Here is a 57671-nt window from a genome sequence, read left to right as displayed (position 1 = left end):
TTGTCCGGCGGTTTGCCTTCTTTCCTCAGCCACGATCCGGGCCTCGCGTCCGGCCTGATGATCACGCAGTACGTCAGCGCCTCGCTCGTATCGGAGAATAAAGTGCTGGCCCACCCCGCGAGCGTGGATTCGATTCCTTCGTCGGCCAACCAAGAGGACCACGTATCGATGGGGACGACGGCGGCCAGGCATGCGGTCCAGGTCGTCGACAACGCGGCCAAGGTGCTGGCGATCGAATTGATCTGCGCGGCCGAAGCGGCCGAGTTCGTCGGGATCGACGGGCTGGCTCCGGCGACGCGCGTGCTCTACGCCAAGCTGCGCGCCCTCGTGCCGCCGGTCACGGAAGACCGCTCCACGTCCGGGGATATCGAGAAAACCGCGGCGGCGCTGCTGTCCGGCGAGTGGCTGGAAGCGGTGGAAGCCGTAGCAGGGCCTTTGTTTTAACCAATCGCAAGCCATGGGAGGATTCCGTTATGACGACGAATAAGCCAACCGATCCGCATCGCGACATCCGTGCCCCGCGCGGCGCGGCACTATCCTGCAAAGGCTGGGTACAGGAAGCCGCCCTCCGAATGCTGATGAACAACCTGGATCCCGACGTCGCGGAGCGTCCCGAGGAGCTGGTCGTCTACGGCGGCATCGGCAAAGCGGCCCGCAATTGGGCTTCCTACGACGCGATCGTGCGCGAGCTTCGCCGGCTGGAGAACGACGAAACGCTGCTCATTCAATCGGGCAAGCCGGTAGGCGTCTTCCGCACGCATGCGCGCGCGCCCCGCGTGCTGCTGTCCAACTCCGTGCTCGTGCCGAAATGGGCGACATGGGAGCATTTCCGCGAGCTGGAGCGCAAAGGGCTGATGATGTACGGCCAAATGACCGCGGGCAGCTGGATCTACATCGGGACGCAGGGGATCCTGCAGGGCACGTACGAGACCTTCGCGGAAGCCGCGCGCCAGCATACGGGCGGCACGCTCCGGGGCACGCTGACCTTGACGGCGGGCCTCGGGGGAATGGGCGGCGCGCAGCCGCTGGCCGTCACGATGAACGAAGGCGTCGTGATCGCCGTCGAAGTCGACCGCAGCCGCATCGAACGGCGGATTCAGACGCGGTACTGCGACGTTCTGGCGGAGACGCTGGACGAAGCGCTGGCGTTGGCCGACCAGGCGGTTGCCGAAGGCCGGGCGCTCGCCATCGGTCTCGTGGGGAATGCGGCTGACGTTTATCCGGCGATCGTGCGGCGCGGGATCAAGCCGGATTTCGTGACGGACCAGACGTCCGCGCATGATCCGCTGGTCGGTTACATTCCGGCCGGCTATTCGCTCGAAGAAGCCGCCGCTTTGCGGGAAAGCGATCCCGAACGCTACATTCGGCTGGCCAAAGCAAGCATGGCGACCCACGTCCGGGCGATGCTCGAATTGCGGCAGGCAGGCTCCGTCGTGTTCGACTACGGCAACAACATTCGTCAGGTCGCGTTCGACGAAGGCGTAGCGAACGCATTCGACTTTCCTGGCTTCGTGCCTGCTTACATCCGTCCCTTGTTCTGCGAAGGCAAAGGCCCGTTCCGGTGGGCCGCGCTCTCCGGAGATCCGGAGGATATCCGCAAGACGGATGAGCTGGTCCTCCGCATGTTCCCGGAGAACGACCGTCTCCGCCGCTGGATCGAGATGGCGCGCGAGCGCGTCGCGTTCCAGGGGCTCCCGGCGCGCATCTGCTGGCTTGGCTATGGAGAACGCGAGAAATTCGGGCTTGCCCTGAATGAAATGGTTCGCAGCGGCGAGTTGAAAGCGCCGGTCGTGATCGGCCGCGATCATCTGGACTGCGGCTCCGTGGCCTCCCCGAATCGGGAAACGGAGGCAATGAAGGACGGCTCCGACGCGGTGGGCGATTGGGCGATTCTGAACGCGCTGATCAATACGTCGGCCGGGGCATCCTGGGTGTCCGTCCATCACGGAGGCGGCGTCGGCATGGGTTACTCCCTGCATGCCGGCATGGTCGTCTTGGCGGACGGCACCGACGAAGCGGCGGAACGCCTTCGCTGCGTGTTGACGTCCGATCCGGGCATGGGCGTGATCCGTCACGTGGACGCCGGCTACGACGAAGCGATCGAGACCGCGGAGAAGCACGGCATCCGCGTGCCGATGCGCGAATAGTCCGCGATTCGTATTCGCGAGACCGAAGCATGGCTGTAAGCCGATCCGTATCGTGGTCGGCTTGGGCCTGCGAAGTGGTTTATGCTCGCTTAGAAGCAGATTCACGACGTATCGCAAAAACCGAGCTTATGCTTCCGAAGCTGTTTTTGCTCGCCGAGCAGTGAACTCAAGAAGCATCGCAAAACCATTGAGGAGATGACGATCATCGAACGAATCGACCTGCTGTTGACGGGAATCGGCCGTCTGGTTACCCCAGTCGGGAACGCGCCTCGTTATGGGGCGGAGATGAAGGAAATCCGGGAGATTCCGCATGCCGCGATCGCGATCCGGGACGGCCGAATCGCGCTTGTCGGGCCCGAAGCGGACGTATTGCACGCGTTGGCAGGCGTTGAGATCGCGGAGACGCTCGACGCCGGCGGATGCCTGATCACCCCGGGCCTCGTCGATCCGCACACGCATCTGGTGCATGGCGGGTCGCGCGAGCACGAGCTGGCGCTCAAGCGTTCCGGCGTTCCTTATTTGGATATTTTGGCGCAGGGCGGCGGCATTCTGAGCACCGTTCAGGCGACCCGCGCGTCAAGCGAACAGGAGCTGTACGAGAAGGCGCGCCGGAGTCTCGACATCATGCTGCTGCAAGGCGTGACGACGGTGGAAGCGAAGAGCGGCTACGGCCTCTCGCTCGAGGAGGAGCTGAAGCAGCTGCGCGCGGCCAAACGGCTGAACGACACGCATCCCGTCGACGTGGTGTCGACGTTCATGGGTGCCCACGCCGTGCCGCCCGAGTACCGGGGGCGGGCCGACGAATACGCGGACCTCGTCTGCGAGATGCTTCCCGAAGTGGCGGGGCAAGGGCTTGCCGAGTTCTGCGACGTGTTTTGCGAACACGGGGTCTTTACCGTCGAGCAGTCGCGCCGTATCCTGCTTGCGGGGCAGCGGCACGGATTGCGCTCCAAAATTCATGCCGACGAGATCCAGTCGCTCGGCGGGACCGAATTAGCGGGGGAGGTCCGAGCAATCTCCGCAGAGCATCTGCTGGCCGCATCGGATGACGGGCTGCGCATGCTCGCGGCGAACGGCGTCATCCCGGTGCTGCTGCCGGGGACCTCGTTCAACCTTGGACTGAATCGGCATGCCCGCGCCCGGGAGATGATGGACCGCTTCAACCTGCCCGTGTCCCTGTCGACGGACTACAACCCCGGCTCCTGTCCGACCGAATCCATGCAGCTGGTGATCATGCTGGCCTCGCTGAATTTGAAAATGACGCCGGAAGAGATTCTGACGGCCTGCACGATCAATGCGGCAAGCGCGATCGGACGCGGCGACCGGATCGGTTCGATCGAAACGGGGAAGCGCGCGGACCTGGCGCTGTTCGATGCGCCGAATCTTGCGTATTTGCCGTACCATTTCGGCATTAACCACACGTTCGGCGTGATCAAGAACGGAAACGTCGCCGTATGGAATCGGCAAATCGCGAAGCCGCGGGACAATGGGGAGGAGACGATAACATGAGCGGGGAGATTCCTTTTCTGAAGACGCCCGAGCAAGCCGCGTTCCGAGACCGCCTGGAGACGAAGGTCGCGCATTGGATTCGCCAATGGGACGGCATGGAGCCCCTGCTGGCGGGGATCGTCGGCGTGCCGCTTTCCAAGCCGTCGATCTCGATCTCGAGCGCTTCGACTACGCCTGCGGCGATCCGCGCCGCGTTCAAGTCGTTCACGACCTATTCCATGGAATACGGCGTCGATCTGCAGGACATGGCCGTTCGCGATCTCGGCGACATCCAGATGCATGCGACGGACATCGCGGAAAGCCATCGGCGCATCGAGGAGAGCCTGCGCGCGTTGTACGAGGGGCAGCCGTCGCTCGTGCCGATCGTCATCGGCGGCGACCATTCGATTAGCTGCCCGTCGGTCAAAGCGTTCGCCGGACGTTACCCCGACCGGAAAATCGGGATCATCCATTTCGACGCGCACCACGACGTGCGCAATTTCGAAGACGGCGGCGTGACCAACGGCACGCCCTTCCGCGGCATATTGGAGTCCGGCGCCGCAGAAGGAAGGCATATCGCGCAGATCGGCATCCGCGGATTCATGAATTCGAAGCCGTACCACGATTACGTGGTCGGCAAGGGCGTCCATGTCTTCACCTCGCGCGACGTGCGGCGCATGGGCATCGACCCCATCCTTGACCAAGCGCTGGAGCTCGCGGGCGACGGCACGGACGCCATCTACGTCAGCTTCGACGTGGACGTCATCGACCAAGCCTTCGCTCCGGGCTGTCCGGCTATCGGGACGGGGGGCATGAATCCGTGGGACGCACTCGACGCGCTGTACCGTTTGGGCGCTTCGCCGCAGGTGAAGGGGATCGATTTCGTTTGCATCGACCCGTCCGTGGACGTGCGCAACGTGACCTCTCGTCTCGCGGTGCAGTTCATGCTCAGCTTTCTGGCTGGGATGGCGAGCCGGCCGTAATGAGCCGCGGGCAGCGGGGTGCCAAGCGATTCCGGGGGAAGAGCCCCTTCTGCTGCCAGGGGCGGCATCGTACATGACTGGGACGGCTTGCCGGCAGTCGTGCCGACGAATGCGCGGAACGCCTGCGATGGGTTTTATTTCAGCCGCGGCGCGCGCTGCTACTCCGCCGTCTCGTCCAGGTCCTCGTTGTACGCCGATATACCGCGTTTAAAATATTGAAGCTTTTCGTCCGTGGTGGTGTCCATCAAATTCGTAATCAGCAGCTGGACGCTTTCCTTGTATTGCCGGCTGTTGTAAAGCGCCATGGCGAGAAACACCTGGATCGCCCGATTCTCCGGAAATTCCGCCATGCCTTTGCGCAGCGTCTCGACCGCTCGCTCATAATGTCCCCAGTAGCGGTACGTGCTTCCCAGACCCATCAGGCATCTCTCGCGATCGGGACCCGACAAGCCGAGCTCGAGCGCCCGTTCATAATAGGGAATCGCTTCGCTCCCCAGACCGGAATTGTCGTGGGCGATACCGGTTTGGTAAAGGATCTCCGCATCGTCCGGGTATTCGGCAAGCAGTGCGATCAGCTGCCCGCGCACCTCGCTTAAGATCGCTTGATCCTGCTTGGCCCTTCCTTCTTCGCGCCGTTCGATCAACGGTTGCAATGCGTCGTCTCTTGTCATCGTGTTTGTTCCACTCCTTGCTAGAATTGTCCGATATCACCGGCGGCCTGTTCGTTCTGCTATCGTTTCCGTTTACTTGAATGATACTTTTTATTTAAACATTATGAATACATGTTCAGTAGAATCTTTTCCGCCATATAGGCTATCGATATAAGATATTCCAAGGAAGCTTAGTTTTTGAGCCCATGCACTTTCTTCTGAACTTCTTTCATACTTACCATACCGATCGAATATTTGATTAAGATAGACCCTATCTAGATAAGTTCTACCCTCTTTGAGTGAGGTGAATTTCATAGTTAGTCGTTTCACTGACCGCTTCATAGAAAGCGATCAGAGTCAGCGACGTCGGCTCCGGCTAAATAGACCTGAATGCCGGATTGTGGTCCTGCTTTACCAATTCAGCATGACTTGGTTGAATACCATGGAGTTTTTTGAAATAGGATAACGCGTCGCTTGGGGTCTTAATGGTCGGTCCGTAGATGATTTTGTTGTTAAAACGCCCGTTAATCTTGAACCATACACGAAAATGCAAATAGTTCTCCATGCCGCTTCCCCCAGTCTTATAAACGATCAAGAACAGTATATAGTAAGCACGCCGAATATAATGTCAAAACCTGACATCTAATAAAGTCATAGCGCGGGACTATCTGCGGCTTTTGTATGTTTATTCATGGAAGGATAAGTTGTGGCGTTTATCAACTTCGTCGTTTGGCGTATCGTCTTTAATTTTATGAGATTTAGTACGGGTAGCCGGGATAGAACGTCTTTCCCATCAAAGGAGAGCGTTGCATGAGTTTCTTAATTATCCATCCGTCGTCTTGCGTGCCCTCCGCCATGTGCTTACACGCACTCTCTATAAGTCCAGCCCACCACAATGGTGTAAGAAGCTCCCATTCTTCAGGATCAAGTGGTGACACTTCATGGTACCCATATACAACTTCGTCATACTTACCGCGCCACGAGAGAGCGAAATCCCCGATTCGATGATCCCAATGTGCTAGTTCGAAATCAAGTATCCCTGAAAGCTTACCCTCTTGAAAGCGTAAGTTCCATGGCGTAAAATCACCATGTATGACGATGCCGCTTTTATTCCGAAGCTGCAGACCCTTGACCCGTTCGCGTGCTCGGTTAAGGTGCCATCGCAAAATACGCACTTCATCGGACCTCTCTCTTTCGTTTTCGGTTAACAAGCGGTCTATTGTCGGATCATCGAGGATCTCCTCACAGCGCCGCCAATGTTTACGTTGCCCGAATCCATCAAGCTTCGATAAATCGGCATGGAATTGAGCCAATAGTCGTCCGCGCGCTCGTTGTTCCGCTATAGGATCGTCGATTGATGGCGGATCGCCTTGAAGATATGGAAAAAGGCTCCAGACCTTCCCTCCCAACACGATAGGTCCTTCGATGACAGGAGCGACCGGATACCCAAGCGCAGCGATACTTTTTAGCAGCCGCACCTCATATTCGATATCGTCAGCGTCCTTAGACCAAAGACGTAATACAAGCGATTCACCCCTGCATTTTACAAGCCAATGTTGATTAATCCTACCGCCTAGCGAAGTAATCACTTGGGAACCGAAGTGTTCCAACACCTCTTCACTCGGAAAATGAATTGAACTATGATCGGACAAAAATTCATTCCTCCCCTCTCAATTTCTGCTGGTTGGACGTTCCTGGACTAGAAGGTTAAGGGTTACCGGTGATGTGATGAATCCAGTCATTGGTATGGGCTTGGGCCGCGTCCTCCTCATTATATTCCATTTCCAAACACCTATTAAAGAACGTACGCGGATCGCATGCAGTGCTCGCCCTAGCATCAGTCCGCATCCCTGTAGGGGGAAGTTTGCAACTCTTCAGAACCGGAGGCCAAGGATGAGCCATATCAGAGGCATTATATTAGAGGGATATTCGCATGCCGGCAAAACGTCCGTGCTCAAGGCGTTGAAGCTGCTCCACGCGCAAGAGAAATCGGCGGAACGAAGCGTCGTTGTACTGAGCGAGCATTATTCCCAGGTATTGAACAACGTTCGGGGCGAATTGCGGCGTTTGCATCGCGACGATCACCTTCGGCTGCTGCAGGAACGGGTAAGCATGCTGCGGCAATTGAGCGACTGGGCGGACTATCTGGGGCCGGATGCGTCGCGGGCGTCGAGAGGACTGTTTTTTATCCTGGAAAGGTTTCATTTGAATCATCGCGCGGCATATCCGGACGAGCCTCCGCGGGAGATCGAATCGCTCGAAAGCGACTTGCTTCGCCTGGGGGCGAACTGCGTGCTGTTAACGGTCTCTTCCGAAAGGATAGCGCAGCGCATGCAAAGCCGGACGCCCGAAGAATGGAAGAACAAAACGGAAGAAGAGATCGGCAGGTCGGCGGACGAATTCCGGCAAACCCAATCCGAATTGCGCAAGCAAGCTCGTTTATCGATCGTGCCGACCCTTGAAATCAATACGGATGCGAAGGATTGGAACGCGTATGCCAACCAAATAATGGCGTTGTCGGGCATGCAATAGGATCGCATTTACGAGGCCATCCAGCTCGGCCGATGTTCAGAACGCATACGGGCAGCCGATTAGAAGATCGGCTGCCCGTATGCGTTAGAAGGACTTAAGGATCGGCCAATAACATTCAAGACTCGAGCGCGACCTTTCGCCGCGCTGCCGCCCTGCGTTTGTTTTGGCGGATGAAGAAACTGAACGGCAGCGCGACGAGCCCGATCAGGGTCGCGATCAAATAAACGTCGTCGATGCTCATCGTGTAGGCCAGCCCGGGAATCTGAAGCTTGTCGGTCTTCCCGCCGGCGGCCAGCGCGGACGCGTGCTTGCCGGACTGGGAGGCGAGCAGCGAGGTGAATAGGGCAATCGCGAACGAAGAGCAGACGTTGCGCAGCCAGTTCGAGATGCTGGACGCATGCCCGCTGAGTTCCGGCGGGATTTCTTCCATGCCGGCGTTGCTGGCCGGCATGATCAACAGCGCCACGCCGACGTTGCGCACGCACATCCAGAGGAGAATGTAACCGTGCGAGATATCGATGCTGAGCCAGCTGAGCGGGAAGCTGCCGATCGCCAGCAGCAGGGTCCCGGCAATCAGCAGCGTCCGCGGGCCGATGCCGGCGTACAGCTTGCCGATGAACATCGTAATGAACGCCATCACGAGCGAGGCCGGGAGCAGCACGAGGCCGGCGTCGAGCGGCGTGACCTGCTGCACGTTCTGCAGGAAGATCGGCGTCAGCAGCGTGCCGGAGTAGAGGCTGATCGCCGTGATGCATAAGATCACCGACGTCAGCGTGAACCGCGCGTTCTTCAAGACGCGCAGATCGAGCAGCGGCGCATCCGTCGTCAGCTCGCGCCAAACGAACAGCATCAGGAACAGCAGTCCCCCGCCGAGCAGCAGCAGCGTTTTCCACGAGCCCCATCCCCATGCATTGCCCTGGGACAGCGACACGAGCAGGGAAGAGCTGCTGATGATGACCGTGACCAGGCCGGGCAGGTCAAGCTTCTTGGGCACGTTCATGCGGTAATACGGGATGAAGATGGCGACCATGGCCAAGGCCAGCAGGCCGAACGGAAGATTGAACCAGAACAGCCACTGCCAGGAGAAATGCTGGAGCATCCAGCCGGCGAACGTCGGGCCGATGGCCGGCGCGAACATCGTCGCCGCCGCCCATAGGCTCATGGCGATCGGCTGCTTCTCCTTGGGGACGATCTGATAAATGATGGACATCGCGGTCGGAATAATCACGCCGCAGAACGCGCCCTGCAGGATGCGAAAGGCGATGAGCATCGTAGCGTTCGTCGACAGCGCGCAGAATACGGAGGCGAGCATCATCCCCGCTAGCGCGGTCATGAACAGCCGTTTGTAGCTGAATCGCTCGCCGAAGTATCCGGTCACCGGCGCGAAAGTCCCCATCGCCAGCATGAATCCGGTCAACGTCCATTGGACGACGCTGAGCTCCGCCGAAAATTCCTTCTGCAGAACGGGGATGACGATGTTGATCGTGCTGACGTTGAGCACGGATATGAAGCTGCCGAAAAAGATGGCGATGATGACGGGTACGACCTTGATGTCTTTTCCTGATAGTTGCATGGAATGCGCCTCTCATCCTTGATAGTATGTTGATATTCACATATAATGAACTCAGGCACCATCATAACTCGCTAATCAAAGTATGTCAATATCAACATAGGCTGCATTTCTAAACTTCAAGTAAAGGGATTGAAACGAATGAATACGTTGTCGTACGGCCTATTGAGCGCGATCTCGATCGAATCCTGCTCCGGCTACGATCTCATCGAGCGCATGAAGCTGTTTTGGAAAGCCGACCACAGTCAAATCTATCCGATTCTCGGGAAGCTCGAGTCGCAGGGCTACGTCCGCCATGAATCGGTCAAACAGGTCAACAAGCCGGATAAAAAAGTGTATTTCGTGACAGACAGCGGGATCGAGGTATTGAAGAAGTGGATGGCCGAGCCTACGTCCGAGCCCGTGATCCGCGACGAATTCGCGTTGAAAATGCACAGCATCAGCATGTTCGACGAAGAACAGACCATCGCGCTGCTGAAGGAAAGGCGCGCGCTGTACGAGCAGCGGCTGGCGGATCTGGAGGCGAGAAACGAACGGCTGAGGCTGAAGCGCGAAGCGTACGGCGAGGACGACAGCGGAATACCGACGCAATTCCTAGGTCCCTTCTTCCTGCTCGAGCGCGAGATCCTGAACGCGAAAACCGAGCTGAAATGGTGCGATTGGGCGCTGGAACATCTCGGTACGCGATGAGCGGGGCGGCGGGCGTTCGCGGCTGGTTCACCGTGTCCGCTCTCGTCCCGCGCTGCTCGGCAAGCACGGGACGCGCAGCCATGCGGCCGCGCCCGAGCGGGGGATACGACAAAAAGCTGCCGATTCGCATCGGCAGCTTTTTGTCGTTGTCGCAGTATAGAGCAGTATAGCGCAGTATAGCGCAAACTAGTGCAGTATAGCGCAGTATAGAATCGACGCGCGGGAAGCGTTAACGTCCGCGCTGTTCGACCAGCTTCGCGACCTCGACGATGACTTCCGTCGCCTTCTGCATCGTCTCGAGCGAGACGTACTCGAATTTGCCGTGGAAGTTCTCGCCGCCGGCGAAAATGTTCGGGGTCGGCAGGCCCATGTACGACAGCTGGGAGCCGTCCGTACCGCCGCGGATCGGCTTGACGATCGGCGCGATGCCGAGATTCGTCATCGCTTCGTGGGCGAGATCGACGATGTATTTGACCGGTTCGATTTTCTCGCCCATGTTGTAATACTGGTCCTTCAGCTCCAGCAGGATGCGCTCCTCGCCGTACGTTTGGCGGAACTCGGCCACGATCGCTTCCACGGTCGCCTTGCGGTGCGCGAAGTTTTCCTTGTCATGGTCGCGGATGATATAGACCAGCTTCGTCAGCTCCGTATTGCCTTGCATCGAGATCAGATGATAGAACCCTTCGTAGCCCGAGGTGAATTCGGGCGCTTCGCCGGCCGGCAACCGGTTGTGCAGCGCCATCGCGATTTTGCCGGAGTGGATCATTTTGCCTTTGGCGGTGCCGGGATGCACGTTCACGCCCTTGACCGTGATCACCGCCTGGGCGGCGTTGAAGCTCTCGTACTCCAGCTCGCCGAGCGGGCCGCCGTCCATCGTGTAGGCGAAGTCCGCGCCGAAGGCCGGGACGTCGAATTTGTGCGCGCCGCGCCCGATTTCTTCGTCGGGGGTGAAAGCGACGCGGATGCGGCCGTGCTTGATCTCGGGATGCTTCGCGAGGTAGGCCATGGCCGTGACGATCTCGGTAATGCCCGCCTTGTCGTCGGCGCCGAGCAGCGTCGTGCCGTCCGTGGTGACGAGCGTTTGGCCTTTATAGCCGGTCAGCTCCGGGAATTCGCGCGGCGAGAGGACGATGTTCAGCTCGCGGTTCAGCACGATGTCCCCGCCGTCGTAGTGCTCCACGACCTGACGTTTGACGCCGTCGCCAGTGAAATCGGTCGCGGTATCCATGTGCGAGATGAAGCCGATCGTCGGCACGTCCGAACGGTCCGTGTTCGCCGGAAGCGTCGCCATGACGTAGCCGTTCTCGTCCAGCGTGACGTCCGTCAGGCCGATTTCCTTCAGCTCGCGCTCGAGCAGACGGGCCAGGTTCCATTGTCCTTCCGTGGACGGGCAGGCAGCGCTCTCGTCGTCGGACTGCGTGTTGATTTCTATGTAGGAGGTAAAGCGGCGTAAAAGCTCTTCTTTCATAATGGCACGCTCCTTGCGTTTATATTTCCATTCCTATCGTACCACAAGTTATAATGAGAAGTATAAGAGCGGAAACGGAGCCGGAACGGGCGACGGCAATCAAACGATCGGCAGGCATTATCGGCGGGGCATCGGCGGTCTCTTTGCCGCGGCTTTGCCCGTCGTGCGATCCCCGAACGGCGCGGCGCCCGGGGGCCGGCATCTGCCGCCGTTTTCCGCCGAGGGGGAATCACCGCTTTGCCATGCCGGGAATGCCGGCATACCGGATCCCGGCACGTTGTCGGCCGCCTTGAGCGGCCAGTGTGCCGCACGCGCGATTTCGAGAACTGGCAAGTCTATTTGAATTCGGCAAGGAGTCCTGAAATTGAGTTATCTGAAGCCTTATTTTCGTCGATTCGGCAAGCCCTTCGCGGTTGCGCTTTTGTTTCTGACGCTGGAAGCGCTTTGCGATCTCCTTCAGCCCACGCTCATGTCGCGCATCATCGACGTCGGGGTCGCGAACAAGGATTTGAACTATGTCGTCCGTTTCGGCGGGTACATGCTGCTCGTGACCGCCGTCGGGGCGGTGGGCGCAACGCTGCGCAACGTGATCTCGAGCCACGTGTCGCTGAATTTCGGAACCCGGCTGCGCTCGGATCTCTTCGGCAAGATCCAGACGCTGAGCGCGAGCAGCATCGACAAGTTCGACCGCGCGTCCCTGGTCACCCGCCTGACCAACGACGTCACCCAGATGCAAAACTTCACGAACGGCCTCATGCGCATCTTCGTCAAATCGCCGCTGATCTGCCTCGGCAGCCTGATCATGGCGATCCGTCTCAACCCGCCGCTCTCGGTGGTGCTCGCCGTCGTCGTGCCGATGGTGGCGGTGCTGATCCTCCTCAACATGCGGATCGGCTTTCCGTTGTTCGCCAGGGTCCAGAAATCGCTCGACCGCTTGAACGGCGTGTCGCGCGAATACCTCTCGGGGGTCCGCGTCGTCAAAGCGTTCAACCGGTTCGACTACGAGACGGACAAATTCGACGGCGTGAACCGCTCGTACCAGGCGATCTCGTCCCGCGCCATGCGGATGATGTCCGTCTTCAGCCCCGGCATCATGCTGACGGTCAATTTCGGCATCGCCGCCGTGATCTGGCTCGGAGGCCAGCGGGTCGACCAAGGGCATATGCAGGTCGGGCACATCATCGCCTTCATCAACTACATGACGCAAATTTTGTTTTCGCTGCTGATGATCTCCAACGTCTTCAACCTGTTCGTGCGGGCGAAAGCATCCTCCGAACGGATCGGCGAGGTGTTCGCGGAGCAGGATACGATGGCTTGGAGCGGCAAGACGGCGAATCCGCCGGCATCCGCGGCGGGGAGCATCGCGTTCAAGGACGTGTCGTTCGCGTACTGCGGAACGGATGCCGTGCTGCGCGACATCACGCTGAGCTGCCGACCGGGCGAGACCGTGGGCATTATCGGTTCCACCGGATCGGGGAAAAGCACGCTCGTCAACTTGATTCCGCGGTTCTATGACGCGACTGCCGGCACCGTGGAGGTCGACGGCGCGGATGTCCGCGACGTCGAGCCGAACCGGCTCCGGAAACGGATCGCGATCGTGCCGCAGAAGACGGTGCTGTTCACCGGCACGATCCGCGAGAACCTGCTGTGGGGCAAGGAAAACGCCACCGAGGAGGAGATGATCCGGGCGGCCAAGATGGCGCAGGCCCACGACTTCATCGAGGCGTGCCCGGAGGGTTACGACACCAAGCTCGGGCAGGGCGGGGTCAATCTCTCGGGCGGCCAGAAGCAGCGGCTGTCCATCGCCAGGGCGCTCGTGCGGCAGCCGGCGATTCTCATCCTGGACGATTGCACGAGCGCGGTCGATGCCGCGACCGAGACGCGCATCAAGGCGGCGTTGCGCGAATACGCGCAGGGCTTGACCTGCCTGCTGATCGCGCAGCGCATGACGTCGGTCATGGACGCCGATCGGATCGTCGTGCTCGACAACGGGGAGATCGTCGGTTCGGGCAAGCACGACGAGCTGATGCGCGATTGCCGGACCTACCGGGAAATCTATCGGTCGCAGACCGGCAAGGAGGCGCAGGCCAATGTCTGAAGGCAGCGAGAAGAAGGAAGCTCCGGGCGGAGGGGCGGCTCCGGCCCGGCCGATGCCGGCGTCAATGGGCATGGCCGGCAGGGGAGGTCCACCTCCGGGTCGCGGAGGTCCCGTCGTCAAGCCCAAGAACCTGAAGGCGACGCTCAAGCGCCTGTGGTCGTATTTCGGCAACGAGCGCAAGCTGCTCGCGGTCATTTTTCTGATCGTGCTGATTGACTCGGTCATCCTGCTCGCGGCGCCTTATCTGATCGGCGTGGCGATCGACGCCATGACGGGCGCGGGCGAAGGCGGCGTGGATTTCGGCTCGCTCGAGATCGCCCTGCTCGCGATGGTCGCGTCGTACATCGCCGACGGGGGCTTGACGTTCATGCAGGGCTGGCTGATGGCGGGCGCCTCGCAGCGCATCGTCGGCCGGCTGCGGACGTCGCTGTTCGCCAAGCTGCAGAAGCTGCCGATCCGGTTCTTCGACACGCGGACGCACGGCGACCTGATGAGCCGGATGTCCAACGACATCGACAACGTCAGCAACACGGTGGCGCAGTCCGCCGCGCAGGTCATGACGGGCTCGATCTCCATCGTCGGCGCGCTCGTCATGATGCTCGTCCTCAGCCCGTGGCTGACGCTCGCGAGCCTGGTCACCGTGCCCGCCGTATATTGGCTCACGCGTTCGATCGCCCGCGCGACGGGTCCGCTATTTAAGGAGCAGCAGAACAAGCTCGGCAAGCTGAACGGGCATGTCGAGGAGACGATCTCCGGCATCGAGATCGTCAAGGCGTTCAACCGCGAACAGAAGGCGATCGACGAATTCGAATCGGTCAACGACGAGCTGTGCGCGGTCGGCATCAAGGCGCAGATCCGCTCCGGCTTTCTCATGCCGATCATGAACGTCATCAATAATCTGGGCTTCGCGGCCGTGGCGATCGTCGGCGGCCTGCTCGCGGTCAACGGGCATATTACCGTCGGCGTCATCGCCAGCTTCCTCAGCTATTCCCGGCAGTTCACGCGGCCGCTCATCGACCTCGCCAACCTGTTCAATATCCTGCAATCCGGGGTGGCGGGCGCGGAGCGCGTGTTCGAGGTGCTGGACGAGGAGGAAGAGCCGGCAGACGGGCCTGGCGCCGTCGCGCTCATCAATCCGCGAGGCCATGTCGTCTTCGACAACGTCTCGTTCGGCTACCGGCCGGACGTGCCGATCCTGAGCGGCATCAGCTTCGATTCGGCGGAAGGCACGAGCACCGCGCTGATCGGACCGACGGGGGCGGGCAAGACGACGATCGTCAACCTGCTGACGCGCTTCTACGACGTGACGGGCGGCGCGATCCATATCGACGGGCGGGACATCCGCGCGTATACGAAGGACAGCCTGCGGCAGGCGTTCGGCATCGTGCTGCAGGACACGTACCTGTTCTCCGGGACGATCCGGGACAACATCAAGTACGGCAAACCGGACGCCACCGACGCGGAGATGGAGCGGGCCGCCTCGCTCGCGAACGCCGCTCCGTTTATTCGCCGGCTTCCGCTGCGTTACGATACGCAGCTGGCCGAGAACGGCGGCAACCTGAGCCAAGGGCAGCGGCAGCTGCTCGCCATCGCGCGGGTCATCCTCGCGGATCCGTCCATTCTCATCCTGGACGAGGCGACCAGCAGCATCGATACCCGGACGGAGCTGCATATCCAGGACGCGCTCAAGGGCGTGCTTCAGGGACGGACCAGCTTCGTCATCGCCCATCGGCTGAACACGATCCGCGACGCCGACACGATCATGGTCATCGCGCACGGCAGCATCATGGAGCGCGGTTCGCATGACGAGCTGATGGTGCAACGGGGCACCTATTACGAGATGTTCACGAACCAGTTCGGCGCGGTGCTGGGCAGCGGGTAACAGCGGCGGATAGGGGAAAGGCGGGTGCGGCAACGATCGGCGCCGATCCCGCCGCGGCGCGTAGAAGACGATCCGCCGGCAACAACCTCATTGCGCCGCCCGGGGAGAGGGGAGTGTTTTGGCCGGCATCCGCAGTGACTTCGGCGGCGCGAAGCCGATTCGGCTACGTCGAGGACATCTGTCCTGTTTGAAGCCCGCGGCGGCTGGTAAGGTAGTAGGCGAAGGCCAGTAAATCTAGGTTCGCAAAGGAGTTTATGGCATGGATACCGACCGGATCGGAAAACAAATCGCGTTCGTGCGCGAGATCGACGGCTTGAAGCACGTGCTTCGCCAATCGTACCTGATGAACGGCTCGCGGCGCGAGAACGACGCGGAGCATACCTGGCATATTGCCGTGATGGCGCTGCTGCTGCAAGAGCATGCGGCGGAATCCGCGCTCGATATCGGGAAAGTCGTGCATATGCTGCTCATTCACGATGTGGTCGAGATCGACGCGGGAGATACGTTTGCCTACGACGTCCAAGGGCATGCGGATAAATGGGAGCGGGAGACGGCGGCGGCCAAGCGCATCTTCGGGCTTCTTCCGGCGGACCAGCAGGCGGCGTGGACGGACCTGTGGCTCGAATTCGAGGCAGGACGGACGCCCGAAGCGAGATATGCGGCGGCGATGGACCGGCTTCATCCGGTGCTGCACAATTTCTATACCGAGGGCAAAGCCTGGCGGGCGCACGGCGTTCGCGTCGACGCCGTGCGGAAACGGCTGGCGGTCGTCGCCGAGGCCGCGCCGGCACTGGGGCCGTTCGTCGCCGGGCTGCTGGAGGAAGCGGTGGAGAAAGGGTACCTGCTGCCTTAGCATGTATCGGCGCATGCGAAGCTGTCCCGGGGCGTGCCCGGCCGGACAAGCCCACGCCGGCGAGGCCCGCCCTGCGCACATGCCCGGTCGGACCAGCCAAAGCATGCCCACCCCGGCGGGGCCAGGCCGGAGCACGTCCCGGCCGGACAAGCAAAAGCCGAACGCGGAGATGCGTTCGGCTTTTTTTTGCTGCGTTCGCGCAGGCACTCGTCCGTGGCAGTTCCGGCTTAAGCCGGTTCGTTCGCGGCCAGCGCCCGGCGCCCGGCCTGTCGGCCGCGGATGGCAAGCACGCTGAGCAGGCTGATCGCGATCATCGCCGCGCCGGTGAACAGGGCCGGCACGATGTGGTCGCCGAAGTCGGCGGGGGACTGCACGGCCGCTCCGGATTGGAACACCAATCCGCCGATCGCGATGCCGAACACGCCGCCGAGCTCGCGCATCGCGTTGCTCATGCCGCTCGCTTCGCCTTCGGCCGATTCCGGAACGGAGGAGAGAATGCCGTGCGAGATCGGCGTGAAGCTGAGCCCCATGCCGGCTCCGGCCATCATCATGAACGGCAGCAAGTAGCCGAACGAGAAATCGACGCCCATCGCGAGAATTTCCAGCCCGAAGCCGAGCAGGGCGCCGGTTTGCAGCAGCAGACCTGCAGTCAGCACGGTCCGGGTGCCGAATTTGCCGACCGCGAGTCCCGCCAGCGGCGCGGCCAGCATGGTGCAACCGGTCCACGCCATCTCGCGGACGCCGGCTTCCAGGGCGGAATAGCCTTGCGCTTGCTGCAGGAACAGCGTAAGGAGAAAGATGGCGCAGAAGATCCCGGCGTTCATCCAGAAACCGGCGATGACCAGGCTCGTGTATTTCGAGCTGCGGAAGAGCTCGAAACGGATGAACGGCTGCTTGCGGCTGCGTTCCCAGAGGTAGAACAGACCGAGCAGCACCGCCCCGCCGATCAGAAAGGACAGGACTGTCGCGGAGCCCCAACCGTCGCCATTGCCGCGTTCGAGCCCGAATACGATGCCGAACAGTCCGCCGCCGAGCAGCAGGATGCCGAGCGGATCGAACGGCCTGCGCGCGCCCCGCGCTTCCGGAAGCCACTTCATGCCGAAGATGAAGGCGAGAATGCCCACGGGAACGTTGACCCAGAAGATCAGCTGCCAAGGCGCGCCGTTGACGATCAATCCGCCTACGAGGGGGCCGATCGACAAGCCGAGCCCCGAAATGCCGGACCAGATGCCGAGCGCCGCCGCCCGCTTATCGGGCGGAAACGCGGAATTGACGAGCGTCAGGCTGAGCGGAACGATCGCGGCGCCGCCGACGCCCTGCAGCGCGCGGGACAGGATGAGCTGGATGGAGCTTTCGCTGATCCCGGATAGGGCGGAGCCGAGCGTGAAGATCACGATGCCGGCCAGAAACATGCGCTTGCGCCCAAGGCGTTCGCCGAGCACGCTGAACGGAATAAGCAATACGGCGAAGGCGAGGGTATACGCGTTCATGAACCATTCGAGGTCTGACATGCTGGCGTGGAACGATTCCTGAATGGAGGGGAGCGCGACCCCGATGACGAGATTGTCGAGCATGGCCATGAATAAGGCGGCGCAAGTAACGACGAGCAGTTTGACGCGCGATGCGGTGAACATGAACGAAACACTCCTTTTCATAACTTATTTATAGATAAATAAATAATAGGCCGAAGATTGTAACGAACTATTATTTATTGATAAATAAATAGTCGGTCCAATAAAAGCAACGGGGATTCGCATCCGGCGCTGCTTTTTCGTGAGCGTAAGAGCTGCTTTCTCGTTAGCCGCAAGAGCTGCTTTTTCGTGAGCCGTTATCACTGCTTTCTCGTGGGCGGCTTCGCAGCATCTTCGTGCATCGGGAACTAAGTGGACGGCTTCGCGGGCTTCGCGCTTACGCCGTATTTCTCGGGATCCTTCTCGCGCCAGCGGCAGATATGCGGGAGGTTCAGCGTCTCGGACATCGCGATCAGCAGGCCGTGGCCGATGAAGCTGCTCGCTTTGTCTTCTGCATCCTCGAGACCGGCCTGCTCGAAGCGCGCCTTGACGCGTTCAAAGATGGTTTCGAATTCGCGGCGCGTATAATCCCTGACCGCCGCTTCCGAGGTCGTGTAGGACATCATGACCAGCAGGATCTCGTCGCGGTGGTCGACGAGGAGCTCCACGAACGCTTTGCCCATCGTTTCCTGCAGGTGCTTGGGCGGCGCGTCGACGGCGGCGAAGGCGTGCAGGATGCGCCTGTAAGCCCGATCCAGGACGGCGAGGTAGAGCGATTCCTTCGACTTGAAGAAGTGAAAGACATAGGGCTGGGTTACGCCTACGGCGCGCGCCACATCGGCGGTCGTCGTCTTGTAATAGCCGCTCTCCGCGAATAGCGAAGCCGCGGCATCGAGAATCTGTTCTTTGCGGTTAAGGGATGCATCGTCTTTGGGTGCCATGACTGAAGCGACTCCTCACGGTTATTTATTGACTAATAAATAAATACCATATCGAGGAAGCGGCTGTCAAACGTTTTCTTCGAGGGCTTGGATAGCGGGCGGCGGTTCGAGATTAAATGCTTAACGGACGGTTCGTATTGTCCGCGGGGTCGTGGTTGACTACACCAGCAAGGTTACAATTAATTAACACGGATGCCAATTGACAGCCCGATTATTATATTATAATGTTATAACCAGTTGAAGCCGGTGGTTTGCGACCCGCGATATTATGATGATGATGGGGGAATTAATGTGTTGGACGATACGCTGCCGATGACGCTGCAATTCCAATTGCGCAGCAAACTGCTCGAAAAGATCGAGAACAAATTCTGGTCCCCCGGTTCCCAGATTCCAAGCGAACGGGAATTGTGCGATGAATACGGCATCAGCCGCATTACCGTGCGGGAGGCGCTCAAAGAATTGGTTCAGGAAGGCTATCTGGTCCGCAAGCAGGGCAAAGGCACTTACGTCTCCCTTCCAAAATTCGTGAACGAACTGTCGAGCACCTACAGTTTATCCCAAGAAATCGAGAAGGAAGGACTTTCATCCGATTTCCAATTGCTCGGCTTCAAGAAATGCAGTCCGACCGGTCATTTGAAGCAATTATTCGGCCTATCCGACGAGGACAGTCTATATGAGATTACCAGACTGCGATTTATCGGCAGCGAACCGTTTGCATGGGAGAGAGCCTATACGCCCTGCTCGCTTATGGAAGGAGCCGATGAAGCCCAGTTGCAGAAGGACGGACTGTATCTCACGATATTTCGCTGCTCGGGATTGATTGCCGACGAGGCGGAGGTAGAGGCGGAAGCGGTTAACTGTCCGACGGAAATCGCGACGATGCTCCAATTGAAAAAAAACACGGCCGTCCTGCATCTTACGCGGGCAACGACGGCCCAAAACCGCAGCGTCGAATATTGCGAAAGCTATGTCCGTAGCGAGAAGTATAAATACAAATACAAGCAGACGTTGAGAAAGAAAGCCAATTACGACGGTGCGTACGCCGATCAATCCGAGGGGAAGTAAGCGGCTGGCTGTTCGAGAGGAACGAATCCAGGCCGTTCGAAAGAACGGCCGGATTATTCTACATACGATACGGTTACGAAGGAGGGTTTCATTGCAAAACAACCCGTACTGCCAGCGCGTTAAGAGACAGCCTAACCCCCAAAACTTATAGTCTGAATATTTTTAATATTATGTAAATTAGGAGATTACATTCATTCTAGGCATGCAAACAAACTCTTTGAGGAGGTATTTTCTTGAAAAAGGTTTTTTCTGGCATCAAATATATTCTTCTGCTCGGTACTGTGGTTTCGCTGGCTGCCTGCAACGATAACGGCCAGTCCTCGTCTGACGGAACGAACGCCGAAACGAATGAGGGCAAGAACGCCTCTGTTTCCAATTCCGGTACGGGAAATAGCGACGATGCAGCTGGCGCGATCAATGGGAGCGGATTCCCGATCGTGAACAAACCGATCACGTTGTCCGCGATGGTACAGCTGAGCCCGGCGCAGCCGACGGAATGGAACGACATTATGGCTTGGCAGGAATACGAGAAGATGACGGGCATTCATATCGAGTGGGATGAATATACGGCGGCCGATATGACGGAGAAAAGAAATCTGGCGCTCGCGAGCGACCAATTGCCGGATATCTTCTACCGGACGAAAATGCCCGACAACGACGTCGACAAGTACGGCGCGGACGGCTCTTTCCTGAAGCTAAACGATTTGATCGACAAATACGCGCCTAACTTCAAAGCGGTCATGGAGAAATACCCCGATGTTAAGAAAGGGATCGCGACCGCCGACGGCAGCATCTACGCGTTGCCGAACCTCACCGATTCCCCGAGCATTGAAATTACGAAGAAGCTGTTTCTGAACCAGAGCTGGCTGAAGAAGACCGGAAAGTCGATGCCGGCGACGACGGACGAGCTGTATAACGTGCTGAAAGCGTTCCGCGACGGAGATCCGAACGGCAACGGAAAGCATGATGAAGTGCCGCTTACGGCCGACTCGCTCGACGATATTATGCTCGTCCTGCAGGGCGCATTCGGACTGGGCGACAAGGGAACGGGCAACGGCAGCTGGGACGTGGACCCCGGTTCGGGCGAGATGCGCTATTTCCCCGCCAGCGAGAGCTATAAGCAACTGCTCGATTATCTCCATAGACTCTATTCGGAAAATCTAATCGATAAGGAAATCTTCACCAACGACGGTACGAAAGTACTGGCGAAGAACGAGCAGAATCAAATCGGAAGCTTCTCGTTCAGCAATGTCATCGCCAGGGCCAACACCAACGCGAACGATTTTGCCGGTTTAGACAAAGCGCTTGCCGGGCCAAACGGCGACCGGTTATTTACGAGCGCCCGCGGGCATATCGGCTCGAGAGGCGCATTCATGATCAGCAAGACGAATCCTTACCCGGCAGCGACGATGCGCTGGATCGATTATTTCTACGGCGAAGACGGTATCCGGATGCTGTACCTGGGACTGGAAGGGAAGACCTATCAGAAGAACGCGGACGGCAACTACGATTTCCTGCCGGCCATCGTCGGGAATATCCCGGAAGGCTCGTCCTTCGATCAGGTCGTGTCCAAATACGTTCCGTATGCAGGCGGCTCCCTGCCGACGCTCATTCTTGAGAATTATTTTAAAGGCGGCGAAACCGAGCCTTCGGCGAAAGCGGCAGCGGAACACCTTAGACCTTTCCTGCCCGCCGAGCTCTGGGCGCCATTCAGCTTTACGGCGGAGGAAGCGGCGGACAAGCAGACGCTGGAGTCGGATATTTATGGTCTGGTCAAGCAACGCACCGCGGAATTCGTGCAGGGCAAAGCATCGCTCGGCGATTTCGACAAGTACGTGGACCAGTTAAAGAAAATGGGGCTGGACGATCTTCAGCGGATTTATCAAACCGCGTACGAGCGGTATAAAGCGAACTGACGGCTGCAGGAGCGTTAACGCGGCATCAGGTTCGGAGGGAGGAGACAAGCAATGCTGCCCCGCTCAGTGCGTAAAAATTGGGATTTGTATTTGCTCGTGCTGCCCGTCGTCGTTTATTTTCTGCTGATTAAATATTTGCCGATGTACGGCATACAGATCGCATTCAAGGATTTTTCCGTTTCGAAGGGAATCTGGGGCAGCGACTGGGTGGGCATGAAGCATTTCATCCGGTTCTTCCACAATTATCAGTTTTGGACGCTCATCCGCAATACGGTGGAAATCAGCTTCTTCCAAATTCTCGTCGGATTCCCCATGCCGATCTTGTTCGCCTTGCTGGTCAACGAAGCGCGAGGCAAATGGTTCAAAAAGAGCGTGCAGTCCATCGCCTTCATGCCGCATTTCTTGTCCACCGTCGTACTGGTCGGCATGGTCATGGCGTTTCTGTCGCCTTCGACGGGGCTCGTTAACCAGTTGATCCGCCTGTTCGGCGGAGAGCCGGTATATTTTATGACGGAGCCGGGCATGTTCAAGCCGATTTACATCCTTTCGGACATTTGGCAGAACATGGGCTTTAGCTCCGTCCTCTATATAGCGGTCCTGTCGGGCATCGACAAGCATCTCTACGAGGCGGCTATGATCGATGGCGCGAACAAGCTGCAGCGGCTGGTCCATATCGCGATTCCTTGCCTCGTGCCGACGGCGGTCATCATGTTTATCTTTCAATTCGGGACGATCATGGATATCGGATTCGAGAAGATTTACCTGATGCAGAACGATTTGAACCGCAGCTCGTCGAGCGTCATTTCGACCTACGTGTACGAGATGGGCTTATTGGGGTCGCAGTTCAGCTTCTCCGCCGCGGTGGGACTATTCAATTCGGTAATCAATCTCGTCCTTATACTGACCGTGAATCAATTAGCCAAAAGAGCCGGCGGCACAAGCTTATGGTAGGAAGGAGCCAAGCGATGGGCGACGCGAAGAAAGCAAGCCGGGGGGATCTGCTGTACGATTTCGCGATTCATGCGATCCTGGTTGTCATTGCGTTAGGCACGCTGTATCCGCTGCTGTATATCGTCAGCGCCTCCTTGAGCGATCCGTTATCCATCGTGAAGGGAGAGCTTTGGCTGTTGCCGAAGCACGCGACGCTGAGCGCTTACGAGAAGGTGTTTCACAATTCCGATATCTTGACGGGCTATCGGAATTCCCTGCTTTACCTCGTCGTCGGGACAAGCATCAACATCGTACTGACGACGATGGGCGCCTATGCGCTGTCCCGCAATGATTTCAGAGGCCGCTACGTGCTCGTCCTTATTTTTACGTTCACGCTGCTTTTCAACGGCGGCCTCGTTCCGACTTATCTCGTGTACAAAAACATGCTCGGGTTGTACGACAATCTTTGGGTCATGGTCATTCCGGGCGCCGTCAGCGTCTGGAATATGATCATTATGCGGACGTACTTTCAAACGTCGATCCCATACGAGCTGCAAGAGGCGGCGTTCATCGACGGCTGCAGCAACATCCGCACGCTGACGAGCGTCGTGCTGCCGCTGTCGATGCCGATTATCGCCGTCATGACGATGTATTACGGCGTGTCGCACTGGAATTCGTACTTTACGGCGCTGATTTATTTGGATGATCATTGGCGAATGCCGCTTCAGATGGTGATCCGCAGCATCCTGATTCGGGAGGATACGGGCTCAATGACCGGAGGAGACGGAGAGAGCCTTGTCGAGCAGCAGTTGCTCGTCGAAGGCATGAAGTACGCCGTCATCGTCGTGGCGAGCATTCCGATGCTGCTCCTTTATCCGTTGGTGCAGAGGCATTTCGTCAAAGGGGTGATGATGGGCGCCGTGAAAGGATAATACAAAAACCGTTGAAGGGGCGAATAACGATGACCGAGGTCAATCAGGAAGTCAGTTCCGGACAAGAAGCGACCCTGCTAAGCGCCGGTAAAATCGCCACCGCCGAGCAGGCGCTCAATGGCTTCGAGGCGGGGAACGCGATCGACGGCCGGGACGATACGTGGTGGGAGGGAGCGCCGTATTACAAGTGGTGGAAGCTCGACTTGGGCCAACTCTGCGAGATCGAGTGCATCTTTATCAGCACGACGTACGGGGCGGAAGGGGATACGCGTTACTTTATCGAACACAGCCCAGACAATTTGAATTGGCTCGTTGCCTTCGAGAAGGGAGAAGGAATGGCTATGCCGGAAGGAGGCGAACGGTACGTCTGCCGCTTCGCGGCACGGTATCTGCGCGTGACCGTTACGTATTGCTCGGCAGGGGAAACGGCGAGAATCAGGCATTTCCAAGCGTACGGGCAAATAGCCGGTACAGGCCAGCCGGATATTGCGCCGAAGAAAGTGTCGCCCGCCAAATTCTCCGCGCTCGCCTTCGACGAAACGTCCGGCTTTGAGGAGACGGAGGTCGACGATATCGAGCCAGGACAAAGTGACCGCGTGCTCAAGGGCGGAGGGGTTGGAAGCTACCTCTTGTATCGCGGCGTCGATTTTACCGAGGGCGGCGTCGATCAACTGCGCGGACAGTTCGGCTTTACCGATCTCGACAAAGCAAAGCATGTCGTATTGGAGGTGCGCGCGGGCAGTCTGCACGGCGAGAAAATAGGAGAGATTACGCTGTTCAAGCAGTGGAAGCGATGGTCGATTCTGGCCGGCAGGCTGGCGCATGACGACCGTCGGCTGCTGACGGGCATGCACGACATCTACTTGATCGTCACGAACGCGGCGCCCGGACAACAGCTGATGATACACTGGCTGGCTTTCGCCAAGCGTGCGCCGCTGCCCGCACCGAGGCCTCTTCCGTCCCCGCTGCCGGCTCCCGCGGACGGCGAGTACAAGATCTACTTCGGCAATCTGCACAGCCATACCGGGTTTTCGGACGGCATCGGCGTTCCGGAACAGGCGTACGACTATGCCCGGCATACGGCCGGACTCGATTTTCTGGCCATAACGGAGCATAGTAATTTGTACGATCATTATTTGGACTGGGAGAAAAGCCGCAAATGGGCGGATATTCAGCTGACAGCCGGCCGCATGACGGAGGATGGCGCGTTTCTGGCGCTGTTCGGCGCGGAAACCACGTGGTACAACCAGTTCGGGCATATGAATACGTACAACATGGAATTCTTTATTAACGCCTATGAAACGCAATACAACGATATCCCTAGCTATTACGAGACGGTAAAGCAGTACCCCGATTCAATCCAGCAGTGGAACCATCCTTGGTCTTGCGGCGACCGCCATCTGGACGGCTTCACCCCTTACGATGCGGAGCTGGACCGCGTGCTGCACCTGCTCGAGATCAACACGATCGAGTCGAGGGAGCTCGGCGGCCTCTATTATTACGTGATGGCGCTGGACAACGGCTGGCATGTAGCGCCGGTGGGCAGCCAGGATAACCATAACGGCCAGTGGGGAACGGAAAACACATTGCGGACGGCCATCCTCGCGGAGGCGCTCACGACAGAGCACTTTTACGACGCCGTGAGGCATCAACGCGTCTATTTCACGTCGGCGCTCCATTTGAAGGTGTGGTTCAAGGTGAATGGCGCCATCATGGGATCGCGCATCCCCTGTACCGACCGTCTAGCAATCGAGATCAAGGCGTCGTTCGCCATCGATACGGGCAGTCGAATCGTCAAGGCGGAGATTCTCGGCGAGCGGGGAGAGGTGCTGCACACCGTCGAACACGACGGGGAAACGCTGGATTGCAAGATTTCTCTGGTCTGCAGGCAGCGTTACGTGCTCGCGAAAATTTATCAGGCGGACGGCGAATTCGCGGCGACGGCGCCGGTGTGGTTGGAGTCGGATAGGGCTTAGTAGGAGAGCCAGATGAGAGAATCCGGAGTTCGACAGGGTGTCGACGGCGCATGCAGAACGCATATCGACGAAGGATTCTGATCGATTTTAATGCAAGTTAACCGGGAGGGAAAATAATGATTTATTCAAGAAAAATCGTTCATTTGCTCTTATCTTTGGCCATGATTATGGCCTTGAACTCGCTTGCTCCATTTACCGGCTCGGCATCCGCGGAAGCCGTCATATCCATTGACAGCCAGGCAGACCTTGAGCAGATCCGCAGCAACCCTTCCGGCAGCTTCCAACTGACGGCCGATATCGATCTGACAGGGTCGTTCGTGCCGCTCGCTTCGTTCAGCGGGTCGCTGGACGGGAACGGCCATCTCATCTCCGATCTGACCATTACGGGAAGCGCGAGCCAGCCCAAGGCCGCCTTCATTGTAGATAATGAAGGCTTGATCAAGAGCGTCGGCTTCATCGACGTGAATATCCATAGTCTCGATACGAATTCCACTTACTGGGCCAGCGGCATCGTCGGGACGAACAACGGAACGATCGAGGAGAGCTTCGTGACCGGGACGGTGTCAGGCGGCTATCGCAGCGCAGGCATCGCAATCACGAACCGCCATATCGTCCGGAACGTCTATTCCGTCGCCTCCGTCGACGCCAAAGTGGAAAGCGGCGCGTTGGTGGCGGTGTCCGAGAACGGCTCGACATTGGAATCCTCCTACGCGGTGCCGGACGTCCATTCCGATACGAACAATACGGGGGGCCTTACCGCGTATGCGTATACGGGCGCGGTCATCCGCAATAACGCGCTGTTGGCGGGCACGATCGACAGCGGCAGCGGCAGCAATATCGCCCGTATCGCGGGACGGCTGAATGGCACGCCGACATTCCAGAACAATATCGCCTCGACGAATGCCCTCGTTCAGGGCGCAGCCGTCTCCGGCGGCACCGCGGCGAACAATCAGGGCTTGTCCGTCACCGATGCGTCGCTCGCCATGGAAGCTACCTATGAATCGACGCTTGGCTGGGATTTCTACTCCGTATGGGATATGAGCGCGGCTCTGGGTCGGCCGATCCTGCGGGCGGAGGAAAGCACGCCGACCGAAATCTCCACGGCGGCCGACTTGAACCTCATCCGCGGCAATCCGTCCGGCGACTACAAGCTGACGAATGATATCGTGCTGACTGGCCGGTTCACGCCAATCGCCTCGTTCAGCGGCACGCTGAATGGAGATGGGCATGCCATCATCGGATTGACCGTCACGGCGGATGCGAACCATCCGAAAGCGGCGCTCCTCGCAGTCAACAACGGCATCGTCGAGAAGCTCGGGCTTGTCGATGCGGCCATCGTCGGCAACAGCGACGATTCCGACCATTGGGCGGCCGGCATCGCCGCCGAAAACCGCGGTATGATCCGGGAAAGCTTCGTCACCGGCGTCGTCACCGGCGGCTACCGAAGCGCGGGCATTGCCGCGCATAATTTCGGTATCGTCAAGAACAGTTATACCGATGCCATCGTCAAGGCGAAGGTGGAGAGCGGCGCGCTGGTGGCCGTGTCCGAAAGCGGCTCGACGCTGGAATCCTCCTATGCGAAGCCGCACGTGTACTCCGAAGTAAATAATACGGGCGGTCTCTCCGCTTATGCTTATACAGGAGCCGTCATCAGGGACAACGCACTGCTGGCGGGTACGATCGATAACGGGACCGGAGACACGATTTCCCGGATAACCGGACGCGTGAACGGAACGCCAACGTTCCAAAACAACATTGCTTCGTCCAATGCGCTCGTCCAGGGCAAGACTGTGACCGGCGGTACCGTAACCAACAACAAAGGGTTGTCCGTCACCGATGCGGCGCTCGCTCTTCAGTCCGCGTACGAGACGACGCTTGGCTGGAATTTCGATCAGATATGGGAGATGGACGCGGCTGCGAAGCGTCCGGTCCTGCGATATTTTGGCACCGTTCCTACGCCGGATCGCAACCCGATCATTTTCCGGGTGCTGCGCGACGAGACGGAGACGCTCTCGACCGGAGTCGACCACCGGCAGATGGACTTCATTGATGCGAACGGTAATAGGCAGAAGGCCAACATTATCGAAGTCGCGATCAACCTGCCGCAAAACCATATCATCGTCGGGGTGAAAGGCAACCGGATTCCGCCGACGGACGCGAATGGCGATTATATCCGCACGGTGGATGCCGAAGGTCATGACGTCATCAAGGGCAATGTCGCCGTGCAGGCGGCTACGACCGTTATTCCAGGGAAGAAAGTCGTAGCGGGCGTCAATGGAGAATTTTATACGGAGCAAGGGCCGGAAGGGTATATGATCAAGGACGGGTCCTCGATCATCAACGGAGTCCGTACCAGCGGGGCCGATGGCAAAAGCTATCCGTTCCACGGATTCTTCGGCATCAAGGACGACGGGACGGCGATGATCGGCAACTATGGGGAGGATTGGGAGAAGAATAAGAACGATCTGTACGAGGCTTCCGGCGGGCAGTACTGGATGGTGAAGGACGGCGTCGCGCAAAATTTCAACGGACTGGTCGTCTCTGACCCGTCGGATCCGAATTACGACGAGCAGACGTACTACCGGCATGCCGACCGGCATCCTCGGACGGCAGTCGGCATCCGCAGCGATGGGAACGTGTTCTTTGCCGTCGTCGATGGGCGCGGCGCCAATGGATCCACCGGATTTTACATCGAGGAGCTCGGATTGTACATGAAGGAACTTGGCGCCTATCAAGCGTTGAATATGGACGGCGGCGGTTCCTCTACGGAGGTAACGTTGAACGAAGGCACGGATGAATACGAGATCAGAAATACGCCGATCAACAAAGTGGACGGCGTCAATACGCCGGGAGTGCCGAGGGACGTCTTCTCTTCATTGCTCGTAATCGTCGACCAGCCTTAACTGTATCGCGACAGCCTCTATTCGATTAATTTCCTCATACACGTGGACGGAAGCGCTCGAGCAATGGCCGACAAACGTCATTTCCGATATGGATGAGCGAACGCGAAGCGTTCCGCCGGTAACCGGGTGATTGTTGCATTTCCCAACTTCCGCCGGTAACCGGGTGAATGCTGCATTTTCCGACTTCCGTCGGTAAACGCAAACCAATCACCCTACGCAAACCAATCACCTTATTTGGCGTTTATTGTCCGCATGCGCTAAACTGGACCTATACGTCTCAATTCGAGAAGGAGGATTTTTACATATGAGCGATACGACAGGCAAGGTGTATACGGGCGACAGCAGGGTGCTGCAATTCTTCGAGGAGCTCTCCAAGATCCCCCGGGGATCGAGCAACGAGAAGGCGATCAGCGATTACGTCGCGGATTTCGCGCGTCAGCGGAACTGCGCCGTGATTCAGGACGAGAAGTTCAACCTGATCATCCGGAAGCCGGCGGCGCCCGGGTACGAGAACGTGCCGACCGTCATTTTCCAAGGCCATCTGGACATGGTCACCGAGAAGAATAAATCGACCGTGCACGATTTTACGAAGGACCCGATCCGCTTCAAAATCGACGGGGACATGATCTATGCGGAAGGCACGACGCTCGGCGCGGACAACGGGATCGCGGTGGCGACGGCGCTCACGATCATCGATACGCCGGACATGGCGCATCCGGAGCTGGAGATTCTGCTGACGACGGAGGAAGAAACGAGCATGGGCGGCGCGTTCCATCTCGACGCTTCGCAGTTGAAGGGCCGCATGATGATCAATTTCGACTCCGACCGCGAAGGCGTGCTGTTCGTCAGCAGCGCCGGCGGCATCAATACGTATCACTCCGTTCCGCTGGCCTACAAAGAAGCGCCTGCGGGCGAGCCGTACACGATCGGCGTGCAGGGCTTGATGGGCGGCCACTCCGGCGACGACATCATCCATGAGCGGGCCAATGCCAACAAGCTGCTCGGCCGCGTGCTGGACGATCTTCGCCGCCATGCGGCGTTCGATCTCGCGGGCGTCAGCGGCGGGATGAAGGTCAATGCGATTCCGCGGGAAGCCGAAGCGGCGGTATATCTGAGCGGCGAAGGCAAGCAAGCGGTAGAAGCCCGCATCGCCGAGCTCAACCGGATCCTGAAGGACGAGTTTCAAGCGAGCGACAAAGGCGTCTCGGTCGTGCTGCATGCCGGTTTCGACGCGAATAGCGGAGCGGGCGCGGCGGCTGCCTCGGGCAAAGCGTTCGCGGAAGACGTGAAGGCGTCCGTCATCCGGCTGCTGACCCTCATCCCGAACGGGGTGCTGAGCATGGACAAGGCGATCGGCAACCTCGTGCGCACGTCCTCCAATCTCGGCGTCGTCTCGGTGAACGAGACGCATGTCGTCATGCAAAGCCTGTCGCGCAGCTCGATGCGCTCGCAAGTCGACGAAGTCGTGCGCGTGATGCAGACGCTGGGCGAAACGGTCGGCTGCGAGTTCCGGACGGACCACTACTTCCCGGGCTGGCCGTACCGGGCGGATTCCAAGCTGCGCCCCGTCTTCCAAGCGGCGTACGAGAAGCGCTTCGGCAAGCTGATCGAGATCAAGGCGATCCACGCCGGCCTCGAATGCGGCGTCTTGATCGAGAAGATGCCGGACCTCGACGCGATCTCCTTCGGGCCGAACATGTACGAGATCCATACGCCCGACGAGCATCTGTCGATCTCGTCGGTGGAGCGGACCTGGCCGTTCCTGGAGGATGTGCTGCGGGAGCTGAAGGCGTAACGAGCGGGCAATAGGGAAACGCAAGCAAAAAAACGCGAAGCCGAACGGGGCTTGGCGTTTTTTTGTTCTGGGCTCATGCCGCTGCCGACGGGTCTCTGATGTCGACACACGGGCCTCGTCATCGTTGCGGTTGAAGCACGACGGATGGCAGTGCGGTTCTAGCGTCACGCGGCCGCACGGTCTTAGGTTCGATGAGAAACGAGGGAGCGGATCGTACCGAGAAGACGATGCCGAAGGAAGACGGCGGTTACTGCGCCAGCTCGCCGAGACGGGCGAAGATCGCGAGCGCCGGGTCGATCGGCACGTCGGCGCGCTTCACGTCCTGCGGGATGGCGATCGTCGGCGTCGGCCGCGGGCGGCGGTTGCCGAACTGCGGCAGCCACTCGCGCTCGGCGTCCAGCATCTCCGTGACCATGTCGCGGATTTCCTTCAGCGTCAGCACGGCGGACGTGAGCGGATCGAGGGCGATCGCCTGCACGACCGTCTCCGGGTCGCCGGACTTGGCCGCCATGACCGCGAGCCGCTGGACGTTGATGTTCGTCTGGTTCAGCGCCGCGCACTGCGCCGGCAGCTCGCCGACGATCGTCCGGTGGATGCCGGTCCGGTCGGCGTAGACGAGGCCTTCGGCGCAGCAGTCGTCCGGCAGGTTCTTGATCATGCCGTTGTTGCGCAGGTTGCCGCTGAACTTGAACGGCTTGCCGGTCTCGAGCGCCTCGATGATGTAGGCGCAGTATTCGATGCTGCGCGGCGGCAGCTCGGCGGACTCGTCCGTGAGCAGGTCGGCCTCCGTGTATTTGTTCGCGACGTAGACGCACCAGTTGTAGTACGCGCCGGATTCGCCGCCGAACGCCGGCTCGTCGCAGTACAGGTCGAGCGCCTTCCGGCTGTGGCGGAACCACGGCACGTACTCGGACAAGTGGCCCGTCGACTCCGTCATGAAATAACCGAAGTGACGGAACACCTCGCCGCGCACCTTCTCGTTGACGTAGAACTCCGGCTGCTCGAATTTCTCGCGCAGCAGCGGGTACAGGTCCTCGCCGTTGTGCGCGATCTTCAGGAACCAACCCATGTGGTTAATGCCGCCGGTCACGAAATCGATCTCCTGCTTCGGCACGCCGGTATAGCCGGAGATGAGGTCGAGCGTCGTCTGCACGCCGTGGCAGAGGCCGACGTACTGGACGTTCGTCTCGCCGAGCGCCCAGCAGATCATCGCCATCGGGTTGACGTAGTTGAGCAGGATCGCCTTCGGGCACAGCTCCTCCATGTCGCGCGCCACGTCGAGGATGACGGGAATGCTGCGCAGCGCGCGGAACACGCCGCCCGGGCCGAGCGTGTCGCCGATGCATTGATCGACGCCGTACTTGAGCGGGATCTGGTAGTCGAGCTCGAAGGCGGTCAGGCCGCCGATCTGGAACGAGCAGATGACGTAGTTCGCGCCCGCGAGCGCTTCGCGGCGGTCGGTCGTGATCGATACCTTGGCCTTCAGGTTGTTGTGCGCGATGACGCGGTCGATGTAGGCTTTGACATGCGTCGTCTTGGTCGTCGACGGCGCCATGAGGACGAACTCGGTTTCTTCCAACGTCGCGGTTGCCATGATGTCCAGGATCAGCGTCTTGCAGAAGACGACGCTGCCGGCTCCGATGATGGCCACTCTTCTCATAGGAACACCCCGTTCTGGTGGAATGGTTGAAAAAGGCGGAGGCCGGAATTGAACCCTTTGGTCGGTAAGCGCTTGCACTCGCTGCTGCAGATCGGATTGCATTTGGAAATTTAGCGGCGGTATTCCGACCACAAAGGCGACCGCTTCGCTGTTCCAACTCCATGAAGACACATCGGGTCAGGCCTGCCTCCACCGTATATTTGAAATCATGTCCTGCAAAACTTTCCCCGCCAGGGGCTTTGCGGGCGAATCTTACTTGCCGGCAGAAACCCGCAACCGATAACCGTATCGGCGCTGCCCGACTTGCGGAATACTCGGTCCCGCGCATCTTGAGCAGGAAGCATTCTGGCGGACTGCGGTGCCGTTATTCGCGTGCCAGCTGCCGGATTCTCTGTCCGCCAGCGTATTCTAGATCCTGATCATTGCCGGGCGAGCTGAGGTTCTCCCGCAGCGCCTCGCCGATCTATGCCTTGGCCAACCCGTTGCCGTAGGTACGCGACATGAAGTCGATATAGGACCGGGCGAAGACGAGGTCCTCGAGCGCTTCTTTGGCGAGGCAGGGGGCGGGGCGCTCGCCTCGGACCGCGGCCAGGAAGTTGCGGGCCTGGCTGCGCATGGCCGAGACGTTCGGCATGATCGGCCGGCTGATCTCGGGCTCGCCGCGCCGGGCGTTGTCCTTGTAGATCGTCACTTTGCCCGCCTGCTGGCGCACCAGCGGGGCAGGAAGGTCGACGCGGACGAAGCCGTTCTCGAACGCGACGAGGATGTGCTCATGCCATTCGACCGAGGTGAGATACGGCGCCATCTCGAGACTGACCGTGACGCCGCCGTCGCTCTCGCCGACGAGCAGGACGCCCGCGCGGTCGCCGAAGGTCAGCTTGTAGTTCTCGCCGAGGAAGAACCGGATGGCGTTTACTTGGTGAATGTAATAATTGACGAACGCGTCCAGCTCTCGCGTCTGTTCCTCCGTGAAGTCGGCCGGACCCGGCTCCTGCTGCAGCGACGGATACGGGTCGCCCGCGTTCAGCGGCTTGTCGGCCGCCGCCGTCCAGTCGCCGGGCGGCATCGTGACGCGGATGCTCCGCAGCTTGCCGAAGTCGCCGCTGGCTTTCCACGCGTCGACCTCCTTCTTGGCGCGTTCCATCGCCGGGTCGGAGCGCTTATGGTAGCCGACCATGTGCAGGGTGCCGGTTTCTTCCCCGACGCGCACCAGCTCGCGGCCTGCCTCGACGGTCAGGCTGAGCGGCTTCTCCGTGAAGACGGGAATGCCCGCGCGCAGAATGTCCGGGATGAGCGCGGCGTGATGGCGGTATTGCTGCGGCGCGACGATGGCGTCGACCTTCGCCTGCTCGATCAATTCCATGTGATGGCCGTAGACTTGCGGGATACCGTACCGGGCCGCGACGAGCGCGGCGGACTGCGGCCGAATCTCGGCCAGCGCCACGACCTCGCATTCGTCCGCCAGCACGGCGTAGTTGCTGAGATGCGCCATCTGTCCCATGCCGCCGCCGCCCACGAAACCGATTCTTACTTTGCTCATGTCCGTTCACCCTCGCTTGCGCCGAGATTTTCGAAGAGATAGAGGCCGTCCTTGCCGGGGGCCACGATGTCGGGATAGCCGCTGCCGTTCAAGTCCTGCACCCAGAAATAGATGCCCGCGCCGGAAGCTTCGCCCGCCGGGCCGTAGTCGATGACGTGCTTCTCGAATGCGCCGCCGCCGATCTTGTAGTAGTAGAGGCCGATGTCGTCGAATGCGCCGGGGTCGCCGTCGTTGTGCGCCCGGTACCGCTTGCCCGTGATCAATTCCGGCTCTCCGTCGAGGTCGAGGTCGACCAGCCATAGGTCATGGAACTGCGAGCCGCTCATGTCGATCTCGTGCTTCGTCCACGTTCGCGAGCCGTCCGCCGCGCGTCCTTGCTCGAGCCAATGCAGCCCGTAATCATGCGCCTGCCCGACGATCAGGTCGATCAAGCCGTCGCCGTTCACGTCATGGCCCAGTATGGGCACGCTGGCGCTGCCAAGCGAGAACTCGGGATGAAACGTCCACGTTCCGGCAAAGGGATCCGCCGGATGCTCCAGCCAGCCGCCCGGCAGGATCACGTCCATGCGGCCGTCGCCGTTCACGTCGGCGAAGCCCATGCCGTGCCCGCTCGGGCCTTCGCCGATGACGAATTTTCGGAACTCGCCGGTTCCCCGGCCTTCGGCATCGCGCACGAGCTTATAGAACGCCTGCGGCTCGCCGGGCGTGTTCGGGAAGATTTCCGGCACGCCGCAGCCGTCGATATCCAGATACCGGATCGTCTCGATGCTGCCGCAGCGGTCGATGTCGTACGTCTCCCATGCGGCGTCCGAATCCCCGGGATTCCGGCGCCAGCGAAGCGTCTCGCCCCACCAGCCGCCCGTGACGATGTCCGGACGGCCGTCGCCGTCGACGTCCATCGGATAGTCGGAGAAGTCGTCGTGGTATTCGGAGATCGCGAGGACGTCGCTGATAAAATGCTTCTTCGCGTAATCCGGTCCCTCGTACCAATACGCGCCGCTGACGATATCCGGCACGCCGTCGCCGTTCACGTCGAACACCGCGCAAGCTTCGTATTTCTCGTCGGACAACAGCCGTTTCTTGAATTGCAGCACTGCGGACACTCTCCTCGAACTAATTAATGTTGTATCGTATCGCGGTTATGCGCTATGCTGAGGATAAAACCTGCAAGCGCTCTCTATTACTAGGGTATGCCAACGGGATCGGCGAAACAATAAGAGGGCTTGTGGGAAAAACTATCCATTCTTGCGATATACAGATACGGCTTCGCGCACGAACGAAGGCTGGGTACGAAGCACGCGTCGAAGGAGATGAAGACGATGGGCGAGGCTTCCCTGTTCCGCAGCCGGCCGGCGTTCATCTCGGGCGCCGCTTTCCTGGCGGACGGCAATCCGAACCGGTTCATGCTGGAGCTTCACAAGCACGATGCCAATAGCGAGATGCTGCTCGTCGAAGAAGGGGAGGGCGAATTCGAGATCGACGGCCGGAGCTATACCGCCGGTCCGGGGACGCTGCTCTTCTATCAGCGGGGATTGTGGCACAAGGAACTGTCCACGAAGCATCCGTTTCGCGCGACGTACATCGGGTTTACGGACATGCAGGTCGGCGAGCTGCCGCCGGATTATTTTCTCGACCCGGACCGCGAGCCGGTGATCGAGCTTCACGAGCAGATGCCCGCGATTGCGGCGCTGATGCGGGCATGCATCGGGGAGTACGGGCGGATGGAGCCGGAGTCGCGGCTGGCGTCGGATCATTACCTGGGCCTGCTGTTCGTCAAGCTGGCACGGATCGCGCATTACGGCGATGCGGCGGAACGGACCCGCTCGACGGCCAAGGAGGCGGTCTGGAAGGCCAAGCGGATGATGGAAGAGAATTACGCGGCGCCGCTCACCTTGAAATCGCTGGCCGCCGAGACGTTCATGAACAAATACCACTTGGCGCATCTGTTCAAAGAAACGGTGGGCGTCAGCCCCATCCGGTTTCTCGTCTACTGCCGCATGGAGGCGGCCAAACGGTATTTGCGCACGACCGCGCTGCAGGTGAAGGACATCGCGGACATCGTCGGTTACCAGAGCGAGCCGTCGTTTTACAACGCGTTCATGAAGACGGTCGGGACGACGCCGCGCAAATTCAGAGAAGGCGGCTGAGGGGCGCTACCGGCGCGGGGCGGAAGGTTTCCGAATTCTTGAAGGAGGCTGGCGGCTATGAAAAACAAACTGATCCTGTTCGCGATCTTCGGCAGCGGCGGACTGATGCTGGGCGCGATGTTTTGGCTGCTGTGGGCCATTCAGCGGATATGAACGGGCGGCGAAAGCAGCTGTCGGCGCGGAAATAAAATCGCGAATTATTATGTAAGCGAATTCATGACGAGGAGCGTATTCGCATGACGATTATCGATCGCGCGGCTATCGAAGAGCTAAGAACGGACTTTCGGCGGGACCTTCCCGTCCTGCAGGGATCGGGGATCGCAGGACGCTTCGACGCCAAGGCCGTGGATTGCCCGTTCGTGTTCCGGCACGATGGGCTGTTCCATATGATGTACGTCGGCTTCGACGGGGACGGGTATCAGACCGCGCTGGCAACGAGTCCGGATCTGCTGGCGTGGACCTACCGAGGCATGATGCTGGAGCGGCTGGACGATCCGTCGCGCTGGGATCGCGTGGGAGCGGCGGGGTCGTGGATCCTGCTGGAATCCGACGAGCTGCATGCGGTGCCGGCGCTGCGCAAGGTGGACGGGAAGTACTGGATGGTATATCACGCGTATCCGGAAGTCGGTTATGAAGCGGGCGGCGCCGTGATGGGACTGGCTTATTGCGAGGACGAGTCGCTGCTGCGCTGGACGCGGCTTGACCGGCCGATCTTCGCGTATGAAGGCGGGGCGGACTGGGAGCGGGGCGGCTTGTACAAATGCTGCGTCATCCGTCACGCGGAGAAGTACTGGATGTTCTACAACGCCAAAGACAAGGACGAATGGCCGTGGGTCGAGCAGACGGGCGCGGCGTGGTCGGACGATCTCGTCCACTGGACGCGCTGCCCGGAGAATCCGGTCCTGCAGGCGCTGGATAACAGCTTCTACCGGCAGTATTTCAGCGATCCCTGCATCAAATTCCATGCGGGACGCTGGTATGATTTCGGCTTCGGCTTCGACGGCAAGCATGCCCAAGGGGCGCTTGCGGTATCGGAGGACCTGCTGCGCTGGGAATGCCTGCCCGAGCCGTGGCTGCCGGCCGGCGGACCGGGCGCGCTGGACGAGACGCATGCGCACAAGTCGTCCGTCATCAGCTGGAACGGCACGCTGTATCACTTTTATTGCGCCTGCCGTCCGGCGCGGGAGGGGGACCCGGCCGTCATCGACTACGGCGGCGGCAGCCGCGAATTCCGCTGCATCGCCGTGGCGGCGAGCCGGCCTTGGGCAGCGGACGGCATTCCGGGCGCGGACGCGCAATAGGAGCGATTCCATGAATCTGGCGAACAAGATCACGCTGGCAAGAATCATGCTGATTCCCGTATTCATCTGCTTTTCCCGATCTATCCGGAATGGCTGGCCGAGAAGTCCGGCCTTATCGGGCATTTGGACGCGTACGGCATCTATTACGCGGCGGCGGTGTTCTTGCTCGCTTCCGCCACCGACAAGCTGGACGGATACATCGCGCGCAAATACAACCTCGTCACCAATCTCGGCAAACTGCTGGACCCGCTCGCGGACAAGCTGCTTATCACCGCCGCGCTCATCCTGATGGTCAGCCTGCATTTGACGTACGCGTGGGTGGCGTTCGCCATCGTTGCGAGGGAAATCGTCATCACCGGCTTGCGCATCGTCGCCGCCTCCCGCCGCATCGCGCTGCAAGCCGACGGCACCGGCAAGATCAAAATGGTGTTCCAAGTCGCAGCGATCACGGCCGTCCTGCTGCGAAACCGCCCGTTCAGCTTCTTCACCGGCATCCCCGTCGATCAGGTGCTGCTGTATCTGGCGCTTGCGCTGACCGTGTACTCGGGCATCCACTATATCCGGACGAATTACCGGCGGCTGGAGCTTTTCTGACGGGCCGGCAACCAAACAGAGACGAACCCGAACACTTCGCCAGGCATAGGCCGTTGTCTAATCTGCTGCAAATGGAGACCCCCTTCTGCCGGTCGGCAGAAGGGGGCCATTCGCGTTCAACGCGGAGCATCGGCTTGACGCACGACCCGCCAGCCCGTCGCCGGCGGCGCGCATACGTATCGGCGCAGCTTGCCGTCGCCCGCCTCGATGCCGAGGAGCAGGCCGTCCTGGACGGGGAGGATATGGAGGATCTCGCCGCCGGGAACAAGCTGTTCGGCGAGCTCCGATACCGCCGGGATCAGGGCGTCGTCCAGCCACGTCCGCTCGCGGTACCAGCGCGGAATCGCGCGCGGCGGCGGGTATCCGGTCCGCGGCGCGCCCAGCGCGTCGGCCAATTCGGCCGGCGTGTCCCGAAGCTTGCGTCCCTCGCCGACGGCCGCCACGAATCGCAAGCACAGCTCGACGGCATGCAGGATCTCATCGTAGTCGAGGCTGCCGTTGGCATAGCGGATCTCGACGGTGCCGATGTCGTACCATGCCGAGGCATTGATGCCGCAGCGATGCGACTGGGGCCGGCCCGGGCGGTGCAGCGCCTCCTGGCGCGGATCGCGCAGGTAGTCGTTCTTCATCTCCGGCGTAACCGAAGGGCAGTAGATCAGCCGGTGCTCGCTCATCGTCAGCAAGGAGCGAAGCGCCTCTTGGCACGCGAGCGCGGCGTCGACGAGCGGCAGCACCATCGCCTCGCCCCACGGTTCGATGCCGATATGCACATGCAGCCCGCAGCTCCAGTTCATCCGCGCGCCGTTCGCAAGCAGGCGATCCAGCATGACGCGGATTTGCTCGCGGGCCGCCCAAAGCATGGGAGGCGTCTTCAGCTCGCTGCCGGAATCGTCGCCGGATTCGTCCACCTGCAGTTCGTCCAGCGACATGACCCATCCGGGCGGCAGTTCCACTTCGGCGGGTCTGCCGCCGATAAATTCGATTTCCACGCCGAAGCGCAGGTCTTTCCAGTTGACGTGTTTCGGCCACATAGGCGCATGCACCCTCTCTTATTGAAATCGCGGCGTCGTGCCGGCCGGGAGAGAGGGGGGCCACGGGCACTGCGGCAGGCTCGGGCTTAACGGGGGATTTTCAACCTGGCCATTGCCGTTCCTCCTGTTCGCAAGGGATTTGCTTAATCTAGTACATTCGCGGCGCCTGCGAATAATTCCTCTCGCGCATCGGCATACGAGACGATCACGGTGGAGTGACGCGGTCGCTCCAAGCAGGCTAGAACGCGACCCGCGCCGCGATATACGCGCGAAGCTCCGCGATCGGCAGCCGGACCTGCGCCATCGTGTCGCGGTCGCGGACGGTGACGCAGCCGTCGGCCTCGGAATCGAAGTCGTACGTGATGCACAGGGGCGTGCCGATCTCGTCGTGGCGGCGGTACCGCTTGCCGATGGAGCCGGCTTCGTCGTAGTCGACCATGAAGTCGGCGGCGAGGTCGCCGTAGACGCGCTGCGCGCCTTCGGCCAGCTTCTTGGACAGCGGGAAGACCGCCGCCTTGACCGGCGCGAGCGCCGGATGCAGCCGCAGCACGACGCGGCTGTCGTCCGCTTCCAGCTGCTGCTCCTCGTAAGCGTCGACGAGGAACGCAAGCGTCACGCGGTCGGCGCCGAGCGAAGGCTCGATGCAGTACGGGACGTACCGTTCGTTCGTCTCGGGATCGAGGACGTGGAAATCCTCGCCCGCATGCGCCATATGCTGCTTCAGGTCGTAATCCGTCCGATCCGCGATGCCCCAAAGCTCGCCCCAGCCGAACGGGAAGCGGTACTCGATGTCGGTCGTCGCGCTGCTATAGTGCGACAGCTCGTCGTCGGCATGGTCGCGCAGCCGGATGCTGGTTTCCTTCATGCCGAGCCCGAGCAGCCAATCCCGGCAGAAGCCGCGCCAGTACCGGAACCACCCCAAGTCCTCGCCGGGCTTGCAGAAGAACTCCAGCTCCATCTGCTCGAACTCGCGCGTCCGGAACGTAAAGTTGCCGGGCGTGATTTCGTTGCGGAAGCTTTTGCCGATTTGACCGATGCCGAAGGGAAGCTTCTTGCGCATGGCGCGCTGCACGTTTTTGAAATTGACGAAGATGCCTTGGGCCGTCTCCGGGCGCAGGTAGATCTGGTTGGCGCTCGATTCCGTCACGCCCTGGAATGTCTTGAACATCAGGTTGAATTGCCGAATGTCGGTGAATTCCCGGCCGCCGCAGTCCGGGCACGCGATGGCATGCTCGGCGATCAGCGCCTTCATCTCGTCGAACGTCATGCCGTCGACGATGACCTCGAGGCCAGTCGCTTCCAAGGCGTTCTCGATGATTTTGTCCGCGCGGTGGCGGCTCTTGCAGGCTTTGCAGTCGATCATGGGGTCGTTGAAATTCCCGACGTGGCCGGAGGCGACCCAGGCCTGCGGGTTCATCAGGATCGCGGCGTCGAGACCGACGTTGTGCGGCGACTGCTGGATGAATTTCTTCCACCACGCGCGCTTGACGTTGTTTTTCAGCTCGACCCCGAGCGGGCCGTAATCCCAGGTATTCGCCAAGCCGCCGTAGATCTCGGACCCCGGGAAAATAAATCCGCGCTGCTTCGCCAGCGAGACGATCCGTTCCATCGGCTTCGATTCGTTGCTCATCGGTAAACGCTCCTTTTGCCGCTGCTGCCGGCCGTATTCTTTCTGTCGCCGCCATCGAAAAAAGCTCCCGTCTCCGGACATCGCGATGGCGATATCCGGGGACGGGAGCTTACGCGCCCGCGGTTCCACCCCAGTTGACGCTGCCGATCGGCCGCGCCCGCTTTTGGCTGTTGCTTTCCATGCCTTGCTCCGGACTGCCGTTTCCCCGGTCGCTCCTGCCGGGCTTTCACCATCCCCGGCTCGCTGCGTAGAAGACTTCTCAGGTACTATGGTCCTTCATAGCAAGAATTCCAATGTTTTGGTTATCTTATCGCGAAGCCGGAGAAAAATCAACCGGGTATCGGCCTTCGCCGGTTCTTCGCGCCGCTTTGCCGGCGGGCGAAGGAAGCGACGTCCGTCTCCCGCTATTCCCGGCAAATCATCAGCTTGTTGCCGTCCGGATCCTTCACGACGAACCAGTGGTCGTGCTCGATGCCGGTCACGAGCTCGGCGCCGAGCGCCTGCATGTACGCGAGCGAGCCTTCCAGATCCCCGGTCATCAGCATGAACGCGGGCGTCTCGAACGTCGGCGCGCCGCCGGGCTCGCGGCCGCCCCACATCGGCATCGTGTCCAGGATGAGGCCGGCGCCTTCCATGGGCAGCGGGCACAGGTGGCCGTTCATGATCTCGCACCGGCTCTCCTCCAGCCCGAGCACCCGGCAGTACCAGCCGCGCGAAGCCTCGATATCCCGTACCGGGACGAAAAGGCTGCCGATTTTGTTTTTGACCGGACTGGCGGGAAGCTTGGACTCGGCGATCGGGGATTGATGGTTGTCGGACATGGACATGGACATGGTTATCCCTCCGTGGACGATTTGTCAGCGCTTGCGGAACCCGCAGCAACCTGCAGGTTTCTTTTCGCGAAGCTGCACCCCGATTCCTGCTTATGCTCCCGCCGGGCGCAAACCCGGGGCGCATCAACGTTCTCATTCGAATTATAATGTTAGGTATTCTAACATATTGATCTTGACGTAGCGCTCTTTCCTTGCCATAATGGCTCTAACACTAAAGTGTGATCACATATCACAAATTGCAGAGGTGAACGTATGAGCGAGATGATTGAAGTCTCGACGGTGAATTACGAGGTCTACGACCGCTTGAAGCAGCGCATCACGATGGGGGCGATTCCTCCCGGAAAGAAGATCTCGATCCGAAGCCTGGCGGAGTCGTTCGGGGTCAGCACCATGCCCGTGCGGGAGGCGCTGCGCAAGCTGCAGGCGGAAGGTTTCATCACATTCGAACGGCGCAGCGTCACCGTCAACGAGCTTTCGGTGGAGGAAGTCAAGCAAGTGTTCACGATCCGTCTCCGGTTGGAGCTGCTCGCGGCGGAGTGGTCGCTCGAGCGGGTCGCGGACGACGACATCGGCGTGCTGGAAGACATCTTGGAGACCATGGCTAACCCGATGATCGACGTGAACGAATGGCGAAAGCTGAACAAGCTCTTTCACCTCCGCTTTTACCAATGTTCGAATTCCTCCCATATTCTCGAGCTGATCAAGAACGTGTGGGATAAGGTGGAGCCTTACATGACGATCTATTCGTCGACGGTGGAGGATTTCCGGGAAGCGCATCTGCAGCATCTGGAGATATTGGACATTATCAAACGCAGAGATCTCCCGCTGCTGCTGGAGAAAATCGCCGACCATTTGAACTACACCCGCGATGTCGTTTCCATGGCGCTGGCCCGCGAATGATGCACTGACCCGTAATGATGAGTGGGATGAATGTCGACAGCGGAGGAGGTGATCGGCATAAGGATGAAGTCTGAAAGGTTGCGTTGTATGGAAGCAGCAGAAGATCGCTAATAACGGAGGTGTATTCGATGAGTCAATCAACCGCAGATCAAGAGCTTTTCGGGAACGAGTACGAGCATTCGCCCGTTCCGCAGGACAAACGAAAATCGCTGCTCTCCGTCACGTCCATCTGGGTCGGTTTCCCGATGATCATCACGGGCGCCGTGACCGGGGCGACGCTCGTCCACGGGTTAGGCTTCGTACGCGGCATCCTGGCGATGATGGTCGGCAACGCGCTGTTGTTCGCGTATGTCGGATTATTAAGCGTGCTCGGCGCGAAGGACGGCAATAATTTCTCCTTGCAAGCTTCGCGAACGTTCGGCCGAAAGGGGTACATGGCGGCATCCGCGCTGTTATCCACGCTCGTCATCGGCTGGTTCGCCGTGCAGACCGGCTTGACCGGCGTCAGCATGAGCGGCGCTTTCCATGTCAATGAAGTGTTCATCGTGATCGTAGCCGGCGTCCTGTACGTGCTGCTCACGCTGCTCGGAATCAAGGCCTTGTCCATTATCGGGCTGATCTCGGCGCCGCTGTTCCTTATTCTTGGCCTTTACTCGGCCGGGGAAGCCGTCGGGCATGGCCGCGCGATCGTCGGCTATGCCGGCAACGCCGATTCGCCGTTGGCCTTCTGGGTCGCGGTAACGCTTGTTTTCGCCTTGTTCGCCGATTCGGGCACGATGACGTCCGATTTTACCCGGTGGTCCAAAAACCGCAAGCACGCGCTGATCGCGACCTTCTCCGCTTTCCCCGTCGCCAACTTGATCGCCATGATCATCGGCGGCGTCATAGCCGCGGCCACGCTCACCGGCTCGGGCGACGTGTTCGGCGTCATCGTCGGCAAAGGCGGCGCGTTGACTTGGATCGCGGTCTTGTTCCTCTTCGTCAATCTCGGCTCCGTATGCTCGCACTGCTTGTATAACGGCGCCGTCGGATGGTCGCATATTACGGGGACCAAGATGCGCACGATGACGATCATTCTCGGGGGCGTCGGAATCGTGCTTGCCGCGCTCGGCATTTGGAATTATTTCGTGAATTGGCTGAATCTCCTTGGCGTGATCGTACCGCCGATCGGCACCATTATCATCATGGATCAATTCGTTACGCGCAGGTCGTCGACTGCCATCGACGCCGACATTCGGTTTCAGCCCTTCCTTGCTTGGGGGATCGGGTCCGCCGCCGCGTTAATCGCCGATTATCAGTTCCCTGACATGTCCACCGCGCTATGCGGGATATTCGTGTCCGGCATCGCCTATTGGTTGATCGCCGGAAAGCCGTCCGTCGTCGCTTCCCATTCGGCAGCGGCGAAACGATAACGGATCCGGCGGCGAGAGGCTCGTCTGCCAACGAGCCTCTCTTGCCGCGGAGATTCAGTATCGACATTGTACCATACCGTCCGCGGACGAACATAGAAGCGGACGAACATAGAAACGGGAGTTGATCGCATGAGCGCGTTTTCGTTCAAAGAAGCCACGGTGAGCTCGTTCCATGAAGGATTAAGAACCAAAACGGTCACCGGAACGGCGCTTGCAGGCTGGTATTTGGAGCGCATCGAAGCATTGAACAATCAAGGGCCGAGCCTTCAGGCGGTCGTGACGGTAAGCCCGTTCGCGATGGAGGAAGCCAGGGCGCTGGACGAATATTTCGAACGGACCGGAACGCTCAAAGGTCCGCTGCACGGCGTGCCCGTGCTCGTGAAGGACCAGGCCGAAACGGCGGGCATACGCACCACGTTCGGGTCCCGGGCGTTTGCGGAATACGTGCCGGACCAGGACGCAACGCTGATCAAGCGGCTGCGCGAGGCCGGCGCGATCGTGATCGCCAAGACCAGCATGTGCGATTTCGCGGCGGGCTGGTTTTCGTTCTCGTCCATGACCGACCATACGAAGAACCCGTACGACCTCGATCGCGAATCCGGCGGCTCCAGCGCGGGCACGGGCGCGGGCATCGCCGCGAACTTCGGCTTGATCGGGATCGGCGAGGATACGGGAGGCTCGATCCGGCTGCCCTCGTCCTTCAATAACGTATTCGGCCTTCGGGTTACGACTGGACTCATCAGCCGGAACGGCTTTTCCCCGCTTGTGCATTTCCAGGATACGGCAGGCCCGATCACGCGCACGGTCCAGGATGCCGCGAAGCTCATGGACGTTTTGGTCGGCTTCGACCGCGGCGACGCGTTCACGTCCGCCGCGGGTCTAACCTCGGACGCCGGCCGGTACGAAGCCGCGCTGGACGGAGCCCGCATGCAGCAATATCGCGTCGGCGTCGTTGCCAACGCGTTCGGCCCGGACGCCGATCCCGACAGCGCCCCCGTGAACGATAAGGTTCGCGCGACCGTCGCTTGGCTGAAGGAGCAGGGCGTAGCCGTCGTAGAAGAACTGAACATTCCCGATCTGGATCGTTGGATTGCGGATACCTCGCTGTATGCCGTGCAGTCGAAGAAGGATATCAACGCCTTTCTGGCGAAGCGTCCGAACGCGCCGGTCAAGCATTTCGAGGACATCTACGAGGCGCGGCTGTTCCACCCGATGAACGATCTGTTTCATGACATTCACGAAGGTCCCGCGGAGCCTGAGAACGAGGAAGGCTACTACCGCATGCGGGTGCGCCAAGAGGAATTCCGCCGCGCGCTGCTCTACCTGATGGTGGACAACGACGTCGATTTCCTGCTCTATCCGACCGTTCAGGTCCTGCCGCCGACGCGCGAGGCGCTGCGATCCGGGAAGTGGACGAGTCTGGCGTTTCCGACGAATACGGTCATCGCATCGCAATCGGGGCTTCCGGCCATGTCCGTTCCGGCGGGCTTCGCCGGGCACCTCCCCGTCGGGTTCGAATTGGTCGGCAAGCCGTTCGCGGAGGCGGATCTCTTGCGGTTCGCGCATGATTACGAGCGCCAGGCATCGCCGAGAAAAGAGCCGGCGTTGTGAGGAGCGCGCCGGATCTGAATTGCGATATGGGGGAGAGCTTCGGCATCTACCGTTACGGGGCCGACCGCGAAATGATGCCCTTGATCACCTCCGCCAATGTCGCGTGCGGCTTTCACGGCGGCGATCCCGGCGTGATGCGGGAAACGGTGGCGCTCGCCAAAGCGCATGGCGTTCGCGTCGGCGCGCACATCGGCCTGCCCGACCGGATCGGCTTTGGCCGCAGGTATATGCAGACGTCGCCGCGCGAAGTCTACGAGATGTCGCTCTATCAGCTCGGCGCGCTCGAAGCGTTCCTGCGCGCGGAAAGGATGGCGATGGCGCACGTGAAGCTTCACGGCGCCCTCTACATGATGGCCGCCGAGGATTCGGCGCTGGCCGATGCGTTCGCCGAGGCCGTCCAGGCGTTCAATCCCGCGCTCCGCGTCTACGCGCTGCCGGGGAGCCAGACGGCCGTGCGCGCCTCGCGGCTCGGCCTTCCGGTCGTGCCCGAATACTTCGCCGACCGCCCCTATGTCTCGGGACAGGTGAAAATGTTCGGTTGGACGCCCGAGGAAATCGGTTCGCCGTCCGAGATCGCCTCGCGGACCGCGTCGATGCTGGCGGATTCGGCCTATGCCGATATCGGCACGATCTGCGTCCATAGCGACACCGCCGGCGCCCCGGCGATCATGAGGGCGATTCGCGATCGGCTGCATCGGACATTCGTCGAGGATCCCGCAGGGTCGGAAGCCTACTAATTCGGAGCATGCAAAATAGAGATCTGTCCCGACGGACGCTAGCGTCCGTCGGAATAGATCTCTATTTCCGTTTCTTGCGGCTGAAGAGGCTCCTCTTCGAAGAACAAATCGTTCAACGAGCTAACCGATCCGTCCGCTTCGACCTGGTACACGTCGAGCTTGTCGCCGGCGAAGCTCATCTCGATGCAGCAATTCCAACAGAAGTATTGCCGCGGGCCGATTTTTCCGATATCGATTGAATGGCAATTGATGCATTTCACAGGCAAGCGCTCCTTTTATACGAAACTAGAATAGGCAGTATTCCTATAGTTGCCGGATTCCGTCTCGTATAAACGCGCCGAGCCTCATAGATTGCTAACTTCCGGTTCCCACATGACCCGCGCGGATCGGAGCGCTTCGTTATCGGGCGGAGAGCGTCGCGGTTCTGACGATGCGCCGGTCTTCCGTCCAATGGTCCCGGTACCAGGTGCAGCGCTCGAACGTATCGCCGATCCGGCTCATCCGGCGCGCCAGCAGCTCGCGGAACCGGTCCAGCTCGGCGCCGTAACGCGGATCGCCGGCCAAATCGCGCAGCTGATGCGGATCCGCTTCGTGGTCGAACAGCAATTCCTGCCGGTCGTCACGGTAGATCGCGTAGGTGTACCGTTTGTCCCGCAGCGCCCGCCACTCGTGGCCGTCGGCCCAATCCGCGGTGGCTCCGGTGCCCTGCAGGAACGCCGCCTCCGGCTCCTCGCCGTCCTCGCCGAGCGCGAACGGACTGAGATCCATGTCCTCGGCCTCGTCGGGAACGGGAAGATCGAGCAGGGACAGCACGGTAGGCATGATATCGCAGGTGTTCAGGCAGACGTCGGTCGCCGCTCCCTGCGGGATGCGCGCCGGCTGGCGCACGAGGAACGGCACGCGGACGGCTTCCTCGTAAAAGATGTTTTTCCCCTTTCGGCCGTGGGCGCCGAACAGCTCCCCGTGGTCCGAGGTGAAGACGAACAGCGTGTCGTCCCGAAGCCCCAGCTCGTCCACGGCCGCAAGCAGCCGCCCCGCGTTCCAATCCAGATTCGCCGTCATCGCGTAATAAACCCGGAGCCAATCCGGGATGCGCGCGCGTTCCTCCGGCGACAGCTTGGCCCAATCATCCGCGTGCGGGTCGTTCGCGTCGCTATAGTTCGGCGGCAGCGCGAACGCGGCGTCCTTGAACATATCCAAATACGCCGCGGGCACGTTCTCCGGCTCCCACGGGTCGTGCGGCGTGCCGTAGGACAGGAACAGCGCGAACGGCTGATCGCCGCCCGCCATGCGCGTCATCCGTTCGATGGCCATGTCCGTCTGGCCGTCCGGCTCGTAGCCGTCCATCGGGATTTTCGCCGGACTGTCGGCGTGGTAGTACATGCCGTAATACTCGTGATGGAAGTTATAGGACGCCCAGAAGCCGTCGAAGCCCAGCCTGTGCGTGCCCGGGGGGACGTAGGAGTTGCGGGGCTCGTAATGGTTGCCGAGCTCGCTCGCCCAGAGATGCCATTTGCCGATGTAGGCCGTGTCGTAGCCGTTCTCGTGCAGGACATGCCCGAAGCAGCGGTGGTTCGGATTCATGCGGATCTCGTTGATGACCATGCCGGTGCTGGTCGTGTATTTGCCGGTAAACAGCGACGCCCGGTAAGGCGCGCATACCGGGTGGCCGGATATGGCGTTGTCGAAGCTCATGCTTTCTCCGGCCAGCCGGTCGATGTTCGGGGTATGCGCCCGGCCGTCGCCGGCATAGCCGCAGGCGGACAAGCGCAGCTGGTCGGCGAAGACGTAGACCAGGTTCGGGCCGGGACGGTGCTTGGTGCGTTCCATGATCGGGACCTCCTCCAAGGCGTGAATGTTCGATCGGCGGACATGCGGCAGCGTCCGTTCGTCTATTTTACTTCGGGCCTGCCCGCCGCGACAGACGGATTAAGGAACAAAGGGTGTGGGTAAGGGACATGCGCCGGTGCGGCCTTCCGCATTTTACGCTTGAATATCGACCGCTTTATAGCATAATGGAATCACGTAGCCTACTAACCGAATAGGAGACTTCCCCTATGACATGGCTGACCGCGCATTTGCTGGATCCCATCCGCTCCCGGTTGTTCTACAAGATGCTCATCATCTATTCGCTGCTCACGCTCGTCCCGCTCATCATCGTCAGCTCGACCTTCTATATCCGTTCCAGCCTCGTCATCGAGAAGAAAGCCGCCGAAGAGGCGCAGCAGAAGCTGTCCGGCACCGCGGACAAATTCGACGAGATGCTCTATGCCGTCAAGAGCCAGATGACGCCCGTGAGCGAGAACCTGTTCCTCCAATCGCTCCTCCGCGCCGCGAACAAGGGACGGCAGGACGAGAGCCTGTACGCCTCCGTCGCGGAAATGCTCCAGTCCGAGCTCGCGACCGCCAAGCTGAAGATCGGCGGTTTCGTCAGCGGCATCTACGTGCTCGACAAATCCGGCTTGTTATACGGCACCGATCCGCGTAAGCGCTTGCTTTATCCCGACGCCTATTGGAAAATGCCCTTCGAATTCGACCGCATGCCCGAGTGGGCGTTCTTCAACGACGACCGGCGGATCGCCTGCGTGGTCAAAATCTTCGCCGAAGGCGAGCGGCCGTCCCCGGATTCGGAGACGGGCCGGCTCGTCGTCACGCTCGACGCCGCGTCGCTGCAGTCGATGTTCGCAGCGTTCGCGCCGGAGACGTTCTTTATCACGAATGCCGACAATTTGATCATGAGCGCGTCGGATACGGCCAAGGTCGGTCGGCTGCTCGACATCCGGGAGCCGGTCAAGGGCATCGTCATCCGCCAGAAATCCCGCTATTCGGAGTTCCAATACGTGCTGATCGCAAGCCCCGGCACCGGCGGGCTCATCAAGCAGCAGGCGCTGTTCACCGTCGGCGTCACGCTCGCCGCCTGGCTGGCGATCACGATCGTCACGTACGCGGTGCTGCGGCGGATCACCATCCCGATCCAGCGCCTGACGCGCCTGATGCGCGCCGCGGAGCGGGAGGAATACCAGCTCATCACGGGCATCACGACGAAGGACGAGATCGCGATGCTTTGCAACGGCTTCAACAGCCTCGTCGAACGGACGAGCCACCTCATCGAGACGAACTACAAGAACGAGCTGCTGCTTCGCGAAGCGGAGCTGAAAGCGATCCGGATGTATATCAATCCGCATTTCCTCTACAACACGATGGAGTACATCAGCATCATGTCCCATTCGCCGGAGAAAGCGAAGCATATCCCGAAGATGATCCAGCATTTATCCGGCATCTTCCGCTTCTCGATCACGTCCGGCAACGCGTTCGTCGAGCTCGACACGGAGATGGATTTCGTCCGCAAATACTTGGAGATTCACCGGTACCGCTACGGCGAGCGGCTATCCTACGCGATCGAGCTGCCCGACATGTACCGCAAGATCGCCATTCCGAAGCTGCTGCTGCAGCCGCTGGTGGAGAACGCGGTCGTGCACGGGATCGACCGGCTGCCGGAGGGCGGCACGATCGCGATCGCGGTCAAGGAAGAGCAGTACGAGCTCGTGATCGAGATCGCGAACAGCGCTCAGAACGGGGACTTGGGCGGTCAACCGCCGGTCAACTCCGCCATGCGCGGCGCCAAGGGGCTCGGCTCGGGGATCGAGAACGCGAACGCCAGGCTGCGACTGCATTACGGCAACACTTACGGCGTGAGCTTGATCCGCCTCGACAACGCGACGATCGCGCGGGTCGTCATGCCGATTCAGATCTTGCAGGAAAACGAGGGGGACTGACAGCATGCGCATTATGATCGTGGACGACGAACGCGAAATCGTGGAATTTCTGGCGGGGATGCCGGGCTGGGCGGGCATCGGCTGCGAGGTCGGCTGGACGGCGGCGAACGGGCAGGAAGCGCTGGACCAGCTCGCGGGGCCGCTGCCGGATGTCATCATTACGGATATCCGCATGCCGGTCATGGACGGCATCACGTTCGCGGAGGAGCTGCGGCAGCGTCACCCGGACATTCCGGTCGTGTTCCTGACCGCCTATCACGAGTTCGACTACGCGCGCAAGGCGGTCAAGCTCGGCGTGGCGGATTTTCTGACCAAGCCGTTCCTGCCGGAGGAGCTGATCCGCACGGTGGAATCGCTGCGCTCCCATGAACCGCTGCTGGCCGGCTGGCAGGAGCATGACCGGTTCTTCGAACTGCTCGCGAACGAACAATACGGGGACGATTACAAGCGCCACCGGCTCGCGGAGAACGGGCTGCCGGACGGCGCTTTCCTGCTGCTGTACGCGGAGCTGGACGCGCCGCGGGACGCGGGCGGCGAGCATTTTCCGTTCGCCGCGGCGCATCTGCGGGGCCAGCTCGAGCGGGCCGCGGGCGAAGCCGGGCTCCGGGGCCGGACCTCCTCTTCCGCAAGCGGCATCTATTTGTTCGTGCCGACCGACGGCCTCGCCGGCGGACGCGAGCGGCTGATGGCGTTCGCCAAGGCAACCGCCGAAGGCAGCGGCACGACGCGCGGCCTCTCGTTGTCCGTCGGCATCAGCCAGGCGTTCCCGTCCTTCTGCCAGCTGCCGGAGGCGCTGCGGCAGGTGAAGAAATGCATGGAATACCGCATGCTGCTCGGCAAGAATTCCGTCATCGCCTTCGATGCCATGGAATCGTTCCTGTCGGAGAAGGAGAAAGAAACCGGCTCGTCGCTCGGCCTCATCGCGGACGCGCTGCGCGGCGGCGACGCCGGGGAGATCCGCGCGCTGCTCAAGGATTCGTACCGGAGCATGCTTTCCGTCGGCGCGAGCAAGAAGGACATGCAGCATTTCGCGCTCGGCCTGATCGAGAAGGCGGAGGCGGCGCTGGCGGATGTCGGCCTGAAGCCGTCGCACGGCATGTCGGTCGACATCCGCGAGAAGCTCATTCACGCCGTGCTGCTGACGGACATCATGAAGGAGCTGGAGAAGCAGCTGTTGGCCTATCAGGAATTCATGCGCCTCGAGCTGGCGGATTCGCCGCTGAAGGTGGTCTCCGACGTCAGGCAGCTGATCCGGGAGCGCTATTCGGAGGAGCTGACGCTGCAGACCGTGGCCCAGCGGCTGAACGTCAATTATTCCTATCTCAGCCGCTTGATCAAGAAGGAGACCGGCACGAATTTTACCGACATGCTGTGGGATTTCCGGATCGAGGCGGCCAAGAACAAGCTGCTCCGCGAGGATCTCAAGACGTACGAGGTCGCGTACGCCGTGGGATTCAAGGATACCGCGCATTTCAGCTTCATGTTCAAGAAGAAGGTCGGCGTCTCGCCGAGCGCCTATCGCGCACAAGTCCGGGGCGGGCATGCGCAGGCGGAGGACTGAAGGCGATTCCAGCATAGAAACGGTAAAATGCAGCTATCCTTTACGGCTCATGAAAGCGCTACACTGAAGAGGCAACGTAACCGGAGACGAAAAGAGGGTGTTGGTGCAATGAAACTTAAAGGATGGTCGGCACTGGCAAGCGTGCTGCTGCTGACGACGGTCATGTCGGCATGCGGGAGCTCGAACGACGATAACGGCGGCGCGAACGACGCGGCGGCGAACGGAAATGCCGGCGCGGCGAATAACGGCGGGGCGGCGAGCAATGGCGGCACGACGAACGAGGCGGCGACGAACGGCGCGGCCGCGAACGACGGCGCCGCGAACGCCCCGGCGGACGGCGGCGCGAAGAACGACAAGGAATTCACGATCCGCGTCGGCGCCTGGTTCCTCGACGAGCGCCCGTACATGGTGCAGTTCAAGAAATCCGTGGAAGAGGCGTACGCCAAGCTGTATCCGAAGGCCAAGATCCAGTGGGACGTCGTGCTCGGCGCCACTTATTTCGATAAACTGCGGGCGCAGTTCGCTTCCGGCTCGGCGCCGGACGTCGTGTTCTACCAGAACGTCGACTTCGCGACGGCCGGCAATCTGGCGGATCTCTCCGCCGAGCCTTGGGTCGCCCGCCTGAACGACGGCGGACAGAAGGATTTTCAAACCCATGCCGGCGGCAAAACGTACGGCGTGCCGATGGGACTGTCGATCGGCGGCGGCGTCTGGTACAACAAGAAGATGTTCGCCGACCTCGGCATCACGGCGCCGAAGACGACGCAGGAGCTGTTCGACGCCGCGGAGAAAGTCAAAGCCTCGGGCAAGACGCCGATCACGGTCGGCTTCAAGGACCAATGGACGGCGCAGCTGTTCTACATGAACTGGCTCAATTCCTACGAGCTCGGCGACACGACGCTCAACCGCCAGATCTATGACGGCAAAGTGAAGCTGAACGAGAGCCCGGTCATCCAGAAGGTGTACCAAAACTTCGAGCTGCTGAAAACCAAGGGTTACTTCAACAAGAACGCGATCAGCATCGACTGGCCGCAATCGGGTCAAATGTTCGCCTCCGGCGACGCGGCGATGATCGTGCAGGGGCCGTGGATGCCGGGCGCGAACGCCGACAACATCGCCAAGGGCGGCTTCGACAAGTTCGACATCGGCTTCTTCCCGCTGCCGAACGACGAGGGCCAGGTCGCGATGGGCACGGGCAGCAACGAGGCGCTCGGCGTCAACGCGAAGACGGCGCTCATGCAGGAGTCCAAGGATCTGGTCAACCTGATCACTTCGCCGGAGATCATCAGCCCGTTCATGACCGGCGACGGCGCGCTCACCTCCTTCACGGACGTGACGGTGAAGTACGACGATCCGGCGATGGACGAAGTGCAGGCGGCCGTGAACGACAGCACGGTCATGGCGACGACGCTGCCGAACTACTTGCCGCAGAGCGCCGTCACCAATATGCTCGACACGCTGACGAAAGTCGTCTCCGGCATCAAATTCAACGCGGACGACCTCAAAGCGGCGCAAAGCAGCTTCGACAAGGATAAAGGCACCGTTACGGCGCCGGCGGAATAAACGGCCTGCCTGGCTCTCGGATTCTCGGAAACCGGAGCGTTTGCCGCGCGCGAGCGCTTCGGCCTTCCGGACGCTCGGTGCCATCGCGGCACGCGGTGCCCGGATGCACGTCGGCGGTCACGCCGCGTGCGTCCAGGGCCCGGGCAGCCGGAAAGCCCCATCGCATGTCCCGCCTTCAGCCGCGCTTCCAGCGGCTGAACGCGTTTCTACCAGTAATCAAGAGTAGGTGAGTGCAAAATGAGCTTATCCCGCAAACAATATTGGATCGCCTGCTTGTTCCTGCTGCCGGCGCTGGCCATCTTCGGCCTGTTCTTTTATTTTCCGTTCCTGCAGAGCATCTATTATTCCTTTACCGAGTGGAACGGCATCAAGGCGCCGCGCTTTATCGGCTTCGACAACTACAGGTATTTGTTTCAGGATGCGCAAATGCTCGACGGCATGAAGAACACGCTCAAAATGGTCGTATTCGGCCTGATCGTGCAGAACCCGCTGGCGCTGCTGCTCGCGCTCCTGCTGAATCGGAAATTCCGGACGCGCGGCTTCCTGCGCACCTCCTTTTATTTGCCAGTCATCATCAGCCTCGTCGTCACGTCCATCGTCTGGGGCGAGCTGCTGAAGTACGACGGCTTCATCAACGGCCTGCTTGAGCCGATCATCGGCGAAGCGCATGTTCAGGATTGGCTGGGCACGGTCAGCACGTCCTTCCCGACGATCATGCTGCTCACGCAGTGGCAGGGCATCGGGTATTGCGCCTTGATCTATCTGGCGGGCCTGCAGTCGATTCCGACCGACGTGTACGAAGCCGCGGATATCGAGGGCGCGAAAGGCTTCGCCCTGTTCCGGCACGTCACGTTCCCGATGCTGATGTCGTCGGTGACCATCGTGCTCTTCCTGACGATCGTCGGCGCGCTGCGGCTGTTCGACCTGCCGTTCCTGCTCACCAACGGCGGACCGGGCTCCTCGTCCTACACGCTGTTCCTCGCCGTGTACAATTCCGCCTTCAAGAACCAGAGCTACGGCTACGCGACGGCAGGCGGCATCGTGCTCGCCCTGTTCATCATCGCCGTCACGGTCGTCCAGCTCGGCATTACGCGCAAGAGGGAGGTCGAGCTGTAATGGGCTTGAACAAACGTCCCTCCCTCGCGCTCGAAGCGCTGCTGATCCTGGCTGCGCTGGCGTTCCTGTTCCCGATCTTCTTCCTGCTCGAGATGAGCTTCAAGGAGCCGCGCTACTTCTTCAAGCCGTACGAGCTGCCGCACAGCTTTTATTTCGATTACTACCGGAAGGCCGTGCAGGACATGGACTTCTTCACCGGGCTGACCAACTCCGTGCTCGTCACGGTCGGCGCGCTCGGGTTCGCGATCATCGTGGCGTCGATGTCCGGCTACGTCCTGTCCCGCCGGCAGGAGCGGCTGTTCCGCTATGCGTACCTGTTCTTCCTCTCGGGCATGGTCATCCCGACGGTCGGCTCGCTGATCCCGCTCTTCACGCTGGCGGTCAAAATTCATCTGATGAACACGCGGACGCTGCTCGTCCTGATCTACACGGCCGGCTTCATTCCGTTCGCGTCGTTCCTGTACGCGGCGTTCACGAAGTCGATCCCGCGGGAGCTGGAGGAGTCGGCCAGTCTCGACGGCTGCGGTCCGTTCCGTTTGTTTTGGCGCATCATTTTCCCGCTGCTGCTGCCGGCGACGGGCACGTTCATCATCACGAACGTGTACGGCATCTGGAACGACTTCCTGACGCCGCTCATCTTCCTCAACCAGCCGGAGAAAATGACGCTCATGCCGCAGATCGTGCAGTTCATGTTCAATAAGCAGTCCGTGAACTACGGCCCCGTGTTCGCGGTCAGCGTGCTCGCGGTGCTGCCGCTGGTCGTGCTGTTCGCGTTCACGCAGAAGTACATGCTGAAGGGATTGACCGCCGGGGCCGTGAAAGGGTAGCGGGGCGGAGACATTGGCGCTTCGCTGGGTGGGAACATCGGAAACATCGGAAACATTGGCGCTTCGCTTTAGGGCTCGGCAGCTGCGCTTCATTGCCGGCATTGCCGACGAGCGCTCCCGTGGTGCTCCGCACCAAAGTCGCTCTCGTTCGGCATGCCGGTGCATGTGCTTGGCTTCGCCTTGGCGGAAACATCGGCGCTTCGCTTGAGCGGGCTCGGCAGCTGCGCTTCAGTACCGGCATGGCCGACGAGCGCTCCCGTGGTGCTCCGCACCAAAGTCGCTCTCGTTTGGCATGCCGGTGCATGCGCTTAGCCCTCGCCTTGGCGGAAACATCGGCGCTTCGCTTGAGCGGGCTCGGCAGCTGCGCTTCAGTACCGGCATGGCCGACGAGCGCTCCCGTGGTGCTCCGCACCAAAGTCGCTCTCGTTCGGCATGCCTGTACATGCGCTTGGCCCTCGCCTTGGGTTTGGCCGATGATCGGCCAAAATCCAAAGAGCGACACCTCATGCCGTACATGTCGGCCAACCCGGCCAAAATCACAAAAGAACGGCACTACGTACCGTACTTGTCGGCCAACCCGATCAAAAGCACCAAAGAAAGAACGGCACCTCATGCCGTACATGTCGGCCAACCCGGCCAAACACACCAAAGAACGGCACCTCGTGCCGTACATGTCGGTCAACGCGACCAAAAGCACCAAAGAACGGCACCTCGTGCCGTACATGTCGGTCAACCCGGCCAAAATCACAAAAGAGCGGCATCACGTGCCGTACATGTCGCCCAACCCGGCCAAAATCACAAAAGAGCGGCATCACGTGCCGTACATGTCGGCCAACCCGGCCAAGAGCCGCCTAAGAACGGCCTGCACGGCATTTCTTGACCTAGTGCTGCATTAGGATAGTGCCTTGGCGGCACTTCTCGCCAGAAACCCGTCGGAATGGGAGCAGGAAGGTAACCGATCTGCCTGCCTTCGGCATGCGGGGGTCGATTGATTTCTACGGCTAACCGCTTGCGTCGGCCGTTGCTTGTTCCGCGATGCGGCGCGTTTGCGGCCTATTCGAGCACGACGATATGCATGCAATCAATATGAGGAGGCGGAGAGGAGACATGTCCGAACCGAAGCATCCCTATGAAGTCGCGGTTTATTATTTTCCGCAGTGGCATCCCGATGCCAAGAACGAAGCGATACGAGGCGAAGGATGGACGGAGTGGCCGACTTTGCGCGCGGCGAAGCCGCTTTTTCCCGGGCATGCGCAGCCGAAGGTGCCGCTGTGGGGCGAGCTGGACGAGTCCGATCCGGCGGTCTCGGAGAAGCAGATCGAGGCGGCCGCGGATCATGGCGTGACGTCGTTCATTTATGACTGGTATTGGGACATGGGCGGGGGCGAAGGATCGTTCCTGCACCGCGCCTTGGAGGACGGGTTCCTGCAGGCGGGCAACCGCGACCGGCTGCGCTTCGGCATCATGTGGGCGAACCATAACGAGGTGGCGCGCGAGCGGTTCGACGCGATGACGGATTACTTGATCATCCGCTACTTCAAGGAGCCGAATTTTCTCAAGCTGGACGGAAAGCTTTACTTCTCGATCTATGAATGCCATACGCTCATCAAAGGCTTGGGCGGGATCGAGGAGACGCGCGACGCGCTGGCATCGTTCCGGGCCAAGACGCGGGAAGCGGGCTGCGGGGAGCTGCATGTGAATCTGGTGGAGTGGGGGCTGAACGACCGGCACCGCGAGATCATCGGACCGGACGCTTCGGCGCTCGTTCGCGCGCTCGGCATCGACAGCGTCACTTCGTACGTATGGATTCACCACGCGGAGCCGGATGCCTTCCCGGACGCGCCGTACGAGGACTGCGCGCATGCCGCCGCCGGCATGTGGCCCGCGTTCCGCGACGCTTATCCGGTGCCGTATTACCCGAACGCGACGATGGGCTGGGACCCGGGTCCGCGCTGCGAGCAGGACAAACCGCATGTCCGCGGGGAGTATCCGTATACGCCGATCCTGACCGGCAATACGCCGGAAGCCTTCGAAGCGATGCTGGTTGAGCTGAAGGACTATCTGGACCGCGAGTCCGGCCTCAATAACCGGATGTTCACCATCTACGCTTGGAACGAGTGGACGGAGGGCGGTTATCTGGAACCGGATACGGTGCACGGCATGAAGTATTTGGAGGCCATTCGAACGGTGTTCGGCGCTTGATCGTCAGGTTGCACGCGGATGGTCACGAACGAAAGGACAGCCTCGGCTGTCCTTTTTGCCGTATGATCATGACCGGCCGTCCGGCGGCTGGAATTCGTCCTTCAACAGTCCGTATACATATTCGTCGTGCCGGCGGCCTTGGGCGAAGATCATGCTTCGCAGCGTGCCCTCCAGGCGGAAGCCGAGCTTTTCCTGCAGCTTGGCGGAGCTTTCGTTGAATGCATATACATGCGCGGTCGCTTTCTCGTAGCGCAATTCATGAAAGAAATGGCGAAGCAGCAGCGTCGCCGCCTCCGCCGCGTATCCCTTCCGCCAATGCGGGCGAAAAACGGCCACGCCGTATTTGAACGTGCCGTTCCGCGCATCGCAGGCGTGGGAACCGATGCTTCCGACCAGCTCGCCGTCCAGCGTTTCGATCGCGAGCCGGATATTGTCGCCGTTTTGCGCCAAGAACGCCTGCTGCTCCGCCCATGCTTTCGTGCCGGCTTCCGACCGCGGAAAATACACGGCATCGGCCGAGCGCGCGCCTTCCGTATCCTGATCGTTCGCGTGGAATCCCGCCCAATCCTCCGGCACGATCGCGCGAAGCCTCACCTTTCGCCCTTCCCAATCATTCATCCTCGCCTCCCCCTTTCCAGGATAAGGATAGCATAGCCGGTGAATCCCGCACTAGGCGGCAGTACCTGGATATGCGAATTCGGCGCATTGCCGTCCCAGCGAAATTTTTCCTTGATTCGGGCTCGCAACTAACTCATGCACGCGGTAACGCACAAGCTGCTGGACATCGCCGTCATGGCGCTGCTTGCGATTAAGCCGAACGGACGATGCGCAACCCTGTCCGAATGTTCTGCTCAAGACCGTGTTCCCGTTTCGGGAATCCGGTCTTTTTTGGGCTTGCTT

45 protein-coding genes (1 of these 45 cut by a window edge) are annotated in these 57671 nt (G+C 60.3%); 30 read left to right on the top strand and 15 right to left on the bottom strand.

All coding sequences use genetic code 11. The annotated features are described in order from the left end of the window. The 4 genes from hutH to hutG form a co-directional block, all read left to right on the top strand. Positions 1-444, top strand: the 3' portion of a protein-coding gene (gene hutH, locus GT019_RS11945) for a histidine ammonia-lyase (protein ID WP_161743376.1). Its footprint begins 1086 nt before the window's first position; the window shows 444 of its 1530 coding nt (coding positions 1087-1530); the start codon falls outside the window, past its left edge; its stop codon occupies positions 442-444. A 29-nt stretch (positions 445-473) separates the two neighbouring features. Continuing rightward, positions 474-2147, top strand: a complete 1674-nt coding sequence (gene hutU / locus GT019_RS11940; RefSeq protein WP_161743375.1) for a urocanate hydratase — start codon at positions 474-476, stop codon at positions 2145-2147. A gap of 201 nt (positions 2148-2348) precedes the next feature. Further along, positions 2349-3656 carry an imidazolonepropionase gene (hutI, locus tag GT019_RS11935; protein ID WP_328803952.1) on the top strand — a complete coding sequence of 436 codons (1308 nt, stop codon included), beginning with the start codon at positions 2349-2351 and terminating at the stop codon, positions 3654-3656. Next, positions 3653-4618: a formimidoylglutamase gene (hutG, locus tag GT019_RS11930; RefSeq protein WP_161743374.1), complete on the top strand. Its 966-nt coding sequence runs from the start codon at positions 3653-3655 to the stop codon at positions 4616-4618. The genes hutI and hutG overlap by 4 nt, the downstream gene beginning before the upstream one ends. Positions 4619-4776: 158 nt before the next feature. Here the strand turns inward: hutG and GT019_RS11925 are convergent, their stop codons facing one another. Beyond that, entirely contained in the window at positions 4777-5289 is a 513-nt protein-coding gene (locus tag GT019_RS11925) for a tetratricopeptide repeat protein (protein ID WP_161743373.1), read from the bottom strand. Between the two features lie 737 nt (positions 5290-6026). Then, positions 6027-6920: a phosphotransferase enzyme family protein gene (locus tag GT019_RS11920; protein ID WP_161743372.1), complete on the bottom strand. Its 894-nt coding sequence runs from the start codon at positions 6918-6920 to the stop codon at positions 6027-6029. A gap of 241 nt (positions 6921-7161) precedes the next feature. Here GT019_RS11920 and GT019_RS11915 point away from each other — a divergent pair, with 241 nt between their 5' ends. After that, the gene (locus GT019_RS11915; RefSeq protein ID WP_161743371.1) at positions 7162-7800 is read left to right on the top strand and encodes a hypothetical protein; all 639 of its coding nucleotides are present in this window, start codon (positions 7162-7164) and stop codon (positions 7798-7800) included. A 115-nt stretch (positions 7801-7915) separates the two neighbouring features. Here the strand turns inward: GT019_RS11915 and GT019_RS11910 are convergent, their stop codons facing one another. Further along, positions 7916-9373, bottom strand: coding sequence for an MDR family MFS transporter (locus GT019_RS11910; RefSeq protein ID WP_161743370.1), 1458 nt, complete (start codon positions 9371-9373; stop codon positions 7916-7918). Positions 9374-9511: 138 nt separating this feature from the next. Here GT019_RS11910 and GT019_RS11905 point away from each other — a divergent pair, with 138 nt between their 5' ends. Then, positions 9512-10060, top strand: coding sequence for a PadR family transcriptional regulator (locus GT019_RS11905; RefSeq protein ID WP_161743369.1), 549 nt, complete (start codon positions 9512-9514; stop codon positions 10058-10060). 229 nt (positions 10061-10289) lie between these two features. On the opposite strand, the gene pepT is transcribed toward GT019_RS11905, so the two are convergent. Beyond that, a complete protein-coding gene (pepT, locus tag GT019_RS11900; protein WP_161743368.1) occupies positions 10290-11528 on the bottom strand; it encodes a peptidase T in 1239 nt (412 codons plus the stop codon). Between the two features lie 364 nt (positions 11529-11892). Here pepT and GT019_RS11895 point away from each other — a divergent pair, with 364 nt between their 5' ends. The 3 genes from GT019_RS11895 to GT019_RS11885 all read left to right on the top strand — a co-directional run bounded on the left by GT019_RS11895 (position 11893) and on the right by GT019_RS11885 (position 16361). After that, positions 11893-13626 (top strand): ABC transporter ATP-binding protein, encoded by a 1734-nt coding sequence (locus GT019_RS11895; protein WP_161743367.1) that lies wholly within the window; start codon positions 11893-11895, stop codon positions 13624-13626. Continuing rightward, on the top strand, positions 13619-15508 hold the full coding sequence (locus tag GT019_RS11890; protein ID WP_161743366.1) for an ABC transporter ATP-binding protein: 1890 nt from the start codon (positions 13619-13621) through the stop codon (positions 15506-15508). The genes GT019_RS11895 and GT019_RS11890 overlap by 8 nt, the downstream gene beginning before the upstream one ends. Positions 15509-15767: 259 nt before the next feature. Continuing rightward, positions 15768-16361, top strand: a complete 594-nt coding sequence (locus tag GT019_RS11885) for an HD domain-containing protein (protein WP_161743365.1) — start codon at positions 15768-15770, stop codon at positions 16359-16361. A gap of 227 nt (positions 16362-16588) precedes the next feature. Here the strand turns inward: GT019_RS11885 and GT019_RS11880 are convergent, their stop codons facing one another. After that, positions 16589-17995 (bottom strand): MFS transporter, encoded by a 1407-nt coding sequence (locus GT019_RS11880; protein ID WP_161743364.1) that lies wholly within the window; start codon positions 17993-17995, stop codon positions 16589-16591. 245 nt (positions 17996-18240) lie between these two features. Beyond that, the gene (locus GT019_RS11875; protein WP_161743363.1) at positions 18241-18813 is read right to left on the bottom strand and encodes a TetR/AcrR family transcriptional regulator; all 573 of its coding nucleotides are present in this window, start codon (positions 18811-18813) and stop codon (positions 18241-18243) included. Between the two features lie 291 nt (positions 18814-19104). Between GT019_RS11875 and GT019_RS11870 the strand changes: the two genes are divergently transcribed. The 7 genes from GT019_RS11870 to GT019_RS11840 all read left to right on the top strand — a co-directional run bounded on the left by GT019_RS11870 (position 19105) and on the right by GT019_RS11840 (position 30330). Further along, positions 19105-19878 carry a GntR family transcriptional regulator gene (locus GT019_RS11870; protein ID WP_161743362.1) on the top strand — a complete coding sequence of 258 codons (774 nt, stop codon included), beginning with the start codon at positions 19105-19107 and terminating at the stop codon, positions 19876-19878. 233 nt (positions 19879-20111) lie between these two features. After that, the gene (locus tag GT019_RS11865) at positions 20112-21794 is read left to right on the top strand and encodes an extracellular solute-binding protein (RefSeq protein WP_161743361.1); all 1683 of its coding nucleotides are present in this window, start codon (positions 20112-20114) and stop codon (positions 21792-21794) included. A gap of 51 nt (positions 21795-21845) precedes the next feature. Continuing rightward, positions 21846-22745: an ABC transporter permease gene (locus GT019_RS11860; RefSeq protein WP_161743360.1), complete on the top strand. Its 900-nt coding sequence runs from the start codon at positions 21846-21848 to the stop codon at positions 22743-22745. 14 nt (positions 22746-22759) lie between these two features. Further along, on the top strand, positions 22760-23656 hold the full coding sequence (locus tag GT019_RS11855; protein WP_161743359.1) for a carbohydrate ABC transporter permease: 897 nt from the start codon (positions 22760-22762) through the stop codon (positions 23654-23656). A gap of 29 nt (positions 23657-23685) precedes the next feature. Then, the gene (locus GT019_RS11850; RefSeq protein WP_161743358.1) at positions 23686-25632 is read left to right on the top strand and encodes a CehA/McbA family metallohydrolase; all 1947 of its coding nucleotides are present in this window, start codon (positions 23686-23688) and stop codon (positions 25630-25632) included. A gap of 116 nt (positions 25633-25748) precedes the next feature. After that, positions 25749-28535: a phosphodiester glycosidase family protein gene (locus GT019_RS11845; protein WP_161743357.1), complete on the top strand. Its 2787-nt coding sequence runs from the start codon at positions 25749-25751 to the stop codon at positions 28533-28535. Between the two features lie 304 nt (positions 28536-28839). Continuing rightward, positions 28840-30330, top strand: a complete 1491-nt coding sequence (locus GT019_RS11840) for an aminoacyl-histidine dipeptidase (protein ID WP_161743356.1) — start codon at positions 28840-28842, stop codon at positions 30328-30330. A 247-nt stretch (positions 30331-30577) separates the two neighbouring features. On the opposite strand, the gene melA is transcribed toward GT019_RS11840, so the two are convergent. From melA to GT019_RS11825, 3 genes are all read right to left on the bottom strand, one after another. After that, complete coding sequence (gene melA / locus GT019_RS11835; RefSeq protein WP_161743355.1) at positions 30578-31990, bottom strand: alpha-galactosidase; 1413 nt, start codon at positions 31988-31990, stop codon at positions 30578-30580. A gap of 463 nt (positions 31991-32453) precedes the next feature. Next, positions 32454-33530, bottom strand: coding sequence for a Gfo/Idh/MocA family protein (locus GT019_RS11830; RefSeq protein ID WP_161743354.1), 1077 nt, complete (start codon positions 33528-33530; stop codon positions 32454-32456). Then, positions 33527-34624: an FG-GAP repeat domain-containing protein gene (locus tag GT019_RS11825; RefSeq protein ID WP_161743353.1), complete on the bottom strand. Its 1098-nt coding sequence runs from the start codon at positions 34622-34624 to the stop codon at positions 33527-33529. Before GT019_RS11825 ends, GT019_RS11830 begins: the two co-directional genes overlap by 4 nt. 225 nt (positions 34625-34849) lie before the next feature. Here GT019_RS11825 and GT019_RS11820 point away from each other — a divergent pair, with 225 nt between their 5' ends. From GT019_RS11820 to pgsA, 3 genes are all read left to right on the top strand, one after another. Next, positions 34850-35677 carry an AraC family transcriptional regulator gene (locus tag GT019_RS11820; protein ID WP_161743352.1) on the top strand — a complete coding sequence of 276 codons (828 nt, stop codon included), beginning with the start codon at positions 34850-34852 and terminating at the stop codon, positions 35675-35677. A gap of 236 nt (positions 35678-35913) precedes the next feature. Beyond that, positions 35914-36978 carry a glycoside hydrolase family protein gene (locus GT019_RS11815; RefSeq protein WP_161743351.1) on the top strand — a complete coding sequence of 355 codons (1065 nt, stop codon included), beginning with the start codon at positions 35914-35916 and terminating at the stop codon, positions 36976-36978. Positions 36979-37101: 123 nt separating this feature from the next. Continuing rightward, a complete protein-coding gene (pgsA, locus tag GT019_RS11810) occupies positions 37102-37572 on the top strand; it encodes a CDP-diacylglycerol--glycerol-3-phosphate 3-phosphatidyltransferase (protein WP_328803949.1) in 471 nt (156 codons plus the stop codon). Between the two features lie 116 nt (positions 37573-37688). Here pgsA and GT019_RS11805 read toward each other — a convergent pair whose 3' ends face one another. The 3 genes from GT019_RS11805 to GT019_RS11795 form a co-directional block, all read right to left on the bottom strand. Next, positions 37689-38603, bottom strand: coding sequence for an amidoligase family protein (locus GT019_RS11805; RefSeq protein ID WP_161743350.1), 915 nt, complete (start codon positions 38601-38603; stop codon positions 37689-37691). A 238-nt stretch (positions 38604-38841) separates the two neighbouring features. Beyond that, positions 38842-40212: a glycine--tRNA ligase gene (locus GT019_RS11800; RefSeq protein ID WP_161743473.1), complete on the bottom strand. Its 1371-nt coding sequence runs from the start codon at positions 40210-40212 to the stop codon at positions 38842-38844. A gap of 425 nt (positions 40213-40637) precedes the next feature. After that, positions 40638-41066, bottom strand: coding sequence for a VOC family protein (locus tag GT019_RS11795; RefSeq protein WP_235947760.1), 429 nt, complete (start codon positions 41064-41066; stop codon positions 40638-40640). A gap of 252 nt (positions 41067-41318) precedes the next feature. On the opposite strand from GT019_RS11795, the gene GT019_RS11790 reads away from it, so the two are divergent. From GT019_RS11790 to GT019_RS11775, 4 genes are all read left to right on the top strand, one after another. Continuing rightward, positions 41319-41966, top strand: coding sequence for a GntR family transcriptional regulator (locus GT019_RS11790; protein ID WP_161743349.1), 648 nt, complete (start codon positions 41319-41321; stop codon positions 41964-41966). A gap of 128 nt (positions 41967-42094) precedes the next feature. After that, positions 42095-43378 (top strand): cytosine permease, encoded by a 1284-nt coding sequence (locus tag GT019_RS11785; RefSeq protein WP_161743348.1) that lies wholly within the window; start codon positions 42095-42097, stop codon positions 43376-43378. A 129-nt stretch (positions 43379-43507) separates the two neighbouring features. Further along, on the top strand, positions 43508-44989 hold the full coding sequence (locus GT019_RS11780; RefSeq protein ID WP_161743347.1) for an amidase: 1482 nt from the start codon (positions 43508-43510) through the stop codon (positions 44987-44989). Further along, the gene (locus GT019_RS11775) at positions 44986-45726 is read left to right on the top strand and encodes a 5-oxoprolinase subunit PxpA (RefSeq protein ID WP_201755353.1); all 741 of its coding nucleotides are present in this window, start codon (positions 44986-44988) and stop codon (positions 45724-45726) included. The genes GT019_RS11780 and GT019_RS11775 overlap by 4 nt, the downstream gene beginning before the upstream one ends. Positions 45727-45764: 38 nt before the next feature. Here the strand turns inward: GT019_RS11775 and GT019_RS11770 are convergent, their stop codons facing one another. Both GT019_RS11770 and GT019_RS11765 read right to left on the bottom strand, forming a co-directional pair. Further along, complete coding sequence (locus GT019_RS11770) at positions 45765-45986, bottom strand: hypothetical protein (RefSeq protein ID WP_161743346.1); 222 nt, start codon at positions 45984-45986, stop codon at positions 45765-45767. A gap of 139 nt (positions 45987-46125) precedes the next feature. After that, a complete protein-coding gene (locus GT019_RS11765) occupies positions 46126-47556 on the bottom strand; it encodes a sulfatase family protein (protein ID WP_161743345.1) in 1431 nt (476 codons plus the stop codon). Positions 47557-47783: 227 nt separating this feature from the next. Here GT019_RS11765 and GT019_RS11760 point away from each other — a divergent pair, with 227 nt between their 5' ends. From GT019_RS11760 to GT019_RS11730, 7 genes are all read left to right on the top strand, one after another. Further along, complete coding sequence (locus GT019_RS11760) at positions 47784-49502, top strand: cache domain-containing sensor histidine kinase (protein ID WP_161743344.1); 1719 nt, start codon at positions 47784-47786, stop codon at positions 49500-49502. A 4-nt stretch (positions 49503-49506) separates the two neighbouring features. Beyond that, positions 49507-51063 carry a response regulator transcription factor gene (locus GT019_RS11755; RefSeq protein ID WP_161743343.1) on the top strand — a complete coding sequence of 519 codons (1557 nt, stop codon included), beginning with the start codon at positions 49507-49509 and terminating at the stop codon, positions 51061-51063. A gap of 108 nt (positions 51064-51171) precedes the next feature. Further along, positions 51172-52626: an ABC transporter substrate-binding protein gene (locus GT019_RS11750; RefSeq protein ID WP_161743342.1), complete on the top strand. Its 1455-nt coding sequence runs from the start codon at positions 51172-51174 to the stop codon at positions 52624-52626. 237 nt (positions 52627-52863) lie between these two features. After that, a complete protein-coding gene (locus GT019_RS11745) occupies positions 52864-53742 on the top strand; it encodes a carbohydrate ABC transporter permease (RefSeq protein ID WP_161743341.1) in 879 nt (292 codons plus the stop codon). Further along, complete coding sequence (locus GT019_RS11740; RefSeq protein WP_161743340.1) at positions 53742-54569, top strand: carbohydrate ABC transporter permease; 828 nt, start codon at positions 53742-53744, stop codon at positions 54567-54569. The genes GT019_RS11745 and GT019_RS11740 overlap by 1 nt, the downstream gene beginning before the upstream one ends. Before the next feature lie 611 nt (positions 54570-55180). Beyond that, positions 55181-55465, top strand: a complete 285-nt coding sequence (locus GT019_RS11735) for a hypothetical protein (RefSeq protein ID WP_161743339.1) — start codon at positions 55181-55183, stop codon at positions 55463-55465. Positions 55466-55676: 211 nt separating this feature from the next. Beyond that, the gene (locus GT019_RS11730) at positions 55677-56771 is read left to right on the top strand and encodes a glycoside hydrolase family 99-like domain-containing protein (RefSeq protein ID WP_161743338.1); all 1095 of its coding nucleotides are present in this window, start codon (positions 55677-55679) and stop codon (positions 56769-56771) included. A 66-nt stretch (positions 56772-56837) separates the two neighbouring features. Here the strand turns inward: GT019_RS11730 and GT019_RS11725 are convergent, their stop codons facing one another. Continuing rightward, complete coding sequence (locus tag GT019_RS11725) at positions 56838-57389, bottom strand: GNAT family N-acetyltransferase (RefSeq protein WP_161743337.1); 552 nt, start codon at positions 57387-57389, stop codon at positions 56838-56840. Positions 57390-57671 lie beyond the last annotated feature (282 nt).

Origin of the sequence: Paenibacillus glycinis (genome assembly GCF_009909185.1) — a bacterium.
GTDB classification, from domain to species: Bacteria; Bacillota; Bacilli; order Paenibacillales; family Paenibacillaceae; genus Paenibacillus_Z; species Paenibacillus_Z glycinis.
Note: the sequence above shows the minus strand (reverse complement) of the source record. Positions and strands in the feature narration are given on the sequence as shown.

Excerpts from the sequence above, each read along its gene's own strand:
- hutU (WP_161743375.1), top strand. The coding sequence starts at position 474 with ATGACGACGAATAAGCCAACCGATCCGCATCGCGACATCCGTGCCCCG.
- hutG (WP_161743374.1), top strand. The coding sequence starts at position 3,653 with ATGAGCGGGGAGATTCCTTTTCTGAAGACGCCCGAGCAAGCCGCGTTC.
- GT019_RS11925 (WP_161743373.1), bottom strand. The coding sequence starts at position 5,289 with ATGACAAGAGACGACGCATTGCAACCGTTGATCGAACGGCGCGAAGAA.
- GT019_RS11915 (WP_161743371.1), top strand. The coding sequence starts at position 7,162 with ATGAGCCATATCAGAGGCATTATATTAGAGGGATATTCGCATGCCGGC.
- GT019_RS11910 (WP_161743370.1), bottom strand. The coding sequence starts at position 9,373 with ATGCAACTATCAGGAAAAGACATCAAGGTCGTACCCGTCATCATCGCC.
- GT019_RS11905 (WP_161743369.1), top strand. The coding sequence starts at position 9,512 with ATGAATACGTTGTCGTACGGCCTATTGAGCGCGATCTCGATCGAATCC.
- pepT (WP_161743368.1), bottom strand. The coding sequence starts at position 11,528 with ATGAAAGAAGAGCTTTTACGCCGCTTTACCTCCTACATAGAAATCAAC.
- GT019_RS11890 (WP_161743366.1), top strand. The coding sequence starts at position 13,619 with ATGTCTGAAGGCAGCGAGAAGAAGGAAGCTCCGGGCGGAGGGGCGGCT.
- GT019_RS11885 (WP_161743365.1), top strand. The coding sequence starts at position 15,768 with ATGGATACCGACCGGATCGGAAAACAAATCGCGTTCGTGCGCGAGATC.
- GT019_RS11880 (WP_161743364.1), bottom strand. The coding sequence starts at position 17,995 with ATGTTCACCGCATCGCGCGTCAAACTGCTCGTCGTTACTTGCGCCGCC.
- GT019_RS11875 (WP_161743363.1), bottom strand. The coding sequence starts at position 18,813 with ATGGCACCCAAAGACGATGCATCCCTTAACCGCAAAGAACAGATTCTC.
- GT019_RS11860 (WP_161743360.1), top strand. The coding sequence starts at position 21,846 with ATGCTGCCCCGCTCAGTGCGTAAAAATTGGGATTTGTATTTGCTCGTG.
- GT019_RS11855 (WP_161743359.1), top strand. The coding sequence starts at position 22,760 with ATGGGCGACGCGAAGAAAGCAAGCCGGGGGGATCTGCTGTACGATTTC.
- GT019_RS11850 (WP_161743358.1), top strand. The coding sequence starts at position 23,686 with ATGACCGAGGTCAATCAGGAAGTCAGTTCCGGACAAGAAGCGACCCTG.
- GT019_RS11845 (WP_161743357.1), top strand. The coding sequence starts at position 25,749 with ATGATTTATTCAAGAAAAATCGTTCATTTGCTCTTATCTTTGGCCATG.
- GT019_RS11840 (WP_161743356.1), top strand. The coding sequence starts at position 28,840 with ATGAGCGATACGACAGGCAAGGTGTATACGGGCGACAGCAGGGTGCTG.
- melA (WP_161743355.1), bottom strand. The coding sequence starts at position 31,990 with ATGAGAAGAGTGGCCATCATCGGAGCCGGCAGCGTCGTCTTCTGCAAG.
- GT019_RS11830 (WP_161743354.1), bottom strand. The coding sequence starts at position 33,530 with ATGAGCAAAGTAAGAATCGGTTTCGTGGGCGGCGGCGGCATGGGACAG.
- GT019_RS11820 (WP_161743352.1), top strand. The coding sequence starts at position 34,850 with ATGGGCGAGGCTTCCCTGTTCCGCAGCCGGCCGGCGTTCATCTCGGGC.
- GT019_RS11815 (WP_161743351.1), top strand. The coding sequence starts at position 35,914 with ATGACGATTATCGATCGCGCGGCTATCGAAGAGCTAAGAACGGACTTT.
- GT019_RS11805 (WP_161743350.1), bottom strand. The coding sequence starts at position 38,603 with ATGTGGCCGAAACACGTCAACTGGAAAGACCTGCGCTTCGGCGTGGAA.
- GT019_RS11800 (WP_161743473.1), bottom strand. The coding sequence starts at position 40,212 with ATGGAACGGATCGTCTCGCTGGCGAAGCAGCGCGGATTTATTTTCCCG.
- GT019_RS11795 (WP_235947760.1), bottom strand. The coding sequence starts at position 41,066 with ATGTCCATGTCCATGTCCGACAACCATCAATCCCCGATCGCCGAGTCC.
- GT019_RS11790 (WP_161743349.1), top strand. The coding sequence starts at position 41,319 with ATGAGCGAGATGATTGAAGTCTCGACGGTGAATTACGAGGTCTACGAC.
- GT019_RS11785 (WP_161743348.1), top strand. The coding sequence starts at position 42,095 with ATGAGTCAATCAACCGCAGATCAAGAGCTTTTCGGGAACGAGTACGAG.
- GT019_RS11780 (WP_161743347.1), top strand. The coding sequence starts at position 43,508 with ATGAGCGCGTTTTCGTTCAAAGAAGCCACGGTGAGCTCGTTCCATGAA.
- GT019_RS11765 (WP_161743345.1), bottom strand. The coding sequence starts at position 47,556 with ATGGAACGCACCAAGCACCGTCCCGGCCCGAACCTGGTCTACGTCTTC.
- GT019_RS11760 (WP_161743344.1), top strand. The coding sequence starts at position 47,784 with ATGACATGGCTGACCGCGCATTTGCTGGATCCCATCCGCTCCCGGTTG.
- GT019_RS11755 (WP_161743343.1), top strand. The coding sequence starts at position 49,507 with ATGCGCATTATGATCGTGGACGACGAACGCGAAATCGTGGAATTTCTG.
- GT019_RS11750 (WP_161743342.1), top strand. The coding sequence starts at position 51,172 with ATGAAACTTAAAGGATGGTCGGCACTGGCAAGCGTGCTGCTGCTGACG.
- GT019_RS11745 (WP_161743341.1), top strand. The coding sequence starts at position 52,864 with ATGAGCTTATCCCGCAAACAATATTGGATCGCCTGCTTGTTCCTGCTG.
- GT019_RS11740 (WP_161743340.1), top strand. The coding sequence starts at position 53,742 with ATGGGCTTGAACAAACGTCCCTCCCTCGCGCTCGAAGCGCTGCTGATC.
- GT019_RS11735 (WP_161743339.1), top strand. The coding sequence starts at position 55,181 with ATGCCGTACATGTCGGCCAACCCGGCCAAACACACCAAAGAACGGCAC.
- GT019_RS11730 (WP_161743338.1), top strand. The coding sequence starts at position 55,677 with ATGTCCGAACCGAAGCATCCCTATGAAGTCGCGGTTTATTATTTTCCG.
- GT019_RS11725 (WP_161743337.1), bottom strand. The coding sequence starts at position 57,389 with ATGAATGATTGGGAAGGGCGAAAGGTGAGGCTTCGCGCGATCGTGCCG.